Raw genomic sequence first — 53,076 nt, 5'->3', positions numbered from 1 at the left:
GAGACCTCCTTTTGTCTAATTTAACTGGAAATCTCATCTTTGTCATGGCCCGGTTTTCGGGGGAGAGGTCATGACCTACGCACTCGCATTGAATTTATGGAACTTATAAAAAAGTCTATATGAGTTGAAGTTTTAATCTAAATATACCTAGGAAAGGGACAATATCTCTGAATGTCATCAAAAATCATAGCTGTAAAGAAAATCATATTTTTTAATCAACGAATTAATTTTTTCTTTATGCTGGTCAGACCAATCAATTTTAAATCTACTATTAGTTGGTTTATTAATAACCCGCGAAGCGCATGCATTAATATAATCAGCTGAAGCGGAAACCTTTAGAAAGTCGCACAGTTTGGTAATTTGTAGTTTAGGATTTGCAATCAGATCTTCGTTTTTGCAGATAAACACATCACTAGAATCTATCTGCTCAAGGATTTTTTGGTTATTTTCGCATAATTCTGCGATGTCTTTGATAGAAAGATCAATATCTAACAAGTCATTACTGCCACGCCCTTCAAAATCAGCAGCAACGATATCATATAAATCACGAATATTGAAAATAAATTTCAGCGAGATTTTATTATCTTCAAGTTTGCTTCTTAGGTGTTTTAGTAAACTCGTGTTGGCTAGAAAATTCACATCTCTCCCACGATTTTTATTGCCTATTACATGCAATTTTTTGAAACGTCCCTGGTATTGACTAGAAACATTTACATAACGCTTTGCCCTAGTATGACCTCTTCTATTATGCTCCATTTTATCTTCATCAAAAGAAATTTTCCAAGATAGGTACCTAGATCTGTCCATTCGCAAAAAATAATAGATTATTTCATTCGGTCTATTTAGAAGTTCTATATTCTTATCTAGGAGGAGTTTAAGCTTACCTTCGTCGGCCATGACAATATTAGGATGTGCAGTTAAAAGAAAGCCCATGATTGACGAACCCGACCGAGGAAAACCAATGGATAATACCATCGTTCTTAAATCCTTAAAATGGCACGCTTTTGGGTTGTATAAGTGATGGATATAGAAAGTCAATAAGTACCTAGAAAATTTTCTATATTGTTGTCTAAGATAATAATGTCCAAGGTAATGTAACTTCTTAGACACTCGTTTGAGTTTATTTTCCATTTAATAATTGCTATACCTAATTTATAACCCAGCTTTTTCGAACTTGCCTACCATTTTAAATCCTGTCATCTATTTGGTGAAAATTTTATTTTCAGTATCTAATCAAAGTATAGGGTTTGATTAAAACCCTGCCTGCGCCGGAGCGCGAGTCGTAGATATTTTTGCTCTCCGTTTGCATGTAAAAGAACGCATGACGAATCAGGTTGTCGATAGTTTTATGAAATATTTGAATGCTACTGGGATTAGTGTGGTGGTCTAAGTGGTGCATTACTGTATAGCGATGTGTGGTGTGCAAAAAAAACAGCAAGACGATGACTAGTGTGATGCTAGGTTCTTTTAGAGCAGACCTGCGCACTCGCACTGAATTTATGGAACTTATTAAAAAGTCTATATAAGTTGAAGTTTTAATCCAAATATACATAGGGAAGGGACAATATCCCTGAATGTCATCAACAATCATAGCTGTAGAGAAAATCATATTTTTTAATTAACGAATTAATTTTTTGCTTATGCTGGTCAGACCAATCAATTTTAAGTCTACTATTAGTTGGTTTATCAATAACGCGCGAAGCGCATGCATTAATATAATCAACCGAGGCAGGAACATTTAGAAAGTTGCACAGTCTGGTAATTTGTAGTTTAGGATTCGCAATCAGATCTTCGTTTTTGCAGATAAACACATCATTAGAATCTATCTGCTCAAGGATTTTTTGGTTATTTTCGCATACTTTTTCTAAGGCTTTGACAGAAAAATCTTTATTGTCGCTAAACATTTGAGAATAAGTAGCAAAGATATCGTATAAATTACGAATATTGAAGATAAATTTCAGCGAGATTTTATTATCTTCAAGTTTGCTTCTTAAATGTTTTAATAGACTCGTGTTGGCTAGAATGTCCACATTTCCTTGAGCACGTTTATTTCCTATTACTTGCAATTTTTTGAAACGTCCCTGGTATTGACCGGGAACATAGACATAACGCTTTTCTCTAGTGCCACCTTGTAATTTTTTGAAATTGCCCCTGATATTGCTAGGAACATATGCATAACGCTTTTCTGTAAGAGAACCTCTTCTATAATTTTTCATTTTATTTTCATGAGGAGAAATCTTCCAAAAGATATACCTAAATCTATCTATTCGTAGAAGATGATAGAATATTCCATTCCGTCTATTGAGAAGTTCTATATTATTATCTAAGAGGGTTTTTAACTCACCTTCGTCGGCCATGACAATATGAGGATGTGCAGTTAAAAGAAAGCCAATAATTGACGAACCTGCTGCGGGGAACCCAATGGATAGTAACATTGTTCTTAAATCCTGAAAATGGCACACTTTTGGGTTGTATAAGTGATGGATATAACAAACTAGTAAATAACTAGAAAATTTTCTATATTGTTCTCCAAGATAATAATGTCTAAGGTAGTGTAACTTATTAGACACTCGTTTGAGTTTATTTTCCATTTAATAATTGCTATGCCTGATTTATAACCCAGCTTTTTCGAACTTGCTCTCCATTTTAAATCCTGTCATCTATTTAGTGAAATTTTATTTTCAGTATCGAACTGATTTCCCTCTACTGAATCCTTTGCCGTCTGCGTTTGCGCAGGCGTTCTGTCATGCGAAGTTCGACGGCGAGTTCGGTCATGGTTTTGGCGGTTTCTATCAAGCTGACTATATGAAAGGCTTATTCGGGTAGGTTGTCGTATTGACCTTCTATAATATCTTGAAGACAGCGTATCGTCTCTTTTCAAGGCAATATTGACCTATAATTTTGATGCTAACTCCTATTGTATAATAAGGCGATTTTTAATAATAAAAGTAGCTTAAAATTATATACCCCTTATGGATTTATCATCTACCATAGAACCTTATTTTATATCAGCAATAGAATTTATAGGGGATTTAGGGCCTTTTTATCCGTCTATTTTCATTGGAATTGTATTCTTTATATTGCTTGTTTTTATTTGGCACGAGCGAGTTTCCAAGATTGCTCCTGGCATTTTAATCACCTTAGGGATATTTTTTACTTTTATAGGTATAACCATTGCTCTATTTAATTTTGACCCACAAAATATTACTCAAACTATTCCTGAACTATTAGAAGGACTCAAACTGGCTTTTATATCAAGCATTGTCGGTCTATTCCTTTCAATCGTCTACCGAATTATGACTGGTGTTGTCGGTCTACTCCTTTCGATCGTCTATAAACTTATCAGGATGACTGGTATCAGTAAAAAATCAGATGAACCGGATAGATTGACTGAAATAGATTTTTACGAACAGATAAAAAATATAAATAAGTCTATCCAAGAGGGAAATAAGAATATCAAGGAAGCGCTTATTGGTGAAGGTGAAGCAAGTTTACATACACAAATAGGAGGGCTGAGAAATGATTTTAGAGATTTTGCACAACAAGTGGCAAATACCGGAACTGAAGCACTTATCAATGCTCTAGAAGCAGTTATACGAGATTTCAATGAGCAAATCAATGAACAGTTTGGTGATAATTTTAGACAGTTAAACGAAGCGGTAGAAAAATTAGTCGTTTGGCAAGAGCAACACAGAACGCAAGTTGAGCAGTTGACTCAAGCATTTACAGAAGCACAACAAGGTATCCAGCAAGTAAACGAAAGCATAGCAGGAATAAGGGATTCGATACAAAAAATCCCTGAACATACATCACAGATACCAGAACACATGGGAGCCCTACGACAAGCTTTTAATGCAACACAGCAAAGGATGGAAGAATTACATGATGGCCTTGCTTCACTGGTAGCCATGAAACTGAGCGCAGAGAACGCAATTCCAGCCATTAAATCTCATATAGATAGCATAGTTCTTAAATTAAAAGAAGGAGCAGAGAGACAACGCCAATCTATAGAACAAAATCTAGCAGGTGTTGAACAATTACAAGAAAATATAAACCGTCAAATAGAAAATAATTTAACCCAGATTACCATTGCTATTCAAAATCAGCAAAGGCAAGTAAGCGATAACATAACTCAAGCCATTGATAGCACAAATACAGAAATGAACACATGTATGGAGAATATTCAAAACAATATAATTGATATTACCAATGCGATTCAAAATCAACAAACGGAAGTAGGCAATAACATAACTCAAGCCATTAATAACGCAAGTGCAGAAATGCAACAATATGTGCAAAATCTAGGCCATGACACAGAGGAAGCATTGCAAACGATGGGAAATAATTTAGTGCCGATTACTGAAGGATTAGTTGAGGCGTACCGTAGACAGCAAGAAATAATTTTAAGGCGTGTCGAAGAACTAGAGAATCAACAATAAAATTAATACGATGGCTAAACCTATTTTCCAACTAGATACAGAATCGGATGAGCACTGGATTGCAACCTCGGATATGATGGCTGGTCTCATGATGGTTTTTCTTCTTATTGCGGTTATTTATATTCATAGCTTTCAGAAAAAAGCTGAAGCCATTGAAGATGTTAGTAGCAATATCTGTAATGAGATTAAGCGGCAATTTGACAAGGAGAAAGACGAATGGAGTATGTCTATATGCGAAAATGGATTACTTGTTTCTTTTCAGAACGACGCTATTTTTGATAGGGGAAAAGATGAGTTAAAGCCAGAGTTCAAAGTCATACTGGATAACTTTTTTCCTAGATTTATGAAAATTGTATTAAACAACGAAAAGGATATAGACGAACTTAGAATTGAAGGGCATACTTCAAGTGAATTTACAGCTCAAAGTGAAAAAATGTCTTATATTCTTAATACACAACTATCACAAAAGAGATCATACAATGTAATGCGTTATGTATTTGATTTGCCGATTAGGGAAAATAGTATCCAGTGGATGCGCACCAATCTAACCGCGCATGGCATGTCATCATCCAATATAATCAAGACACAAAGCGGACAAGAAGATCCGATAAAATCTCGCAGAGTTGAATTCAGACTACAAACTAATGTCCAAGAAAAATTTATTCAAGAATTTAAGGGGTTACAACCATGAGAATAGACATGATAATAGACGGTAAGAAAATTTTTAAAGAACTAATAAAACTCAGAGAAAGCCTAGGCATAGAGGAGGGTAATTATAATTTTAGACGCGATTCTATTTTGAAAAAGTTGGAAGATGATGGTGTCGAAATAGAAGCTGATGAAATTAAAATTTATTACGACCGACACAACAACCGATTTAAGTATAAGGGTGAAACAGTAATCGTATACATAATAGATCCTCACAGACCTGCGGACTATTTATTAGACCCTAAACTAAGAAGAGGGAAAAAGGATAAATACCCTAAATTTCACTTTAGAATGTGTCAGACTTTGATAGAAATGCTAGAAAAAGGCCGTTATGACGAACGATATATTCTTGCAAGAAGCCGTGACGGTCTCTTTACCGTTCATGCTCGAGAAGAAATAGGCGGTCATTCATATAAGCTAGATGAAAGAGTTAAATTGTATGTTTGTAGATATTGTCTGAGAGAAGAGGATTATAATGGATACTTAGAAAATACAGAGCAAAGAACAAACATAGTGGAAAATTTTAATCTTGGAGAATTCTTATACAACGAGGAAGCAAGACATGCACTTTAAGCCCCAGAGTCAAACTATCATAGTCTACAAACTGACTAAAGGAAATAAACAGCCTAAATTTCATTTTAGAATGTGTGGCACTTTACAATCAATGGTGAAAAACGGCCGTTATGACGGCCGATATGTTCTTGCAACAAGCCGTGACGGTCTCTTTACGGTTCATGCTAGAGAAGAACGGAGCGGTAATTCGTATAAGCTAGATAAAAGAGTCAAATTGTATGTTTGTAGAAATTGTCTATGGCAAGAGGACTATGATGGATACAGAACAGCCAATAAAGAGCAAAGAACGAATATAATGGAAAATTTTAATCTTGGAGAATTCTTAGACAAAGAGGAGGTGCAACATGCGCATTAAACGCAAGCCAAAATACACTGAAGGAAATGCCCCTCTAAATAACTATACATCGGATAACACAGAAATTAGAAAGCGTATTATCAAAAAACGAGGCACTCGTTGTTCTGAGTGCAAAGTTGATATGGCGGGAAAAATGGAGGGATTGCATATGCACCATATAAACAAAGAGAGACCTAATAATCGTGAGGAAAATCTACAACTCTTATGTGCCTTATGCCATAAAAAAATCCATCCAGCCATGCCTGTTGATAAAGATATAGAAGGCTTCATCCACCGTAATAGGCATAGTGGATAACTCATCTTAAAAAATACAAGATTTAGCACCACCAGCAAAGAGGGATTTCTCCCCCCTCTAATAAATACTTTATCGGCCGCGTTTGCGCAGGCGTTCTATCATGCGGAGTTGGGCGGCGATTTCGGCGAGTTCGGTCATGGTTTTGGCGGTTTCTATGTCGGTGAGTTGGGTTTGGAGGAGTTCCTCAGCGCGCTGCTTGGCTTCCAGTGCTCTGGCTTCTTCTAGGTCTTCGCCGCGCATAGCGGTGTCGGTTAAGATAGTGACGATATGAGGCTGGACTTCTATGACGCCACCGGAGACATAGAAGTGGCGGTCGTCTTGTCCGTCTATACGGACGCGGATTTCACCGGGACGAAGGGTGGAGAGGAAGGGGGCATGTTGCGGATAGATGCCGACTTCGCCTAGTTCGGCTTCGGCAAATATGGCATTGACTTCGCCGCTGAAGATTTCCTCTTCGGCACTAACAATATAGGTGCGTATCGTGCTCATTCGTCGGTTCCCTCGCTACAACTCAGTTATAGTGTTTTGGCTTTTTCGGTGGCCTCATCTATCGAGCCGACCATATAGAAGGCTTGTTCGGGTAGATCGTCGTATTGACCTTCCATAATGCCTTGGAAACCGCGTATCGTGTCTTTGAGGGCAACATATTTGCCTGATGCGCCAGTGAATACTTCGGCAACGAAGAACGGCTGCGATAGGAATCGTTGTATCTTACGCGCTCGCGATACGGTTAGTTTGTCGTCTTCCGATAGTTCATCCATACCCAATATGGCAATGATGTCTTTGAGTTCCTTATAGCGTTGCAGCGTGTTTTGCACGGCACGGGCAGTGTCGTAGTGTTCTTGTCCGATGATGAGCGGGTCAAGCTGGCGGCTAGTTGAGTCTAGCGGGTCTACGGCTGGGTAAATACCAAGTTCGGCAACTTGACGAGACAGCACCAGTGTTGCGTCCAAGTGGGCGAAGGTGGTTGCTGGTGATGGGTCGGTGAGGTCGTCGGCAGGCACATAGACCGCTTGGAACGATGTGATGGAACCGGTTTTGGTTGAGGTGATGCGTTCTTGTAGCAAGCCCATCTCGGCTGCCAGTGTCGGTTGGTAGCCGACGGCCGATGGCATGCGTCCGAGCAGTGCCGAGACTTCAGTGCCGGCTAGTGTGTAGCGGTAGATATTGTCTATAAACATCAGCACATCGCGGCCTTCATCGCGGAAGTCTTCGGCAATGGTCAAACCAGTCAGTGCCACCCGCAGGCGGTTACCCGGCGGTTCGTTCATTTGCCCGTAGACTAGTGCGACTTTATCTAGCACATTGGATTCTTTCATTTCGTGGTAGAAGTCGTTGCCTTCTCGGGTGCGCTCGCCAACACCAGCAAACACCGAATAGCCGCTATGTTCTATCGCAATGTTGCGTATCAGCTCCATCAGAGTGACAGTCTTGCCGACACCAGCACCACCAAACAAGCCGATTTTACCGCCTTTGGCGATCGGCATAATCAGATCAATAACTTTGATGCCGGTCTCAAGTATTTCTACGCCGGGCGATTGATCGACATAAGCGGGAGCATCGCGGTGTATCGGCATGCTTTTTTTGGCGTCCACTGGTCCGGCTTCGTCTATCGGCCGACCCAATACATCCATAATGCGACCCAGTGTAGGTTCGCCGACTGGCACCGACACTGGTGCGCCAGTGTTGACGACATCAGAACCTCGTTTGAGTCCTTCCGATGATCCCAGCGCAATGGTGCGCACCACTCCGTCGCCTAGTTGTTGTTGCACTTCTAAGGTGATGTTATTTTCGCCTTCAATATTCAGTGCGTCATAGATTTGCGGAATATGCTCGCGCGGGAACTCCACATCGACTACGGCACCGACGACTTGTACAATTTGCCCAGAACTCATTTTCTCCTCCGATCCTATATCTATAGTTAAATTGCAGCGGCACCCCCGACAATCTCAGAAAGCTCCTGGGTGATTGCCGCTTGGCGCGCTTTGTTGTATGCAAGTTGCAGTTCGTCTATCAGCGAGCCGGCATTCTCGGATGCGCTTTTCATCGCAACCATACGCGCCGCCATCTCGCAGGCAACATTCTCTACTGCCGCTTGATAGACTTGTGATTCAATATAGCGCTTGAGTATAAAATCAAGCACCTTATGTGAATCCGGTTCATAAATATAATCCCAATCGAGTCCTAACTGTTGATCATCTAGCGGTGGCACTGGTAACAGCTGCAACACCTGTGGTGATTGGGTCATTGTATTTACAAAACGGTTCTCGACCAAAAACACTCGGTCTATTTCCTGATCTTGGTAGGCATCAAATATGACCTTCATCGTGCCCAGCAGTTTTGCTAGCTGGGGGGAGTCGCCGAGATGTGAAGTCTTTGAAATAATCTTGGTATATCGTTTGAAAAAGCCCGCACCCTTGCTGCCAATAGTCGTCACCTTGATATCTACATTTTTGCTTTTCCATTCTTTCATAGATGCCAGCGCAGCTTTGAAAAGATTAACATTGAGACCACCACACAGTCCGCGATCAGTAGACACGATGATATAGCCGATGCTCTTTACTTCGTCGCGGGTGACCAGAAAAGGATGCTTGTATTCGGTGCGTGCTTGAGCGATGTGGCCCAGCAACGAACGCATGCGGTCGGCATAGGGGCGACTCGCTGCCATTTTATCTTGGGCGCGGCGCATTTTGCTAGCTGCGACCATTTCCATAGCCTTAGTGATTTTTTGCGTGTTTTTAACGCTGTTAATTTTTGTTCTTATTTCTTTGCCAATTGCCATGTAAGTTCCCTAATTTGCGCTTATATGTTTTACCAAGAGCCGGTTGCTTTGAAGTCTTCAACTGCTTTTTTCAAAGCAGCTTCTATGTCGTCGTTGAAGTCGCCGGCAGCCATTTGGGTCATCAGGTCGGCGTGGTCGGCGCGCATATGCGAGTGGATTGCTGCTTCAAAGGCACGAGTTTTCTTAACTTCGATGTCGTCCAGATAGCCGCGGTCGGCAACGAATAGCGAGACTGCCATCTCGGCGACCGAAAGCGGTGAGTATTGATCTTGCTTCATCAGTTCCATCACCCGTTCGCCGCGCTCTAGTTGTTTTCTGGTTTGTTCGTCCAAGTCTGATGCAAATTGCGAGAACGCTGCGAGCTCTCGGTATTGTGCTAGCGACAAACGAACACCGCCGCCTAGCTTTTTGATAATTTTGGTTTGTGCCGAGCCACCGACTCTAGACACTGACAAACCAGCGTTCATCGCCGGTCTAAAGCCTGAGTTAAATAAATCGGTCTCAAGGAAAATCTGTCCGTCGGTGATTGAAATCACATTAGTCGGCACGAATGCCGATACATCGCCGGCTTGGGTTTCAATAATCGGCAATGCGGTCAGCGAACCGGTCTTGCCGGTCACTGCACCAGCGGTTTTTTGCTTGACATAATCGGGGTTCACCCGTGCGGCACGTTCCAACAAACGCGAGTGCAGATAAAAGACATCACCCGGATAAGCTTCTCGCCCGGGCGGACGACGCAACAGCAAAGATATTTGGCGATAAGCCCAGGCTTGCTTGGTCAAGTCGTCGTAGATAATCAATGCATCTTCGCCGCGGTCGCGATAGTATTCGCCCATCGCACATCCTGAGAACGGTGCTAAAAACTGCATCGCGGCTGGATCCGAAGCACTGGCAGCGACTACTACAGTATGTTCCATTGCGCCGTGTTCCTCCAGCTTGCGCACCACCGCAGCTATTGACGATTGCTTTTGTCCGACGGCAACATAGATACACTTAAGGTCGCCGCCTTTTTGATTGATGATGGTGTCTACCGCCACTGCGGTCTTGCCGACTTGACGGTCGCCGATGATGAGTTCGCGTTGCCCTCGTCCCACTGGCACCATAGAGTCAATAGCTTTCAGTCCAGTTTGCACAGGCTGCGAGACCGATTGTCGGGTAATCACGCCAGGGGCGACTTGTTCTACTGGTGCAGTGTGGTCACTGGCGATGGCACCCTTGCCGTCTATAGGTTGACCGAGTGCGTCAACGACGCGCCCTTCCAGTGCCGGACCTACCGGCACTTCCAAAATACGACCGGTGCAGGCACAAGTTTGCCCTTCGCTAAGGCTTAAATAATCGCCCAGCACGACGGCGCCGACTGAGTCTCGCTCAAGATTCAACGCCATGCCGAATAGCCCACCTTCAAATTGAATCATCTCGCCGTACATAACATCTTGCAGTCCGTGTATACGGACGATACCGTCGGTCACACTAACGACAATACCTTCATTGCGTATTTCCGGCGAAGTATTAAAATCTTCTATCTTTTGTTTGATTAAAGTACTAATCTCTGTTGGGTTTAGCTGCATTTCAAAATCCTCTTATTAAATATCGTCAAATCAATTTCTATATCCCTTGCGCTAGGGTGCAGATACATCGAGCGCAGTGGATAGCTTTTGTAGTTGCGCTTTAAGCGAACCGTCTATGGATAATCTGCCAGCACGGATCACCGCACCGGCCAACAAGCTCTTATCCAAGCTACAGTTCAATACTACTTGCGCATTCAACCGGCGGCTCAGTGCCTCAGTAAGCGATTTTTGCTGTTCGTCACTCAGCGCCATCGCACTGACAACCTGTGCTTCTATGCGCTGCTCACTCTGCGCTCTATATTCCTCAAACAAAGTGGCAATGTGCGGGATTAGCGGCAGGCGATGGTTTTCAGCAAGCAGATGTATAAAGTTTCGCATGCGGTCATCTAAATTTTCTGGCACCGAATGTTCTAGGGCGGCTATTATCAATCCACCAATGCGCTTGGCCGGCAGGAGTGGATGGCTGACCGTATGGCGCATAGTGTCATCGGCGAGCAAGGTCTGCAGCGCTAACAGAGTAGCCGACCACGCGGCAACATTGCTATGTGCAGTCGCAGACTCAAAGGCGGCTTTAGCATAAGGTCGGGCAACAGTGGTGGGTTCGGACATCTCTTTATTCGCTCTGCATTTTGGCGGCAAGCTCTTCGAGAGCTGCGCTGTGTGCTTGGGCATCGACTTCTTTACCAAGCACTTGTGATGCTCCCAGCACTGCGAGTTGAGCGACTTCGTGACGCAGTTGCTCGCGAGCTTCTTGGGTACGTCGGGCAATATCACTCTCAGCTGAGCGGCGTATGTTGTCAGCTTCTTCGCGCGCTTTCAGCTTGGCTTCCTCTTTGATTTCGGTTGCCCGCCTCTCGGCTTGTGCGATAATCTCACCGGCGCGGGTGCGGCTATTGGCAAGCTCAGCATCAACGGTTTGTTTCGCTTGTTCAAGGTCTTGCTTGCCTTGCTCTGCGGCTGCCAAACCCTCAGCTATGCGCTTGCGGCGCGCTTCCAGGGCGTCTATCATTGGTTTCCACAGCAGGCGGCTTATCATCCATATAAAAATTAGGAATGCTAAAACTTGCGCCAGTAGCGTGATGTTAATATTCACTTTAGGATCCTCGCCTCAATATACTTATGCGCTACAGGCATACCATCTAAAGTGCGGCTTGCATTGCCCCGATGAACGGGTTGGCAAACAAGAACCACATTGCAAACGCCAGAATAATAAACGGAAAAGATTCCATCAAGCCTGCGAAAATGAACATATTGGTCATCAGTTGCGGGCGTAATTCCGGCTGTCGGGCAATACCTTCCAGGGTTTTTGCACAAATCAACCCCCAGCCTATCGCCGAGCCTAATCCGGCTGCTGCCAGTATTACGCCGACGCCGACGGCGGTGTATGCATATATCATTGCAATCATATCAGGTGTCATGATTATTTCTCCACTTCTCTTAAGTTAGTCGGGTTTCGTCTTCGCTTGCGGGCGGTGCTTTTGCATAGGCATCAGTCGCCACCCTTAGGTAAAAATCTTTGTATTGCATGCCAGCTTTCTATCTATCTTTAATGTTGCTCCTCTTCTTCGTGCGCCATGCCCAAATAGACGATAGTCAGCACCATAAAGATAAAAGCCTGCAAGGTTACCACCAATAAATGAAAAATCAACCAGCCGAGATCTAAAACTATCTGCAGCGGGAACCAAAATAGTGCTGCCCAACCGACCGCTAGCGTGCCACCGATTAAAGCAATTAATAGAAAAACCAACTCCCCTGCGAACAGGTTGCCAAACAAACGCAACGCTAAACTCAACGGCTTTGCTATTTCTTCTATCAAGGTCATCACGATATTAATCGGCACGGCAAACTTGCCAAACGGATGGAATAAAAATACTTTCAAATAACCTATCAGCCCTTTAACCTTGATATTATAAAAGATAACTAATGCAAAGACACTCAACGATAATGCAAAGGTTGCGTTAAGGTCGGTGGTCGGCACCACTTTCATATACTCGACGCCAACCAGTTTGCCTATCTCAGGTAGTAAGTCTACCGGCACTAAATCCATTGAATTCATTAACAACACCCAAACCAGAATCGTCAATGCCAAGGGGCCTATCAGCGGCACTGGTTTTGAAAACACATCGCTGATCTGCTTGTTAACAAACTCAACCAGTGTTTCAACGGCATTCAAAAAACCGCTTGGTGCCTCAACGCTAACCTTACGGCCCAGACGCCAGGCAAAGAAAATCATAATTGCGCCTAACAACACGCTATAGAATAAAGTATCAACATGCAGTGCAAGAAAACCGGCACTTTTGTGGGTTATCGGGTCGCAATCACCGACACAAAAATTAGTCAGGTGGTGCTGTATATACTCGACCGTACCTAATTCACCCTCTTTTGCCATTATGCGTGCCTCGTTTGTTCTTGCCTAGCAGATTTCCAATCCAGCCAATAAACCGAATACACCAACGCAAAGCATGCAACCATTGGTATCGGCTGTAAATGCAATATGCCTATGCCATATGCGAAAAAAGAGATAACTATTAACATTCTGGGGATGAACAGCAACATCAATATACTCTTATTGACTTTTTTATTATCCCTCAATTGACTATTAAAAACCTCCACCATTATCTTTAGCAGTAGAGATAATACCCCTGCAGTCAAACCACCAAACAGCGCCGCTTGCGCGTGTGCTACTCCGAACCATGCATAGAGTATGGCACCAATGGCAAGTGTCATAATAAACTGCCATATTAATACTTTATTAATACGTCCCACGATATTGCTATAAGAAGGTAGAGATTTAGATTCAGCTGATGTTCAGTTAACCAATAATTTATAGACCCGAATTGTCCCACCGACGAATCCCAGTCCGGCAAATAATAACATAAAAACGGGTTTAGTATCAAGCCAACCATCCACCCAATATCCCAATAAAAAACCTCCGAGCACCATGGAACTCAATATCGTGCCGACACCAATGAGGAACAAGCGAGGGGATTTTGGAGGGCTGTAACTGGGTTTAGTCATAATAGTATTGTACTGCAAAAATACCGCAAGCATTGAACTATCCCTACAGCTGAACAATGTGCAGGTTGGTTATGCAAATAAAGAGAACTGAGTAAGCTAAAGTTTTAGAGGTTGAGTTCTCAGTGAAACAGGTAGCTCTAACCCGACTACCAGTGTTAGTGGTAAACTAACTAGTCTGCAAAATTTTTATTTTAGGCACAACAGTGAGGTCGTGTCTATGGCAATAATTTAGAAACCCAATTGCGGCCAACTTTAATGCATACCAATTTCATCGTGTAGTGCGATTAATTTCAACTGCAGGTTCGCCACTCTAGTTCGGTGGTGGATTTTGGTCAGATCTACGATTTTTTTATGCGATTTTTTATGTATTAAAAATCTTGCTGATTTGTGCTTGCATTTGTGCGGCAGCATCGGGTGGTGATGAGGCTTCGCGTATTGGTCTACCGACAACGATATAATCAGCTCCGTTGTTAAAAGCGCTTTTCAAATCAACTGTACGCTTTTGGTCATCAGTATTCACAATCGGGCGGATGCCGGGAGTGACGATAAGCATTTTAGAACCCATGGTTTGCTTGATTGATGAAGCCTCCAAACCCGATGCAACCACACCATCGCAACCGACAGCAAGGGCACACTGCGCACGAGCAAGCACCAGTTGCTGAACATCGCACTTAAAACCAAGTGTATCGATATCCCTTTGATCCAAGCTGGTCAACGCGGTTACTGCTAGTATTTTCAAATCTCCCTTTTCGTCGTTCGCTGCTTTTAACATAGCATCGTTGCCGTGTATGGTTACAAAACTATCACCGAAGCGATGTAATCCTTTAACAGCTGTAGCAACCGTACGGGGTACATCAAATAGCTTTAGGTCAAGAAAGACTTTTTTGCCTTGCTCTAATAGCTCCTCCGCTAATACGAAATAATCACCCGAGGCGAGTAACTCTAAACCCAGTTTGTAGAAATTAATCGTATCTGCCAGGCTTTTAACCAGTGTTCTCGCCTGATCTGCGGTTGCAGTGTCCAATGCAAAAATTAGACGGTCACCTATCGGAATTTTATTCATTAGGAGTCTGTAATATGTTTGTTAATGGGATGTTTAGCCCTAAAAGATAAGTTGTAATATTTAACATTATTATACGGAATAATAAGCTGTTTGTGACGGTAGCACAAACTGCCCGCTGCCGGCACAAGCAACGCTAGCTTGCACCTAGAGCTTTAGGGAGCAGCTTGCCACTTTGTAGGTGTGTCTTTGAACTAGCTAAAAGGTTGCCCGAAAAAGCCAACAAAAAAGCCCCGCCGGAGCGGGGCTCTTACTTGATAAGCTAGATGAGTTTTTATACTACATCATGCCATCCATACCGCCGCCTCCGGGTGGCATCATAGGTGCCTTTTCCTCTTTGGGCAACTCGGCAATCATCGCATCCGTAGTAATCATCAACGAAGCAACTGAGCAAGCATGCTGCAATGCGGTACGCGTCACTTTAGTAGGGTCTATGATGCCCATTTCCATCATATCTCCAAATTCACTTGTCGCCGCATCATAACCGTATGCTTCCTCCTTGCCTTTCACTTTGCTCAGCACCACAGATGCTTCACCACCGGCATTAGAAACAATCTGGCGAAAAGGATCTTCCATCGCCCTGAGTAACAGAGAAATCCCCATATTTTGATCGGGATTATCAGCTTTCAGTGTTGCGATACCTTCGACAGCTCTGATCAGTGCGGTGCCACCACCCGGCACAACACCTTCTTCAACTGCAGCTCGGGTTGCATGTAATGCATCTTCAACGCGTGCTTTTTTCTCTTTCATTTCTACTTCGCTTCCAGCACCCACTTTTATGACTGCAACACCGCCGGCGAGCTTCGCCATACGCTCTTGCAATTTCTCCTTATCATAATCAGATGTTGATTCTTCTATTTGTGCACGGATTTGTTCAATGCGACCTTGGATCTGCTTTTTGTCACCGGCACCATCAACGATAGTCGTGTTTTCTTTGGAGACGGCAACCCGCTTTGCTTGACCCAGCTCATTCAGCGTGCATTTCTCCAACGACAAGCCGACCTCTTCGGAGATTACCGTGCCGCCGGTCAATACGGCAATATCTTCCAACATCGCCTTGCGACGGTCACCAAAGCCAGGCGCTTTAACCGCAACCACTTTGACAATACCGCGTATCGTGTTGACCACTAAAGTTGCCAAGGCTTCGCCTTCAACATCTTCGGCAATCACTACCAGCGGGCGGCTAGATTTAGCGACGCCTTCCAGCAATGGTAGTAAATCACGGATATTGGATATTTTCTTATCGTGCAACAAGATAAAAGGGTCTTCCAACTCGGAACTCATATTATCTTGGTTGTTAATAAAGTACGGAGACAAATAGCCTCTGTCAAACTGCATACCTTCAACGACTTCCAGTTCGTTTTCAAGCACATTGCCTTCCTCAACCGTAATAACGCCTTCCTTACCAACTTTATCCATCGCATCGGCAATGATCTCTCCTATCGCAGTATCGGAATTAGCCGAGATACTACCCACTTGCGAAATCGCCTTGCGGTCAGCGCACGGCTTAGATAATGTCTTCAGGACTTCCACTGCAGCACTCATCGCCTTTTCTATGCCGCGCTTCAAATCCATAGGATTCATACCAGCGGCAACTGCTTTCATGCCTTCGCGGATAATGCCCTGTGCTAACACCGTAGCGGTCGTCGTGCCATCACCCGCCACATCGGAGGTTTGCGAGGCGACTTCCTTGACCATCTGGGCACCCATATTCTGGAACTTATCTTCTAGTTCTATCTCCTTAGCGACTGAAACACCGTCTTTGGTCACCGTAGGTGCGCCGAAGGACTTCTCTAAAACTACATTCTTGCCTTTCGGTCCCAAGGTTACTTTAACTGCGTCTGCTAGGATATTGACACCTTCCACCATCGCCTGGCGGCATGGGTCTGCGAAACGAATTTCTTTAGCACTCATGTTTTTTTCCTCTCTTTTTAATTTCTAATTTAAGACTCAAGTATAGCCAGCACATCGTCTTCACGCATGACAACTATATCCTCTCCGTCCAGTTTGATTTCGGTACCAGAATATTTACCGAACAAAATCTTATCGCCTTTTTTAACATCCAAAGGACGCAATTTGCCGTCGTCAAGCAATTTACCATTGCCAACCGCCATAACTTCGCCTCTCATTGGTTTTTCGGTAGCACTGTCAGGAATTACAATACCGCCGGGACTCAGCTTTTCTTCCTCCGTGCGCTTAACTACGACACGGTCGTGTAAGGGTCTAATATTCATCTTTAAACTCCTGTTTTTAGTATTTAACTTAATAATTTTAGTAGAAGGTATATCAATTTATACCTGATTGACCATAAATATAGAGACGCTATACGAGATTTCAACAAAAAAAATTAAAAAAAGTTGCTTTGGTATCAACACCAGCAACAACGGTCACTAAATAGTATGCACTATCTCATTACTTCCAATCGTCTTGGTCTTTTCCCATATCAATAATGCGCCCCGAGGTCCTAGTGCTACCACGCGCACGCCGTCGTACATTTAGATAAGGCAATAGATACCTAATAATGAATAAGCGACGAGAGAACGGTAGCAGACATAAAAGTCCGATTGTATCGGTGAAAAAACCAGGAGCTAGCAACAGCACACCAGCCACTAATAACAAAAAGCTTTCTGCCAATGCCAGCTCTAGCGGATCGCCTTGGGCTAGCGTTTTTCTAAATTGCCGCATAATTGTGAATCCGTGATTTTGTAGCACGGCAATGCCTATCAATGCGCTAATGAAGATCAACGCAATTACCGACAATGCACCAATTTCACCGCCGATCACGATAAACAGATAAATCTCAAGTAGCGGCAGGCCGATCAAAATAATTCCAAGTGGTATACGCATAGGATTAGAATATAATAACATGGAGTAATTAGCTAGGAATAAAAATGGATAGAATGATTTCTTTAGTACAAAGTAGTATAGACAAATACGAGCAGGCCGTGCAAATCGCCAACACCCTCGTTGAGGAGAAGCTCTGTGCTTGTCTACATATAATCGGACCACTCACCTCAGTCTACTGGTGGCAAGGACGCATTGTCAACGACAAAGAGTATTTGTTATGTGCCAAAACACCGCGTGGCAAAGTGGCAGCACTCAAGGCGCGGTTGATGCAACTGCACACTTACGAAGTGCCGGAGATCGTTGTGCTACAAATTGATGATGCAAGCGAAGCCTACGCAAATTGGGTATGCGAGCAATGAGTAGCTACATCAAAAGCCTATTCGCACTATGCCTGTTATTGCTGGCCGGCAGTATCGTCGCCCAATCGGCATTAAACAACATCATCGTCCAACAGCAACAAGACGAGTTCTTACCGCCCGACGAGGCATTTGTGCTCAGTGTAGAGCAGATCTCTGCCAACCGTTATGTCGCCCAGTGGCGCATCGCACCAGAATACTATTTATATAAAGACAAGACTCAAATTACTGAACAAGGCAGTGGTCAATCCAGTCAATATCAGATGCCGGATGGTGAAATAATTGAAGATCCCTTTTTCGGCACAACTGAGATCTATCGTAGTGTGTTGTCGGTACCGTTCATGACTGAAAACGGTGCGGTAACCTTGTCATATCAAGGCTGTGCTGAAGCCGGATTATGCTACCCCGTACAAACCAAGCAATTCCAACTCGCCGATGCAACCTTAGTCGGTAGCGCTCCAATGAGCGGTGGCGACCCGCCACAATCTGAGCAACAATCTATCACCAACTATCTACACAGCGCCCAACTGTGGCTAGCAGCAGCGGCTTTCTTCGGCATGGGACTACTACTGGCTTTCACCCCTTGTGTGTTGCCTATGGTGCCAATATTATCTATGGTCATCACGATGGCAAAACAAGGTTCGTCGCCACGCCAAGCATTCACCTTATCATTTGCTTATGTGCTGTCTATGGCTATTACTTTCAGCATTGCCGGCATCTTGGTGGCAATGTACGGTCAAAACATCCAAGCATTATTTCAAAGACCTGCGGTATTGGTGCCGTTTGCAGCGGTTTTCGTGCTGCTTGCACTGGCGATGTTCGGAGCCTACGAACTACGCCTGCCGACATCTCTACAAACGCGATTGAGTCAGGTTGGCAACCAACGAAAAGGTAGCTTGTATGGTGCCGTATCCATGGGGATGTTGTCCTCTTTGATAGTCAGTCCGTGCGTTACTCCACCGCTTATTGGTGCATTATTGTTCGTCGCCCAAAGCGGCGATGTGGCAACTGGCGGCGTTGCCCTACTATTTTTGGGCTTAGGTATGGGGGCACCACTGTTATTAGTCGGCACTTCGCTAGCCAAGTTCATGCCCAAACCCGGGCCGAGTATGGATATATTCAAAAGCATATTCGGCTTCATCATGTTGGGTTTCGCAATATGGATTTTAGATCGTATCGCAACCGGCTATGCGACGATGTTGCTAGCAGGCGTTCTACTAGTGTCTTTTGCAATTTATTTGATGCGCTTGACCGTCAAGACTTCTACCGTGCGCCTCGCTACCATTGCCATCGCCGTCGCTGCGACTCTCTACGGTAGCCTGTGGTCGGTCAACGCAATCGTCGGCAAAAGTAGCCTGTGGCTGACACCTTGGGTGATAGTAGCAGACGCTGGAAAAACGCACGATACAGGACATCTATTTACTCGCTATACCTCGTTGACAGAAATAGACCAAGCGATCAGCCAAGCGGATGCAGCCGACAAACCTGCGGTGTTGATTTTCTATGCCGACTGGTGCGTTAGTTGTAAAGAACTTGAGGCATTTACCTTTGTCGACGCTGAAGTGCAACAGTCAATGAAATATTTTTCAGTTTTTGAAGCCGATGTGACGACACCCGATGCCAATAGCGAAGCATTACTCAAACGATACGGCTTATTCGGGCCGCCAGCTATTTTGTTTTTTAACTCCGAAGGCGAAGAAATACCGCATAAACGGCTGGTCGGATTCATCGGTGCGACAGCCTTTAACGAACATTTAGCCAGAGTGCTTGAATTGGACAATAGCCTTGCACACCAGATGAGTCGTTGAGTATGCGATGAGCATACGCAATCGTTTAATTGTTATCACCGCAGTGCTATCTGCTGCGATAGGTGCTTTTACCGCATTCTATATACAACACGGTCTTTCGTCTAAAAACTCGGCAGCCGAAATTGCTCACCCACTAATAGGAACCCTGCGCCCAGACTTCAGTTTATATGATTTGAACGACAACAGCACATCAATTTCTATCTGGGACGGTCGCATGGTACTAATAAACTTTTGGGCTGCGTGGTGCCCACCGTGTCGCAGAGAAATTCCGGTATTTAACGAAGTGCGAGAATTTTATAGTAGCCACGGCTTTGAAGTCATCGGCATTGCGATAGACGAAAAAGACAAGGTTGTTGATTTTTTAGAGTCTATCCCCGCCGTGCAATACCCCCAGCTAATAGGCTTTGATGACGCATTAAAAGTAGCATCGGCCTTTGGCAACCGCTCCGGCGGCCTGCCGTATAGCGTGCTATTAGACAAACAAGGCATCATCCGCTATGTTAAAGCTGGTGAACTCAGCCAGCAAACACTTATGACCCAAATTGAACTGATGCTGAAATCGGATCCTCAACACATAAACAATACATAAAAGTACTTATCAACCCTATGAGGAAATAGTTATGAGAGTCAAAAATACTGCCAGCGATTATGGTGTAATAGCAAAGTGGTTTCATTGGTTAACAGCGCTGTTATTTCTGGGATCTTATATCAGTGTTTATTATCGGCACTGGTTTACAGAAGAGAAAACCAGTGAAAATTGGATTGCCCTGCAGATGCACTTGTCTATTGGGGTTACCATAGCCGTTATTGTAGTACTGCGGATTATCTGGCGTATTACCAACCGTGCACCGGATTTAGAAAAAGGTACAAAACTGCAACATATGGCGGCACATGCAGGTCATTATAGTTTGTATGCCATAATGATAATCATGCCTGTGACAGGTTATATAGGTACTGGAGTTGATACAGAATTTTTCCTCATGTTTGACATACCAAAATTTGAAAGTACCCAGTTATTTGATTTTCTAGTTATTAACGGTTTGGGAATAACATTCACGGAGTTCGAGGAACCTGTGGACTTTATTCATAAAGAGATACTGGGGAAATGGCTGGTATGGCTTTTAATATTGGGGCACGCTTCAGCTGCCCTGTACCATCATTTCATAAAAAAAGACAGAACGCTGCTGAAAATGACAACTGGCAATTCCAGAGCACAAGCATAAAAAAGCACTAATTTAAGATGTCTATTATCAGAATATTCCCCTGAACGCTATAGTTTTAGAGGTGTTTTCGGTGTTAGTAGCCAGAATTGCATCAATACTGACTATCACATAGGTAGGTAAACAAACGCAAAATCACAGCTAGAAGGCTGCTAGTCTCTATATTTTCTAAGGCTTTCCTGAGCACGCTATAGCCTCTTAGCACGCATAAAATTATTTTGCAATTACATCCACTTTTATCATAAAATAGTATGAAGTAAAAACCAACTAAATACACGAGGAGGACATTATGCCTATATCAGCACCATCCACAACCTCTACAGTAACACAAGCACAACCGTTGCCAACAGAATCGGCCACAGGAAATTTCGGCGCAAGGTTGGTCTCTAATAGTTCATCCCCTGCAGGGAATATTGAGCAACACCAGACTGGAGGGCAGTCTATGTCTCCCCCTAGGGCGATCGCAACGATTCACATAAGACAACCGGGAAGCGCAGAGGTACGACAACATTTCATGACTGATCCCAGACTGGGAACAGATTATAGAGACACTACGCTACACAGCCAGGAAAGTATAGATCAAAAAACGAATGAGCTAGCGCGCTTTTCTACATCTGTAACCCATTTGAAAAATTATATAGACATCAGTTATCAAGAGAATAGAATCTCGGATCAAAGCCACGATACACTCTCAACGCTTGCTAATTATAATCAAGTGTTGGACAAAAATATTAAACGAATGACTGATTTAGCTGATAAAGTAGATAGAAATAAAGCATCATCTCAAGATCTAAACGAACTCAATGGACTATTTAAGTCCCACAAAAATAATTTATCAGTAGTTCAAGCGCATTTATCACATCTGATTGGTAAGGGAGCTTTATCACCGGAAGAGAAAGCACTGACCGGAGCCTTTGCAATGCGTTTTGCCGAACGGCAGATGGATTTAGCCGAACTGACGAGCTTATACTCGGATCTCCTGCCAGAGCAAGAGCCCGTTAGCAGGGGGGAACGCATAGATTACCATTTAATGCAAGCCAGAGGTTGCTTGAGAGCCTTTGAAAAAATGGCTGGGCAAACGAGTATGTCGGCAGCCCGGCACACTCGGATTAAAGAAGCACTTGAGCAACATTGTGCGAAGCTTGAGCAATTTGCAAAATTTAATAAAGGAGAGTACAACCCAGAGGAGGACTCATTGTCGTTGGATCTCTTGACTGAGGATTTCAGTTTAGTTGAAGATGAGAAAAAGCCAAAATACAAAAACAGTGTTTTAGCACCGCTACAAAGACGGTGGGATCAATTCAGCGATTTTTCCGGGCCACAAAACCCAGGACCTATACCGTTGATGCATCCCAAAATCTCTCAAAATAATATGATTCAGTTATTTCTTGCGCATCAGTTCAAAGCTGCCGGTGTTCAAAAAGCAGACATGCCAAAATTGTCATTTTTATGCAAACAAGGAATCATCAGTGAGGTCAATAATAGAGAATGGCCACAGATTAACAAAACACTAACATTTAAGGTTGGTGGGAAAGAACACACTGGGCAAAGCACAATTACACCAGGAGGGCATATTGCAGCCAATCATTTTGATAAAGGTTACTCAGGTAACGGCATTACTAGCATGGATCGCCTGCAGTATAAACATGCACCTAATATGGCCCACTCGCAGATGACCGACGAAAACGGTGAGGTTCTATTTTCGGGTATCCGCCACGGTATCTTAGACCCGTTCAATATCAAAGCGAAAAACCTTAGTCGGTTACCGACTGAGCAAGTTGCGACGATGGTTAAAGATCTGTTAGTGGACACTGGTGCCATTGAGATACCTGAAGGTGAAGACCCTTGGCAGTATTCGCAAACCATTGCACAACAAGCGAAGGCTGGCAAGTCTAAGATTGCCGATTTAGCCGGCAAGCTACGCACCGAAGCAAGCAAAATGATGGCAACTGATTTACTCAAAGCTGCGGTGGCCTCGGATCCCGCTAAACTGCAAGCGGGATTAAGAGGAGAAGAAGTTGCAGTCTCGTTAAACTCAGTTTCCTTAGTGACACCCGACCACCTCACAAGTTTTGTAAACAAAAGAAAGAATGAAAAAGTAATGTTAGCGCACCAGACAGACAGCTTACAAGGCCTAGCAAAAGCCAAACAACCAATAGTGATTAAGCTGAAAGACCAAGATGGTGATGAGCATGAAGTTGTTGTGAGACCTAAAGTGCGCACCTTTAATTTCGGTGTCAACTTAGGTGCGGTTGCAACCAAATGGCATGTATTCGGGCCAAGAACACCGTTTTGGGGTAGATTAATGGGCTGGGAATTGGCGGCGAGCAAGAATAATCCACAGTTAAATGATTTGCTAGGCGACCCCAGAAGTCGAGAGCCTGGTGGTGAGGTTGCGAACAAAATAAATCAGATGGATGCTAGCGATGATCCAGCGGTGCGCCAAAAAGCTAGTTTGCTGCGCCAAGCAGCTACCCAAGCAAAGGCGATATGGAATAGTCAGTCCTTTAGAAGGGGTGGCGTGGAACCTTATAAAATGGTTTCGCGGTTAGCCTTGATTAGTCATCTGATGGGAGAGACCACGCTGTATAATTGCAAAAGTGGAAAGGATCGTACTGGGCAGTTGGATGCCGAGGTAAAATACCTCGCAGCAGTCGGCAACGCAACTGGACAGATTCCTGAACCAGAAACAGAACCCACTGATGAATCCAGAAGTCTGCGCTCTAATTTCGCATTGAACACTGGTAACCATGAGATGCAACAAATGTCGACTGGGCTAAAAGGATATAAATTAAAAGGAGTGCCGGGGCTCGAAAAGATGTTGGGAGCAGACATGATGGACATCTATCGCGGTGGTTCTGGTTTTGTCAAAGCCTAAACGCAAGGTATATAGTCCATAAAGTAGAGAGCATGTGAAGTTGCCTACAATGGATGAATTTTCTAGCATTAGCCATAAAACAGGCAATGTTTTTTTTAACCAGAAGACCAAACTTCTAGATACCCGCGGAGGTAGCTTTTTATCTCGCATCGTAACTTGGGTAAAGTCTAAATACAATCCTAGTAAAGTTAATCAGGAGTATAAGGCTGCGGTCGACTCTTTTACCTCTGAGGTTGTAAGCAAACACAATGAAATTTTTCAAAAAGATGATCCAAACTACAGCATCAATAACGAAAACCTCGGCAGGCTTTATCAGTTAGGCACTCTCGGCAAACCTTTAGCTGCCCGTCAGGTAAAACAGGTTTTAGCACGCCTTGACAGTATTGAGTCAGCGTTAGAAATAGCTAAGAAGTATTCTAGTGTAGAGTATTGTCGGGATGAATTGATGCATGAAATATCTAAACATGCGGAGTATTATGGGGATTATCAGCCGAGTCAGGATGAGCTTGAAAAACTAAGTACCCATATTAAAGATGCGATAGTAAATGAAATTTACCAGCAAGAAGGATTGATTGGCGATGATACTGCAGCATCTATTACGCACAGTCTAACTAAAACTTATGCTCGATCTCGTACCTTAAAGACAGCGATGGTTCAATCTAACTTGGAAGACTGTAAGGTCAGTCTAGAGCAGGAAATATCAAAACACTCTGAACTACATAAAGGTTTTGCGCTACCTGCTGCGGACATAGATAGACTGAGCTTGCGTATTAGGGATGCGATTATCAAAGAAGGCTACTGGCAAGGAGACAACCTAAGCGAAGATCAGGCAGCGTCGATTAGGGACCAGGTAGTCAAAAAAACTGCAGATCAAATCATAGGGAAACTAAACGAACAAAAAGCACTTTATCAAGAAACAGTTAAAGAACAAACTGAGCAAGCTACCCTTCTCAATCGAACCGCCATTCTTGAGCAAGCTGCCCTTCTGAAAAAAATGCAAATAGCCACTGAGCAACTTCGATCGACACCTACCGCCGAGCAACGACGACCGGCGACGACCGACGAACAGCTTCAACCGGCGACGACTGCCTGGAAACAACGACCAGCGGCAACCACCGAGAAACGACGACCAGCGGCGACCTCTGAGAAACGACGACCAGCGGGGAGCGCCGAACGGACTCAACCGGTGAGCAGATCCAACCGAGGAAGACCGTTGCTGGGCGCTGAGCAGCTTCAACCGGCATCTGAGGAAAAGTCTGCGCAACTACAGCCTCAGACCAACGAGCAGCTTCAGCCGGCAACAGAGGAAAAGTCTGCGCAACTACAGCCTCAGACCGCCGAAGAATTGGGAATACCTGACTTACCCAAAATCTTAAAACAACAGCTACATTCGGGCGAGATTGATTCTAAAGAAAAACTGATACAAGCCAGCAACCACTATATAGCCGGGCGAATCACTGGTCACCCTCTACGTAAGTGGTATTTAGACTGCTATAAAAAAAGCATAGGTGAAAAAGCTAAAGAAATACCTAGCGAATTAATAAAACAGGTTAAGGAACACATTCAATCCATGCCGACTCTGATGACCTACCAACAAAGCGAAACTTATATGCGGCAAGCGGTAATAGATTATATAAAAAAACCTGAGTAATTTGAGGGTTTCACATCCCTTCAATTATCTAACTCCGCAAGCTCTCAACACCAAACAATCGAGCAGACAGATAACCGTGATGTTCGGATAACTTTTCGTGGTAAATGTAGATCCGAAGTTGAAAGAATGCTTGCGTACCAGCACCAATGCATTGTTGCGTATCTTATCCTCTTCGTTAGAGAGTTTGCCTCACCGTTTGAAAATGGACCTAAAAAAGGGGGAAGGTCAGTTTGATATTTCCTGTAATGACTTAATAACCGCCTACAATAAAGTACTGCTACTGAGCACATCAGCTTTCCCACATTTACCTGCTTACAAAATCCTATAATTATTTGAAAAAAAGCCCTGAAAGTGTTACATTAAGCAACCTAAATCAAGGATTTTGGATGTAAAGTAATGAAGCGAACATTTCAACCCAGTAATCTCAAACGCAAACGAACACATGGTTTTCGTGCGCGTATGAAAACACACGCTGGGCGTGCAGTGATAAATGCACGGCGGAAACGCGGCCGTGCTGTGCTCTGCCCTTGACATTTGATGCTGATAAGCTCATCTTGGCTGGCAACAACCCGAAGCACAACGGTGAAAATCTAAAGAAGACATTTCGCCTGCGTAAAGCATCAGATTTTGTTAGACTAGCTAAACAGGCAGAAGTATTCAAGGGGCGCGGATTTTTAATACGCTACTTGGATAACTGGCAAGGCCACGCACGTCTAGGAGTTGCCGTTTCTAAAAGAACGGTCAAACATGCCGTGGTGCGCAATCGCATCAAAAGAATTATTCGTGAGACATTTCGCAAACACTGCTTAGCATTACCCAGCAAAGACTATATGATTATATACAAAGGCACACAGAACCTAAACGATGCTTCATTGTTTTGCAGAAGTCTTAATCGTTTTTGGCAACACCAAGCCACTCATCTAGCGGTATATACCTGAATTAAACAGAAATGGAGAATTCGCGCCTGATATTATATTTGTCGCTAGCATTAGTGCTTTTTCTGCTATGGGAAAGGTGGCAGGTTTGGCAATCCGAGAACTATGCCATATCAACACCACCGACCCAGCCATACCAGCAAGCTACCTCTCCTGAGACTGACACCTATACACGCCAAGATGATTTGCCTGAGGCAGTCGCATACGATCCAACTAAGGCGAATACCGTGATACAAAATGCGGAGCAAAATGTATTAAGCCGTCGCGTACAGGTGACCACTGATGTATTGGAGCTTGATATCAGCACGCGCGGCGGTGATATCATCCGAGCCGATTTGTTAAAACAACCACTGAGCATAAATGAACCAAATATTCCTTTTAGATTGTTAAACAACGGTGAAGGGGGTGATTTTTATATCGTACAATCCGGACTGTTGCACGATCAGATCGCCGGTATCAGCAAAGATACCCTAAGAAGCAGAGCACCTTCGCACCATGAGGAATATCAAATAAGACAACCCCAAGCAATGCTCGGCGATAACGATGACACATTGCGAACGGTGTTGTATTGGGATAGTGGTGACGGCATAGAAGTAGACAAAATATATACCTTCAAACGCGCAAGTTATTTGTTGAGCATTGAGCATCTGGTGAGAAATAACAGCGACGATGTGTGGGTCGGTAGACAATATCGTCAATTAAGACGCGGCCATATAGATGAAGACGACTTTCGCCTGTTATATACTTTCACTGGTGCTGCTTATTACAACGATAAATATAATAAATTACCATTTGACGAGATTGCCGAACAACAATTAAACACTCGCATAGTCGGTGGTTGGGTAGCGATGTTGCAACATTATTTTCTATCAGCACTACTGCCAAGTGCCGAACAGAGCAACGATTTTTACACGCGAGTAGCGCAAGGCGGCGTGCGCCCGGAATATATCATAGGCATGCGTTCTGAACCAATAGTCGTCGAACCAAAACAACAGGGGCGGTTTATCACACAGCTGTATGTAGGTCCTAAGCTGCAGAATCAACTCGAGGAAATACAAGAAGGGCTTGAGTTAACAACCGACTATGGCATTTTTTCAATTCTATCCAAGCCTTTATTTTGGCTATTGGATTTAATCCATGACTTGATAGGCAATTGGGGATGGGCGATTGTGTTACTGACTTTATTGATAAAGCTGATTTTCTACAAGTTGTCGGAGATAAGCTATAAATCGATGGCAAGGATGCGAAAATTACAACCCAGTCTCATGGCACTGAGAGAACGATTTATCAACGACAAAGAGCGCATGCAAAAGGAGATGATGGAATTCTATAAGAAAGAAAAAATCAATCCGATGGGTGGCTGCTTGCCAATTTTAGTACAAATACCTGTTTTTATAGCTCTTTATTGGGTATTGTTAGAGAGTGTAGAACTGAGACAAGCACCCTTTATGTTTTGGCTAAACGATCTATCAACACGGGACCCATATTATGTTTTACCACTATTGATGGGCGCAACGATGCTGGTGCAAACCAAGTTGAACCCGACCCCACCTGACCCCATACAAGCCAAAGTGATGATGGTGTTGCCAATTGTATTTACCGTATTTTTTGCTTTTTTCCCGTCGGGTTTGGTGCTGTATTGGTTGGTTAACAATATTTTATCAATAGCCCAGCAATATGTAATCAATAAACGCATAGAACAATCATGAATCTCAAAGACGGCGATACCATCGCCGCGATTGCCAGTGCCACTGGTAAAGCCGGCATCGGCGTTGTTAGAATTAGCGGTGTTGCAGCCTCTGAAATCGCTACAAAAATAACCAAAACGATACTACAAACGCGCACAGCACACTATAGTCGCTTTGTTGATGAGCACAACCAAGTAATAGATGAGGGAATTGCCATTTTATATAAAGCACCGGCCAGTTTTACTGGTGAAGATGTCTTGGAATTACAAGCGCACGGTAGTCCTATCGTATTGGATTTAATACTGGAGCGAGTATTGCAGCTAGGTGCGCGTCTTGCCCAGCCGGGTGAGTTTAGCCAGCGCGCTTTTCTAAACCATAAGTATGATTTGGTGCAATTAGAAGCCATTGCGGATTTAATCAATAGCTCCAGTCGTGAAGCCGCCCGTGGCGCACAGCGTGCCTTGCAAGGAGAAATGTCTCACCTGTTTAGCCAGATAGCGGAGCGTATTAAAACATTTCGTGTACGGATTGAAGCGGAGCTAGACTTCTCTGATGAGGACATAGATATTTTGAGCCTCCCAGAGTTTGAGAAAAATTTAACAGACCTAATCCACGATATTGAACAATTGAAAAAAAAAGCACAACACAGTTTGTATTTATACGAAGGCATAAAAGTTGTGATTGTAGGGCGGGTGAATGTAGGCAAATCGAGCTTATTGAATCGCTTAACAAATCGTGCTGAAGCTATCGTCAACGCACAACCAGGGACGACCAGAGATATTGTCAACAGTAACATAGCGGTGGACGGTATCCCACTAACAATATCAGATACTGCTGGGCTCAGAGAAACCAATGATGTTATAGAGCAAGAAGGTATGCGACGGACTCGAAATGCCGTGCAAGCATCAGACTTGCTGTTATTATTGGTCGACGCACGAGACGGGATATGCGCTACCGCGCGCGCACTGCTGTCTCAATGCAAAGCTAAACCGACACTTATCGTCGCCAACAAGATAGATTTGCTTAAGGCACCTACTGAGAACGCCGCTTTTGATGTACAAATATCCGCGAAAACGGGTGCCGGTATTGATTTACTAAAGCAGCAGATTAAAGCGCGCATAACGCATGGCAACTTTTTAGATTCCGAGCGCAGTGTTGTATTTGCCAATCGCCGTCATATTGAAGCGCTACATACGGTGGCGCAGCTACTGTCGGAAATTACTAAGCACCCTCGATGCCAATCAACGCAACAGCTTGAACTCGTTGCAGAAAATTTTCGCCTCGCACAACAAGCACTGGCAGATATTACTGGCACCTATGGTAATGAAGAATTATTGAGCGATATCTTCTCTCGCTTCTGCATAGGTAAATAAGATCTTGTAGAGTATGCCGCAAGTTAATACACTCAATAACAGTCGAGCGCAATGTATATCGCACTATATAACGAGCCATTAAAAGTTACAATTTTGTTCCAAAACCATGATAGAATGAACCTTTTGATAAATGCTTCTCTATGAGTTGCGGCTTTATCGCTGGATAGAAGCCTACCCGACTCCGTTTCCACCCCCTTAATTATTGAGATAATTCCCAGAAAATAACTGATATGAACCTTACAGAATTAAAAAAAACACCAGTACCTGAATTAGTTGATCTTGCCGAATCCATCGGCATCACAAGCACTAGAAGTTCACGACGCCAAGACATTATTTTTTCTATACTGAAGACCAGATCTAGAAATCGTGAAGATATTACCGGCGAGGGTGTATTGGAGATATTAGAAAATGGGTTTGGTTTTCTACGCTCAGCGGATGAGTCTTATCAGCATGGCCCCGACGATATTTATGTTTCGCCCAATCAGATTAAGCGATTTGATCTACGCACTGGCGATACGATAGCCGGAAAAATTCGCCCACCGAAAGACAACGAGCGTTATTTTGCGTTACTGAAAATCGACACCATCAATTATGCGTCCTTACAACAGGCACGAGATAAAGTTCTATTTGAAAGCCTAACGCCTCTGCACGCCGAACAACGGCTACGCCTTGAGTGTGGCAGCGGTAGTTCCGAGGACATCACCGCCCGTATTATAGATTTAGTCGCCCCGATAGGAAAAGGACAGCGCGGCCTATTAGTTTCTCCGCCCAAAGCCGGGAAAACCATCATGTTGCAAAATATCGCTCAAAGCATTACCGCAAATTGCCCAGAATGTTATTTAATTGTGTTACTAATAGATGAGCGTCCAGAGGAAGTCACTGAGATGCAGCGCATGGTCAGAGGCGAGGTTATCTCCAGTACTTTTGACGAGCCAGCAACACGCCATGTGCAAGTAGCAGACATGGTTATAGAAAAAGCCAAACGGTTGGTTGAACATAAAAAAGACATAGTTATATTACTGGATTCTATTACCCGCTTGGCACGCGCTTACAACACGGTGATGCCGGTCTCAGGTCGAGTGTTAACCGGTGGTGTTGATGCCAACGCACTCACTCGTCCCAAGCGATTTTTCGGTGCAGCCAGAAATACCGAAGAGGGTGGCAGCTTGACGATACTGGCAACCGCACTGATAGATACCGGTTCTAAAATGGACGAGGTTATCTATGAAGAATTCAAAGGCACTGGTAATATGGAAATACATCTGGATCGTCGGATTGCCGAGAAGCGTATATATCCGGCAATCAATGTAAAACGTTCGGGTACCAGGCGAGAAGAGTTATTGACTGAGCCGGACGAACTGAAGAAGATGTGGGTGTTGAGAAAGTTTTTAGACCCTATGGACGATGCGGAAGCGATAGAGTTTATACTTACAAGATTGAAAAACACCAAAGTCAACTCCGAGTTCTTTGAAGCTATGAAAGGCTAATTTTTTTTAGCCTATAACTTTTACTGCTAAGGTTTTTCAACTGGCCAACTGGCCAACCATGAACGGCGTTTTTTTAATTAATGCTTGAAATTGCGTATTCCGGTAAATACCATAGCGACGCCAAGTCGATTAGCAGTAGCGATTACCTCAGCGTCTTTTACAGAGCCGCCGGGCTGTACGATGGCACCTATTCCTAGTTTTGCTGCGTACTCAATACTGTCTGCAAACGGGAAGAAAGCATCTGATGCCAACACTGCGCGATGAAGCGATAGCTTTGCTTGTTGCGCTTTGCTGGTAGCTATTTTCAGTGCATCTATTCTGCTCATCTGCCCACCACCAATACCGACTGTTTGTTGTGCCTTTACACAGACGATGGCATTTGATTTTACTTGCTTTACGATGCGCGCGGCAAAGATCAAATCAGAGATTTGTTTGTCATCGAGTCCCAGCTGTCCAACGACCCGCAAATCCGATGCTGTAATGCAGGAAGAGTCCTTCTGTTGTAGCAACACGCCCCCTTCTATGCTACGCAGACTATAGAGTGATTGGCGCTGTCCAGCAGGCCGGTATATGATTAAGCGCACATTTGGCTTGTCGGATAACGCTTGTCCTGCATCACTGGTGACTGCCGGCGCTACAATCACCTCGACAAATTGTTGTTCAATAATAGCAGTTATTGTTTTCCTATCTATCTCGTGATTAAAAGCGATGATGCCGCCGAAAGCCGACAACGGATCGGCTATATACGCGCGCCGATATGCATCAACTGGGTGTTCACCACAAGCAACACCGCAAGGATTGGTGTGCTTGATAATTGCACACACACATTCGCTAGTAAAATCGGATACTAAGGTAATCGCCGCATCCACATCCAGATAATTATTATAGGATAATGCTTTCCCTTGCAGTTGCTCTAGACAGCTGGCATATTCGTCCATATACAAGGCCGCGGCTTGGTGTGGATTCTCACCGTAGCGTAGGTCAAAACGACAGGTATACCCAGCAACACTGTGGGGAAATTGATTATTCAGTTTAGCTAAGTAAAAACCGATTGCGCTATCGTAAGATGCGGTATAGTCAAACGCCTTAGCTGCCCACAGCAGTCGTTGCTCACTGGGAATGCTAGCACCGTTTTTTTCCAACAAAAACTGTAGTTGCCGATAGTCGTCGGGGTCTACGACGACTGTCACATTGTCATTATTTTTAGCGGCCGAGCGAATCATTGCTGGTCCACCGATATCTATATTTTCAATTGCCTGTGCCTGCGTGCAATCTTTTTTTTGAATGGTGCGAGTAAAAGGATATAGGTTAGCCACCACTAAACCTATCGCGGTGATACGATGTTCTTGCATAACTGCATCGTCCAAGCCGCGCCGTCCGAGCAACGCACCGTGTACTTTGGGATGTAATGTTTTAATGCGCCCATTCATAATCTCAGGGAACCCCGTATAATCGGAAACCTCAGTGATAGCAATACCGGCATCTTGTAGCAACTTGGCAGTGCCTGAAGTGGATAAAATCTCTATATTCAACGATGCCAAGGTGTGGGCAAGTTCAACGATACCGGTTTTATCCGATACACTCAATAAGGCACGTTTGATTACTATCTTCTCAGGGTCGGTAGTGGGCATTATGATTAAATAAAAAGAGCAATTATACCTTAATCTCTAAAGGAGAAGCAAAGACGGCATTAGCAAGAGACTAGAAAGTTTTAGTCAAAAAATTTGAATAGTTAAACTTGAAAGTTAAGCGGTGTGGCTTGTATGATAATATGATATTAGTAATAACTAAAAATTATAATGTCAATTAAATAAGAGATGACCTATCCACCTATCTATATTGTTAACCTAAAACGTACACCAGAAAGAAGGCTTTTCATGCAAAGACAACTTGATGCTTTTAATCTACAGTATCAATTCGTAGATGCAATAGATAAATATGATATGTACTCTCAAACAGACCGTGAGGCAATAGCACAACAGCTAGACATAGATAAACAACAGCTAGATTATTTTTTTAAAAGTCAGAAGCCAGGTATGGTCGCTTGTAGCTTGAGCCACATTAAGATATATAATTTAATGGTGAAAAAAAACATCTCTCAAGCCTGCATATTAGAAGATGATGCCCAGCTACCAACTAATTTCCCGAAAATATTGGCAGAGTCTCAAGTATTTCTGCGCGATATGATAATGTTTAGCCATGAATCAAGAATTGTTTACGATATACTTGCCCCTATTGTTTGGGCTTTTAGAAGCAAAAAATTTAGAATGTATATGTATGTAAGCAATATACTTAAGCTGATAATGTATAAAAAGTATTTCCCGGAGCTACCTTTATATATGGTGTATCGTATATTTTTTACTATGATTGCATATACTTTTTTTCGTTGTTGCAAATTAAAATTAGGACAAAATCTGAGTTATATAGAAGCTCGTAGGCTTAAGATAGGTGGGGTACCGTCTCCAAGTAAAGCTCCTAGGGGATTTATCTCTAACCGTCGCTTGATTGAACCTTTGCCAAACCGTTATAACACATCATCAACCGGGGGTTATATGTTGACGTGTGCGGCAGCGATTAAATGGAAGCATGCCATTATGTATCAGTGTAAATCTTTGGATTACATTCATGGGGAATTATACTGCAGAGGAGATTTAGACCTCCTCCTTGTTAGCCCCCCTTGTGTTATAACGCTTCCCTCCTACAAACTCTATAGCACCAACTTTAAGTAAGGGATGGGAGACTTTCCTCTCAGATATATTGAGTGTAATCTCCAAGTTAACTGCCTACATAGTTTTCTGGAATTATAAAAGCGGGTTGATAAGCCTGAGGGATCTCTGTCGAGATTGCATCCTCCAGCAGGCTGAGTAAAAATTTATAATTTCGGACATTGTTGATATAAGAGACAACATCGTTGCGCGGTTTACCGTGTTTTGCCTTTTGGTACCATTCGGGTTTCTGCAATAATTTCAATGAATGACTGAGTGCTAACCAAGAATTCGTGTTAGCTCCTCTGTTGCGAGTCAATTTGAGAGCGTCTTGAAGGTGACCATACCCCGCTAAATAAGCAGTGAGTGCCATCCACAGACGATCTGGGGCTGGGACTTCAGGAGGTACTCTGCCTAATAGTTCGTTTAAGTATTTGCTTCCTCCCATAATGCTTTGATAAGCATCGAGACGGTCGCTGACTTCGTAATATTGTGCAATTTCTTGGGTCAGCATCATAATGCCTTTTACACCGGTAGGTGATACTGCGCGTGGGTTCCAGTGCGACTCTTGGTATGCGATAGCAGCAATTAGTTTCCAATCAAGCAAGTATTTATCAGACGCTATTTTGAAATATCTTTTATATTTGGAAAGTTTTCTATATGCCGATTCTATAAATGTTAGTTTTTCAGCGTAAGACAGCAATTCTAAATGCTCCGGATGGGATTTTGTGATACGCTCAAGCTCCCCGTTTTTTTGCATGGATGTGAACAGGGCATTGGCAAGATGAACTAGGTGTTTGGAAGTGCCGTCGGTGGTTGCAGAGTTGAATAGCCATGTAATAGGTACTTCTTCGGAAACCGTAAAGGCTATTTTGGCATATGGGTATAAAAAATGCGTTGCCGCAAATTCAAAAGCATCGGCTACGGTATAGCGCACTAAACCCAGATTGATCATTTCTATCAGTTTATACGAGGGTGTATTTGGATGCAGATACCAAGAACTATCTTTTGAATGATCCGATTCGGCATCTACATTCGTCGGGTTGATTGTGTTGCGGTCGTGATACCGAACATTCAATTTTTCTAATAACTCTATGTGTTTGGGGTTGTCACTAATATCTATATCCGACAGCGAGATTTCTTCAAAACTAAGGGGTTTAACATCAGGGTAGCGATAAATCATATATTGTTTGCTTTGATAATAGGGGATGGAGACTTCAAAGTGCCGGGCGTGCAATTGTGTTGCACTTAGAGCACCTGCCGCCATATCCACTGATTGGTCTGATAGTAACGCAATAGCTTCAGCCGCAGTTGCAACTGGTATAACTTCAATTTTGTTATTCGTATAGTCGGCAAAATGTTCTAAAAGATGATAATCAAAGCCCGTTGCCTGCCCATCTTGCCAATAGTAACTTGCCGGGTTCACTCTGAGCGCGACTTTGATAGTATTGAGGTTTTCTATCGAGCTAGGTTGCCAGGGCGGTGGATCAGTTTTTGCGGCATCGTCACAGGCCACTAGCATCAATAGAATAACAATATAAGTTGTAAGTTTTGCTAAAGGCATACTATTTCTGAATTATACATGTTCAGCTATATTATAATGTAGCAACAGCAAAGAGCTTTACCGGCGGGCAAAGGAGCATCAGTAAAAACGGATATATCATGATGGAGATTTTAATTTAGGAATAAAGTAGGAACTGCACAAGAGACAGCAAAGTATGCTGTGGCTAAATTGAATTTTTTATGAAATATTATGTAAATTATTTACATATGAAAATTCCCATGCCAACGGGTTATTCCTCAAGAAATTGAATCCCTCCTATTTAGCTGTTATATTCATCAATGATTTTTAACTCATCAGCAGAAAGAAGGATGATACATGGAAGGACAGACGCTAAAATATCCACAGCTTTCGGCTACTGCCGTAGGATTTTCTAATAGATTAAATCACGGTGATGCAAATAAGTTGGAGTTTACTATTGGCGGGCAAGCGTATGCTTTAAATCCCGTTGCAGACATAAAATCTTGCAGTTTTCCGATTACCGTGCATTGCAGTATCAACGGGAGCAGTATGCGCCTTGGCATTGATGCGAGTTGTTGTAATTTGCTATTATCGGATTGGTTACCGCTCGAGGAACTCGCAGGGCTACCTGATGACTTAAGAAAATCTATCGTCATAGCCGCGTTTAACCCGATTAGCAATTTTTTTACTGAGCATGCAATAGGTAACTTCCATGCTGAAGATATAGAATGTCAGCCTATTCAGTCGTCTGACTCAAGTTTATTTTTCCATTTGTTGTCAGCAAACGGTGCTATCACCGGTCAGGCCTTTGCCGATGCCGATGAACAAACCATCAACACACTACATAAAGTATGGCAAGCGGCAGCCGTACCAGTGTCTGGCATAAACACCGAAGACTTATGCGCTACGGTTGAGGTGATAGCTGCTGAAGTCACATTGAGCATAGAGGAGTTTAGTCAGGTAGAGAAGGGCGACATTATATTGCTTGATAAAGCATTTTCCGACTTAACAAAGGTATATGCTAAAATCAGTGATAGTATAAGCTTTTCATCCGTTATTGACGGGAATAAACTAATTATCCAAAAGCGGAGGGGCGTGATGGCAAGCGATGAACAGCCAACAGAAGATTTAGAAACTAAAAACCCGAAAATCCCAGAGCAGGAAGTTGAGGACCACGATGAATGAGGATTCGCAGGCTGAAGAGCGATTGAACACAGACTTAGAGGTCGGAGATCAAATGAACGAGGATTCACAGGCTGAAGAACTCTTGCGTACAGAACCGGAAGATGAAACCCAAGAGAACGGAGAAACATCGACTGAGAACCCACTGTTTGAGGAGCAAGACGCTACTAGCAAAGATATAGATACCCCGGATAGCGATCAATCGATGCCTGAAAGAGACCCGCTCTCCGATGAGCCTCCTGCCAGTGAACCGCCGCCGACTGCAGCAGCGGAAATAACAGCCGATCATTGGGATAACCTAGACATGCAACAAGACTCTCCCAAGCTCAACGGGTTAGACGAGTTACCTTTAGAACTCCTGTTTGTTGCCGACAAGTTCACTGTCTCCTTAAATGAACTAAAGCAGTTCAAACCAGGCTATGTGCTTGAATTAAACAAGCAAGCAACAGGACAGGTGGATATTCATGCCAACGGTGTGCTAGTTGGTCGCGGCGAATTGGTACAAATTGAAAACCGGGCAGGGGTGCGAATCTTAAATTTATATCATCAGGAGAAGGCCGATGGATGATGGTACCACAGTTCGCAGGCACGCAAATCTTTACAGCACACTGCTTGGTGTTTTTGTTGCCGACAATCAATAACGCACACTAACTGGGCTGGTTTGTTTACAAGCCATAGCGTTGGTAAGTACATAGGAAGAAATATATCTTGTCTAAAAGAGCTACGCAAAATTATAAGAGGAATAACTGATGGATGGTTTCCCCGACCCGACTACCTTAATTTTAGTTCTGGGCGGCTTGGCAATCGTGCCATTTTTAGTCGTAATGGCGACCTCTTTTGCTAAACTAGTCATCGTTTTTTCATTGATAAGAAACGCACTAGGTATCCAGCAAATACCACCGAATATGGCATTGAACGGTTTAGCATTGATACTGACCATTTACATCATGATGCCAGTGCTCACTGCAAGCTACGATATCATTGCTCAGCAAGGAGTGGATCTTGACGACCCGCAAGGAATAATGCAGAGCATTCAAGCTGGTTCACAACCCTATCGAGCATTCCTGTTCAAAAACAGTAGTGATAGAGATAGAGAATTTTTCATGACAGCTGCCTATGACCTATGGGGGGAAGAACACACGAAAAATATGAAAGAGGATGATTTATTGATTCTCTTGCCGGCATTTACAGTTAGCGAACTGACCACCGCTTTTGAAATCGGTTTTTTAATTTATTTACCGTTTATAGTGATAGACTTAATCATCTCCAATATCCTGCTGGCAATGGGTATGATGATGGTTTCGCCAATGACGATATCGTTACCATTCAAATTACTATTGTTCGTTTTCCTCGATGGCTGGACCTATCTCATTCAAGGTTTAGTGCTTTCCTATAAGTAATCATGACGGAAGGAGAGATAGTACAACACGCCAGCAATGCAATGTTGCTCGTGCTGATGTTATCTATGCCACCGATTGTCGTGGCATCTCTAGTCGGCTTACTGATCAGCTTGATCCAAGCGTTGACACAAATACAAGAGCAAACCATCTCTTTTGCGTTCAAGCTCATTGCTATCGTCGCCACGCTGTTTTTAACTATGAGTCAGTTAGGCGAAGAGTTGTTCGCTTATGGGCTTATATCTTTCCAGAAGATTTCCGAGGTTGGCTTCTGATGGAGGTGTTAATTGACTTCTTCAAAGATCATATTATCGTTTATAGCTTAACCCTGCCGAGACTTATCAGCATATTTGCTATGCTTGCATTTTTAAGTGCGCACACCTTAGGCGGTACTTTAACGAGAAACGGCATCTTGCTTAGTCTGGCACTGATACTCTATCCGGTTGTTTATGCCGAAATAGAGGTTATTAATTCCTTATCGCAGAGTATGTTGTTGTTTATTATTATTAAAGAGATTTTCATAGGAGTGACGATGGGTTTTATCGTCGCATTAATGTTTTGGGCTATAGAAGCAGTTGGTTTCTTTATCGACAATCAGCGCGGTGCGACGATGGCAAGTTCTATGGATCCTCTGACCGGAGACCAAGCATCTCCGATGGGTAACTTTCTAATCAATACAATTATTGCAGTATTTTTCGTCACCGGACTATTTTTAATCTTTATCGAAGGTATCTATGAAAGCTATAGAGTATGGCCGGTTTCATCTTTCTTCCCTAACTTGAATGTTGATATCGTATTCTTTATGCTAAAGCAATTCGGACAAATTGTCTTGCTAGCCGTTTTATTAGGTGCGCCAGTAATTATCGCAATGTTTGCAGCTGAATTCGGCTTGATGTTAATCGGCCGTTTTGCCCCGCAGCTCAATATCTTTTTTATGTCTATGTCTATTAAAAGTGCAGTATCCAATTTCATATTAGTTGTATTTTTAGCAACCATCATCGCCTATTTCGGTGATAAACTAGCGACTATTCCTGATATTTACGCGGATTTGAATACCGTATGGAGTAAGCAATGAGCGGTGCCAGTAGTGGTAATAAGACCGAACCCCCTACACAGAAACGGTTACGCGACGCTCGCAAGAAAGGGCAAGTCGCCAAAAGCAAAGAAGTTGTTAGTGCTGCGTCTATTATTTTTCTGCTAGCTTATTTATGGCTGGCAAGCGATTATTATATGGGGGAGTTCCGTGAGTTACTTGCATTGCCAGTGACTACCTACGGCATTGATTTTAAGGCGGCACTGGGTGAGATTCTATTTGAAACTGGTAAACTCGCAATGATCATAACTCTGCCGGTAATCGGCATTGCGCTAATAGTCGGCATTGCGGCTAATTTCTTTCAAACTGGGGGATTATTCGCTCCGCAGGTAATCAAAGAAGGCTATAAAAAGATTAATCCTGCTCAAGCGTTAAAGAATATATTCACTAAAAAAAATCTCGTTGAGTTGATCAAATCAATTCTCAAAATAGTATTTTTAGGCTATTTGATATACCTAGCGTTGCGACACGATCTTCGTGCTTTGCTGTTGATACCAGAATGTGGTTTAGACTGCTTATTACCGATATTTGGTAATCTAATGGGCAAAATTATAACCTATGCAGTTATTGCGTTTATCATTGTTGCAGCTGCCGACTATTTCTTTCAAAAGCACGACTATATTAAGAACCTCAAGATGACCAAAGACGAAGTTAAGCGAGAATTCAAAGAAATGGAAGGCAGTCCAGAAGTGAAAAGCCATCGTCGCCAGTTATTTCAAGAAATCGTTAACAGTCAGGTTGCCAATAATGTCAGTCGCTCAAGCGTCATTATCACCAACCCTACGCGTATGGCTATCGGCATCTATTACGATGACGAAGAGACACCGCTACCTGTAGTTACATTTAAGGAGCAAGGCACGATGGCCAAGCGAGTCATAGAAATTGCCCACGAGCAAGGCATCCCAGTCATGGAAAATGTGCCACTTGCCCACGCGTTGATGGATCAAGCCGACATCAACCAATATATCCCGACTGATTTAATTAAACCAGTCGCCGAAGTATTGCGCGTAATACGAGAACTCTGAAACCAGACCAGCTACATTATCCATACTATTCAGCAGTAGGCTATAAAGAGCCTTACAAACCGATACGGCTCAGCGGCTGTACGGTGATTTCTTGAGTTAACTCTTGATAAGACAACACAGCAAGCTCGTAGAGTTCGACCTCCAGCATCTTGCGTACATAACGACGTATATCCATTGCTGTCACTAGTACTGGTTTATTAGTGCGTCTGGCAATATCAGTACCAACGGTTTGCTTAACTCTCTCAACAAAATTGCGCGTAACCGTAGGATCCAACGCCAAATAGTTGCCTGCCGAGGTCTGTCTAATTCCTTTGCGAATTGTTTCTTCTAAGTCCTGATCAAGCAGGTAGGCGGGCAAAGTGTTCTGCCCACTACTAAACTTATAACTCACATAGCGCTTCAGACTCCCGCGCACATACTCAGTGAGTAAAACTGTGTCTTTCTCTTTTTGTCCCCACTCTACCAAGGCCTCCAATATCAAGCGCATGTTGCGGATAGAAATATCCTCGCTAACTAGACGCTGTAAGACTTCGGCAATCGTATGTATGGGTAAAATCCTTTGCACTTCTTTAGTCAGTTCGGAGAAATTAATCTCCATTTGCTGCAACAGATAACGAGCTTCTTGTATACCTATAAAATCTTCGGAATATCTTTTCAAGACATATGAGAGGTGAAAGGTGAGTATCTTGGGCAATTCCATATAAGAAAGACCTGCCTTATTTAGCTGCTCTTTGTAGTCGTCCGCCACCCAAAGCGCCTCTTGTGCCGGCAGAAAAGGTTGGTCAGTATCAAAGGGAATGTTTAATATCTCCATTTGTTCTTTGTTATCGTTATATAGCACACAGCCATATTTGAGGTTACCGTGAGCTACTGGCACTTCTTGCATCAAGATCGAATAATCTCCGACATTGCTGATATTCGCATTAAAACGTAAGTAGATGCCGGGGAAAGGAACGCCTAGATCTAGATAGAGTGCTCGCCGCACTTTAAATAATTCGTCGTTGAGGGTTTTCGTGTCTAGGTGTTCCTGCACACTGGCTTCTATATCAATTAATAAAGGTACACTCAAAGTAAATTCCTCCTGTTCGGTTAATTTTCCTGAAGTAGGTGCGCTCTCGCCGGGCGACGCGTTGAAGGGAAGAGAAGCTGATAAATTATCTTCGCTTTTCATCGCCTCTTTTTTCTTAGCACTATACAGCAAATATATGCCGCCGCCGCCGGTTACTATAGACAGCAGTACAAAAACTGGTGTAGGGAAACCAGGGATTATACCGAATACCAGCATCAAGCCTGATGCAACTAATAGGGCGCGTGGCTGAGCTCCTATTTGGCCGCTGATGTCGGACGCTAAATCAGCGTTGGCTGAAGGGTCACTGCCACTGTCGGTGGTTACTCGGGTGACGATAATGCCGGCAGTCAGCGCAATTAACAATGCCGGGATCTGGGTAATCAATCCATCCCCTATGGTTAGCGTCGAATACACATGCATCGCCTCTGCTACATCCATATTGCGCTGTACAATACCAATAGTTAAACCACCGATTAAATTAACCACGATGATAATCAGACCGGCAATGGCATCACCCTTGACAAACTTCATTGCACCATCCATAGATCCATATAGCTGGCTTTCCTTCTCAACTAACGAGCGACGATATCTAGCTTGCTCTACATCAATGACCCCAGCACGCATATCGCCGTCTATACTCATTTGTTTGCCGGGCATCGCATCTAAGGAAAATCTAGCACTGACTTCTGCCACCCTTTCTGCGCCCTTAGTGATGACCATAAATTGAACGATAGTAATAATCAAAAAGATTACCATACCAACAACTAAATTGCCGGCGACTACGAAATTACCAAAAGTAAATATAATCTGCCCAGCATCGGCTTGCAGTAGGATTAATCGGGTTGTTGATATAGACAGTGCTAGTCTAAACAAGGTGGTCAGCAATAACACCGAAGGAAATGCTGAAAACTCCAGCGGCGAGGAAATATATATCGCCAGCATCAGCAGGATAACCGACATACTCATGTTGGTGCCTATCAAAATATCTATGAGTGTGGTTGGCAACGGTAGCACCATCATAAAGATAATAAAAACCAGCATCAACGCAAGCAAGACATCGTTGCGCGAAGTAATTTTAATTAATATTCTTTGGATATTGTCTTTATCTATCATTCGGTTGCGTTGAGATAGGTTTAAAGCGCGAAACTGACTCCATATATTTTGCAAACTCGGCTTGAGACTCCTCACCCTTGCCAAGCCCCCATAATGCACGGGTGCGCAATAAAAGCAAGTATGCGACCTGTTCGTCGTCGACTTGAATAAGTCGTTCCAGGTTTGCGGCAGCCTCTATAACCGACTGATAGCGCTCAGCCATAAGATAGGCATAAGCTAACATTCTCAATGCCTGTTGATTATTAGGTTGCAAAGCATTTAGTAATTCCAATATGGTGATTGCCTGAGAGGCCATGTTTTGTGCTAAATAGGAATACGCTGTGCTCAGCAACCAGTTTACATAAGCTTTATCAATCGTGTGCTCTGCCATTAGCCCTGCACAAGCTGGTCTCGCCCCATGCAAAAAGCCTCATAATCGTTGTGCATTTGTTCAAACAGAGTCTGTGCATTTTTTATCTTCTTAGGGTCTATATCGCGCAATTGCTTGTTCTCTTTAGTTATTGTTTTGCGTAGGGTGTCAAGCGCTTCGCTATATGCATTTGGCAACATCACCTCATTTTCTGGGGTTTTAGGGTAGATCATCCTATCTATTAACTGACGGGTATAGCTGGTGTTAAATATTTTCTCTAGGTTAGATGGTTCATGTATACCCAGTGGTCTGGTTGCTTTGCTATCTGGGAAAATTGGTGCCGCGGTACTATCCGGTATACGCGGTTGGTGTAATACCCGTTCTATGCCTGAACCAAGTAAAACCGCCATTTACAGTTCCTTTTTTTGCAGCTGTAGGCGAGCTTGCTGGGAATCAGCGTACAACGGTATAAAATTGGAAAATCCGGTAATATCTAGAACACGCTTTATATTTTCTGCAACTGAGCAGAGCGAGAAATGTCCGTTGCCGCGCTTAGATACTTCCTTAAACGCTTTTAAGAACACATTGAGGCCAGCACTACTAACATAACGCAATGATCCACATGACAAAATAATATTCGCCACACCATCGTTTATCAACGCCTGCAAGGCGACCTGCAAATCAGACGCGTTCGTCGAGTCTAGACGACCTTCCAATTCAACAAGTGCTAAATTATTTTTTTCTTTTACTATGCGTAATTCCAAACCCTGTTCGGTTATAAAAGTCATGCCTCTATTTCCGTATATAATTGAAACATCAAATCGAAAGCTCTGCTTAATGTTTGCGGCGACACTTGTTCCACGCGTACCATCAGTACCAAAGTATCGTCGCCTCGCAAACCGACTTGTACAACCATTGGTAAGAATTTGTTATAGTAGCAAGCCAACAACAGTTGCCTTGCATTGTCGTATAGCTGATGGGTCGGCACTTTGCTAAATAGTGCTAGAACGACGCCGCGTTCGTCGCTTATTTCTTCTACATCTAAAACATAACGACCACCACCAATAATTAGATTGTTTACCCACGGCCGATTGGTGGCACTAATATTAAAACCCCGCAAGCCTAAGTTTTGCATAAAAGTTGTCAGGGCGTCATCCCGCTGTGAAGTCATCTAGACAGCCTACTCTCCGAATTCCTTATCAATAGTCGCGTCTAATGCTTGCTGAATGCTACCTATCAGTTCGGCTCGCTTATTTTCATCTTCAAAGGCTTTGCGAGGGATCAGCCGCACCACATCCTTTAAGCCGTTTAAGAAATATATTCTCGCTTGCACTGGGTTTACATCAAGTTGATCAGCTATGTTTTCGACCGTGCTGTCGCTGTACCACCCCTTTTCTTTCAAAGTCAATATTTCTTTTAGCAACGCTTGCCCGCCGTGCGCTAATGCCGTTTGATAATTGCTATGGACTTTGTCCATTAAACCATCGCACTGATGATACATGCTACCTAATAATTTAAGCTGATAAATATCATCCATAATCGCTTTTAATTGCGTTTTAGGTAACGATCTATTATCCTCTCCAGCCTCCGTAACCAGTCCGCCAAGCACAAAATCAACTGCGTCGGTAAAACTTTCGCCCTTGTAATCTTTGACGACTCGCTCGTATGCTTGCGTGATGCTAGCATAATCAAGCACGACATCTCTATATAAATCTCTAAGTCCTTGAATATCACCGACCCCCTTATGTGCCGTATCATTGGCATTTTTAGAGATATTGATGCCAGCACGAATAGCCGAACCGTGTTGGTCTTTGAGCTGCTCTATTGACTTGTTTAAGTTCTCAATCCTAGTCGAATCCGCACCTTGTGCTTGTAATAGATCACGCGTATAAGACAGTGCGAGAAATTGATGGCTTACATCGTTATAAGATTGTTCGGCGTATTCGCGTAATTTTTCCGGGGCGGTTTGTGCTTCCAGCTGTGCGATTTGCTTTGCAAAAGCAGCAAGTTTTTTATTTTTTTCAAGGTCTGGGACTTGCTTTAAATAACGTTCCGCTTGCTCTTGTGCAAAAGACTTCAACTCTTGTTTTTTGCCGATTTCCCGCTTGGCAAGTTTTTTTTCAACTTTCTCACTGTGCGCAAAAGTTAGTTCTTCAGCTGCATCTTCCAGTAATTCGACTGGGTCTGCTGCTAAACTGATTGTCTGCCCGCGATAACTTCCATCGACCTGGGCTGTACTACCAGAAGATTGACTGAGAGTACCAGACGGCAATGGTGGTGCAACGGCCTTATTATTGATATTAGACATCGCTTAGCTGGACAGGTTATGCGTTAGACCCTAGTGATGGTTTCCATAGTATCATAACGGCTCCGTGATAATTGCTGCATTTGATCGAAGATTTTATCAGCGTCGCTTTGTATGGTTTGGGCGTACGCTTTCTTTTGTTCGGATACGCTACGCGCCTGCGCCGATTGCGCCTCGATCTCTTTGGACTCAGCTTGTTCTTCATCCGAATAGTATTTGAGCACTGTTGAGATAATCTGTCCGGTACCCTGCAGCACTTGAGATACACCTTGAGCAAAAGTTGCTATATTCTGAGCCTTCTGATATGCCATTAGGTTACCGCCGCCCTGATTTTTAGCTTTTTTCTGCTCGGATTTATTCTCTTCTATGCCTTCATCAGTGGTAGCATCGTCGGACACCTGAGTGCTCTCATCACCTGTAATATCCGATCCTGCGGTAGCTTTTTCTATGGTTTCTTGAAGTTTATTCTGTTGCTTTTGTATATCCTCGCTGGCCTCATCGGCATCTTGTTGCTGCCGAGACTCGCTGCCTTCCGTTGGCTCTGTGGCTGACTCCTCTGGGACAGATGATGTACTCTCTTGCTCTTGTGCTTCAGTCGGTTCAGGTGCTTCAGCTGGTCCTTCGGGTGCTTCGCCAGAGGCTGATAATGTGCGGGTACTTTGTATCGCACCGCCTATGGATACCGCCCCGGCGACACATTGCATTGTACCCATAGCAATCCCTGAGGCGAGCGCAAACTTTGCTGCAACACGCATAGCATGCGCTGCAGATTTCAATTTAGCAGCAACCTCCAGGGCAGCTTGGAGCGCATCTTCTTCCGCTACTTTCTGGTTTTCTATCATTGATTTTTCCATCACATCCATGATGGCAAAAACATCAACTTCTACCGAACCAGCCATAGTACCACTCAAACTCAAAGCCGAGGACAAATCTATATTAATACCAGAATTTGGATTGTAGTCCAAAGCAGGTGCGTCGCTTTTGTCAGTTTTGGGAGATGGAACACCATCAGTGTCAGGCTTTAGCGGAACACTCGTTAACACCGTTCCGTCGGCAGGCAACGGTTGATTGGCTTCTGGTGGGGGTGGGGGTGGCTGTGTGCTATCTATTCCTTTCATTGTTGCCTCCTTAAATATTAGTGATTAATCTGTATAAAAAATAAAACTGTTTGTGCTGATTTTAGCATAGTTTTACTAGATATTTTTACTCTGGTTTGACAATATCCTAGGAATTATATGCCTGGGCTTATACACGCTGGCCGAGCACTTGTATTTTGTTGCCATTATTGTTATGCTTTACATCAAATTCTGACAAATCTGTATTGGGGAAAAAATAATGAAATTACTTGCTTATATGTTGCTATCCTTAATTGCAATCGCTTTGTCGGCGTGCGTGAGCGAAGAAGGGGCGCAGAAACACGCCCAGAAAGGAAGCGAGATGACGGCAAAAGCCGGCGTGGTGCCGGGCATGATGTGGGAAGCGGCGGTCCACAAAACTGGTACGGCAAAGAGCATGGAACTAGGGCATTTTGCATCGCGCGAAGAATGCCATGAAGCGATTTCAGTTCATGCGTCCGAGCAAAAGAAAGCCAAAAAAGGATTCTCTGCTTCAACTTGTTCAATAGTAGCATCTGACCGCTGATTGCGGTTTACGCTATAAATATAAGAACCGGAGGCTATTTATGCACGCCTTCGCTTACGATTTTAGCCATCGCTGACGAATCAAGTTCACCGTCGCCGCGTTCTACCAGTCTCTGCAAACAGTCGTATGCATGTTCTAGACCGGCTAAATAAATACCATTATTGCTTGCCGAGCAGCGAGCGATTTTTAAATCTTTGAAATGCAAAGCAGCCTTAAAGCCAGGCTTATAATCGTCGGCTAATATGCGTTGGCCATGGACTTCGAGTATCTTGCTGTTAGCGAAACCACCCAATAGCGCTTCTCGCACTCGTGCCGCATCGACCCCAGAATGCTCGGCAAACTCTATCGCCTCTGCAGTTGCCACAATAGTTTGCGCTACTAATAATTGATTGCACGCTTTGGCGACTTGCCCAGCACCGTGTGCGCCAATGCGCACGATATTGTGTCCCATGATTTGAAATATTGGTAACACGCGGTTATAGATGTTTTCCTTCCCTCCGACCATAATAGATAATCTACCTTCTATAGCTCCCTGCTCACCGCCAGACACCGGCGCATCCAACATATCAATGCCGTCACCCGACAGCTGCTCTGCAATGTCACATGTAGCCTCAGGAGAAATAGTACTCATATCGACTATGACATCACCGCGGCTCGCACCTTCGGCAAAGCCATCGCCCCCCAATATCACTTCTTCAACATCGGAGGTATCTGATACCATGGAAAAACAGAGACTTGCTTTAGACGCAGCACTCGCTGGGGTTTTGCATAAACAAGCGCCTTGCTTTAATAAAGGTTTGGCAACCTCTGGATGTCGTGCGAAAATGAATACCTGATGCCCGGCAACCAATAGCCTTTGGACGATAGGTCTTCCCATGATGCCGATACCGACAAAAGCAATTTTTTCAGTCATTATGTTAAATGCACAGTCTTGAGGATTAAAAATGAAAGTTTATTTTAACCAGTTACGCGGTTTACTGGAAAAAAAATTAGATTTCTTTTATCTAGTTTCCGGTGAAGAACCTCTACAACTGATGGAAGCAGGCGACTTAATCCGCGCGATAGCAAACAAACACGGCTATAATCAACGCCAGATGTACTTCGTAGACAGCGGGTTTGATTGGCACACCGTAGCTCTACAAGCCGATAATCTATCGTTGTTTGCCCAGCGTCTTATCATCGATATACGGTTAACGAACGCCAAGCCTGATACCAAGGCAACCAATTTCCTCAAGCGCGTATTACAAACGCCACCGCCTGATGTGCTATTTATAGTCCAAGCACCAAAGGTAGACGGTCGCTCGGCATTGCTGAAAAAGATAAGCGAAAAAGCAGTGTGGGTGCAAGTTTATTCTAAAAGCCACAGCGAAACTAAAAGCTGGCTACTAGAGAGGATGCTACGTAATAATATAAATGCCGAAGACGGTGTGGTAGACCTCATTGCCGAACGTGCCGAAGGCAATTTGCTAGCGGCAGCACAAGAAATTGAAAAACTCAAACTGAGTTATCAAGATAAAACTATCAGCCTTAAACAAGCCGCACAAATCATCGGCGATAGCGCGCACTACAGTGCTTTTGAATTAGCCGATGCCGCAGTTTGTGGCAATACCACGCGAGCATTGAGAATTCTCAATAGCCTGCGTAGCGAGGCGACAGCTGAGCAATTAATTTTATGGTGTTTAGCAAATAACATACGCACATTGCTCAAAATGGAATATCGGCTTGCGGCAGGTGAATCGTTAGCCGTAGTTATGAATACAGTATGGAAAAATAAACAACCAGTATTTCGCAGAGCATTACAAAGAAAGTTAAAAAGCCGATGGCTGATGATGTTGTATACTTGTTACGAAACTGATCTGGCTATCAAAGGGCAGTCTTTGGAGGAAAGTTGGCAACAGTTACATTGTTTGGTATTGACTATTTGCGCAGTCCCGGTACTCAATGCAAAATTAAAAAGCAATATACTATGACAAGATACTATAGAAACTATGAGTGATTCTATTGCGGAAATAGGCAAACGAGTCAAAGCAAGTGCACCGATAATTGCCAGTGCTGATACTGCTACGAAGAATCGCGCACTTCGCGCAACTGCCGAGATTTTAATCGCAAAACGCAACGCTTTGATTACTGAGAATAATAAGGACTTAGTCGCTGCTAGTGCGCGCAAAATTGGTGCAGCATTGATAGACCGCTTAGAACTCAATGATGATCGCATTAACGCGATGGCTGACGGATTATTACAAATCGCCGAACTGGACGACCCAGTCGGCATGATATCGGATCTATCCACTCGCCCTTCGGGCATCAGAGTCGGGCGCATGCGAGTACCTTTGGGCGTTATCGGAATGATTTATGAGTCGCGGCCAAATGTAACTATCGACGCAGCAGCTCTATGCATCAAAGCTGGCAATGCCGTGTTATTGCGTGGTGGTTCTGAGGCAATCTATTCCAATATCGCCATCGCCAAGTGTTTAACCGAAGGTCTGCAACTAGCTGGACTGCCGGTGAATTGTGTGCAATTAATACAAACACCAGGACGACAAACAGTTGCCGAGATGTTAAAACTAGATGACTGCATAGATGTGATTATCCCGCGCGGCGGCAAACAGCTTGTCAAATACATCAGTCGTGAATCATCTATTCCGGTGATTAAGCACTTAGATGGTGTCTGCCATGTTTATATAGACGATGGTGCCGATTTAGAACAAGCATTGACCATTGCAGTAAATGCCAAAACACAGCGATATGGAGTTTGTAATGCTATGGAAACCTTGCTGGTTGCACAATCAGTAGCGGAGGATTTTTTACCACGCTATGCACATGATATGCAAATCCATCAGGTAGAAATAAGAGGTTGCGAGCAGAGCTGTGCAATAGTGCCTGAAATAAAAGCCGCTTGCGAAACTGATTGGCACGAAGAGTATCTGGCACCGATTATTGCAATTAAAATAGTTGCCGGTATTGACGAAGCAATAGCGCATATAGCGCGGTACGGTTCGCATCACACTGATGCCATTGTTAGCCGAGATTATGCGCGCACTATGCGTTTTATACGCGAGATTGATTCAAGTTCGGTGATGGTCAACGCCTCGACTCGCTTTGCCGACGGCTATGAATACGGATTGGGTGCTGAGATCGGCATTAGCACTGATCGCTTACATGTGCGCGGCCCGGTGGGATTGGAAGGCCTGACTATACAAAAGTATATCGTCTTCGGAGACGGTCATATACGTGAATAATCAAACCGGCATCGTAGCAATATACGGAGGTGCTTTTGACCCTATACATCTGGGACATATTAAAATCGCATTGCAGGTGCTCGCACAACCCGAAATTAGCCAACTGCGTCTACTGCCGTGTTATGCTCATCCGAACAAGAGCGCAATGCATAGTTCAGCTACACATCGCTACAATATGTTGCAGCTTATCGCCGGTGATTCGTTAATCGTCGATCGCTGCGAGCTAGAGCGCGCAGATAATTGTTACACTGCCGATACTGCAACATACCTGCGCAAAGCACTAGGAAACGACTTACCAATTGCAATGCTATTGGGTGCCGACGCATACAACGAGATAAACGACTGGTACAAGGCTACTGAACTACCATCGTTACTACACCTGATAGTTGTCGCCCGGCCTGGAGTAAAATTATACGATAGCAAAAGTGCCTGGCAGCGAGTGCAGACTTTGCAGGAAATGTCACATCGTTCGGCGGGTAACATATTATTTATGTCTGAGCCTTTTATCAATATATCTTCAAGCCAAATCCGTCTGATGATTGCGCAGGGTATACAACCACGATATTTATTGCCCGCCGTCGTTTGGAGCTATATTAAAAAAAACCGGCTCTATCATTATAGAGAAGTATCGTGAAACTGGACGCTCTCAAGACACTTGTGATAGCACAATTGGAGGCACTGAAAGCGCAAGATATTGTCGTATTAGATATCAGCAAGCAAACTACTATTGCCGATTTATTTGTAATTGTCGGTGGCACCTCTAAACGGCATAGACAAGCCATTGCCGATCGAGTGATTGAAGTAAGCAAACTAAATAACATCAAAATATTAGGTTGTGAAGGTTATGATACTGCCGAATGGATTCTAATAGACTTAGGTGATATTGTGCTACATGTGATGCAGCAACAAACCCGCAGCCGTTACGATTTAGAAGGGCTATGGCAAGACACCGAAATCGGCAAGCAAACCACACATGCCGATACATATTAAAATACTCGCAGTCGGGCGACGAATGCCGACTTGGGTCACTGCCGGCATTTCCGATTATAAAAGGCGTATCAATGATATCAACTTAGAGATCATAGAAGTCCCGCAAATTAAGCGTAGTACATCGCAACCTGTGTCTAAAGCAATTGCCCAGGAAGGTGCAAAACTACTCTCGCTAATAGAGAGAGAAGCCTATATCATCGCACTTGACCAAACCGGACAACAAATAAACAGCGAGCAGTTGGCTGATCAACTAAATCAATGTATACAAAATCATCAAACTCTGGCTTTCTTAATCGGCGGCAGCGACGGACTAGACCTTCGTTGTATAGAGCAAAGCCACGCGCGCTGGTCTATATCCTGCATGACACTGCCGCACGCACTCGCTCGCCTGATATTAGTCGAGCAACTATATAGAGCTTGGACTATACTCAACAAACATCCCTATCATCGGTGATGACTAAAATAAAACAATGGCGGATTGTCAGTCAGTACCCAGCGTATCGGATACTGAGCTTGATAGCCCATCAAGCAAAGCCTTATCTCTAACCCGCTGATCGCTTCAAGGCACAAGGGACAACCATGTCCGCCTTGGTTGCAAAACCAGCTTAAGAGTTGCTTGATGCCATTAGCATCATTGCCAAAGCTCTTGCTAGTATAGCTCTCATCGCTAAATAATATCGTATCGCTCTAGCGGTAGGCGATATTGGCGCCAGCACCACCACTCGCTATGGCTGACGAATGCATAAAACATGCAACAAAGGTAGACCACTTAAGAGCAGATCTATTTTGACTAAAACTTCCTAAAACCGTTAATGCAGATTTAGCGTAGTGGTCCTTCTAGGAAGACCTTAACCCGGACACGGATGCCGGCAGTTGAGCGACTCACTGCTATCGTGTAAGTTTCTTTCGTAGTGCCATCTTGGGTGGTCACTACCACCGTAATCGTGGTGACTCCATCTTCGGCTAATTCAATGTCACTACTCGCACTGCCACTCTCTACTGGCACAGTATTTACCGTGATAGTTGCATTGGCATTAGTCGCTGTCGGGGTCACGGTTAGTCTCTCAATATCATTTTCAACCAATACTGTATAGTTCAGTGTCGTGCTACCAAAGGGTTCGCTTAATGTGCCTGCCGATACCGTCAATGCGCTTAAGCTCGCATCTGTACTTGGTGCACGTTTCACTGTCACAATATAGCTATTCGTCGTTGTCTCATTCGGAGCAGTCACGACTATCTCTATGTCCGTATCTATGCCGGTTGCACCTAAATCCACACTAATTGAAGCACTACTCTCTACAGTTTCATTACCTATACTAATCATTGACATCGTGCCTTCGCTCGCTACTGGTGTCACTCGCACCTCAGTCACCGTTTCTGCCACGCTCGCAGTGTATTTAGTCACCGTTGATGCAAAATCAGGTGTCAATGTAATCACATTGTTGTCAGTATCCGTTAGCATTAAAGCACTCAAGCTGGCATCGTTGCTTAATACTCGGTTCACTGTTACCTTATAACTCGCCGTCGTTATACCATCAGCTGCGGTGACTATAACCACTATATCAGTAGATGTACCGGCGTCTCCTAGTGCCACATCTATCGCATCCTTATTCTTGGCCTCAGCACCGTTTATCGTGATACGCTCCACATCATCACTATTCGCAATTGGGGTCACTTCTAAAGTAGCTACTGTATGGTCTACATTCACTGTATATCTAGGCACCTCGCTATCAAAATCTAACTCTATCGTCTCACCATTCGCCATCAGTGCTATATTAAACAGTGTTGCATCATTATCCGTGGGCGTTGCAGCACGATTCACAGTTACCAAGTAGGTCCTCATCGTTGTTCTATTCTGAGCGGTCACGACTATCTCTATCTTCGTAGAACTACCCGCCTCAGGCAATGCTATATCAAGCATTTCGCCACTTTCTATATCAGCCCTGTTCACTGTAATCTCTGCATTCTCGTTATCAGTTGCCAATACCGACACAGTAAGCGTTGACACTGTATGATGCACTTCTGCAGTGTACTCTAATGTGTCCTCATCAAAAGGCTCTACCCTGACCAAATTATCCTCATTAAATCTATCTGTTAGTGTCAAGGCATTCAAAGTCGCATCATCACTCAATGCTCGGCTCACTCTCACCGTGTAGCTACTCGTCGTCATCCCATTCGGAGCAGTCACTACTATCTCTATATTGGTATCTGTGCCGGGTACTCCTAAGCTGATATTAGTTGAGTCACCACTGGGTATAGTTTCATCACCTATCCTAATCGTTGCTGTCATGCCTTCAGCCGCTACCGGTGTCACTCGCACTTCAGCTACCGTATGGGCTACGCTTGCCGCATAGCTGGTCATCGTTGACGCAAAAGCAGGCATCAATGCTATCGTAATGCCGTTA

General features: G+C 43.8%; 58 protein-coding genes. 31 read left to right on the top strand and 27 right to left on the bottom strand.

What is annotated here, in order from left to right; genetic code table 11:
• Positions 1-177 precede the first annotated feature (177 nt).
• Positions 178-1,131 carry a sulfotransferase gene (locus GDA45_05250; protein ID MBC6414271.1) on the bottom strand — a complete coding sequence of 318 codons (954 nt, stop codon included), beginning with the start codon at positions 1,129-1,131 and terminating at the stop codon, positions 178-180.
• Positions 1,132-1,288: 157 nt separating this feature from the next.
• On the opposite strand from GDA45_05250, the gene GDA45_05245 reads away from it, so the two are divergent.
• The gene (locus GDA45_05245) at positions 1,289-1,390 is read left to right on the top strand and encodes a GTP cyclohydrolase I (GenBank protein ID MBC6414270.1); all 102 of its coding nucleotides are present in this window, start codon (positions 1,289-1,291) and stop codon (positions 1,388-1,390) included.
• A 25-nt stretch (positions 1,391-1,415) separates the two neighbouring features.
• Positions 1,416-1,526: a GTP cyclohydrolase I gene (locus tag GDA45_05240; protein MBC6414269.1), complete on the top strand. Its 111-nt coding sequence runs from the start codon at positions 1,416-1,418 to the stop codon at positions 1,524-1,526.
• Positions 1,527-1,580: 54 nt separating this feature from the next.
• Here the strand turns inward: GDA45_05240 and GDA45_05235 are convergent, their stop codons facing one another.
• Entirely contained in the window at positions 1,581-2,435 is an 855-nt protein-coding gene (locus GDA45_05235) for a hypothetical protein (GenBank protein ID MBC6414268.1), read from the bottom strand.
• Positions 2,436-2,667: 232 nt separating this feature from the next.
• On the opposite strand from GDA45_05235, the gene GDA45_05230 reads away from it, so the two are divergent.
• The 5 genes from GDA45_05230 (at position 2,668) to GDA45_05210 (ending at position 6,370) form a co-directional block, all read left to right on the top strand.
• Positions 2,668-2,826, top strand: a complete 159-nt coding sequence (locus GDA45_05230) for a hypothetical protein (protein ID MBC6414267.1) — start codon at positions 2,668-2,670, stop codon at positions 2,824-2,826.
• A gap of 146 nt (positions 2,827-2,972) precedes the next feature.
• Complete coding sequence (locus GDA45_05225) at positions 2,973-4,439, top strand: hypothetical protein (protein MBC6414266.1); 1,467 nt, start codon at positions 2,973-2,975, stop codon at positions 4,437-4,439.
• 10 nt (positions 4,440-4,449) lie between these two features.
• Positions 4,450-5,130 carry an OmpA family protein gene (locus GDA45_05220; protein MBC6414265.1) on the top strand — a complete coding sequence of 227 codons (681 nt, stop codon included), beginning with the start codon at positions 4,450-4,452 and terminating at the stop codon, positions 5,128-5,130.
• The gene (locus tag GDA45_05215) at positions 5,127-5,720 is read left to right on the top strand and encodes a hypothetical protein (protein MBC6414264.1); all 594 of its coding nucleotides are present in this window, start codon (positions 5,127-5,129) and stop codon (positions 5,718-5,720) included. Before GDA45_05220 ends, GDA45_05215 begins: the two co-directional genes overlap by 4 nt.
• 344 nt (positions 5,721-6,064) lie before the next feature.
• Entirely contained in the window at positions 6,065-6,370 is a 306-nt protein-coding gene (locus GDA45_05210; protein MBC6414263.1) for an HNH endonuclease, read from the top strand.
• Positions 6,371-6,439: 69 nt separating this feature from the next.
• Here GDA45_05210 and GDA45_05205 read toward each other — a convergent pair whose 3' ends face one another.
• From GDA45_05205 to GDA45_05140, 14 genes are all read right to left on the bottom strand, one after another.
• Positions 6,440-6,859 carry a F0F1 ATP synthase subunit epsilon gene (locus GDA45_05205; GenBank protein ID MBC6414262.1) on the bottom strand — a complete coding sequence of 140 codons (420 nt, stop codon included), beginning with the start codon at positions 6,857-6,859 and terminating at the stop codon, positions 6,440-6,442.
• Between the two features lie 26 nt (positions 6,860-6,885).
• Positions 6,886-8,265 carry a F0F1 ATP synthase subunit beta gene (gene atpD, locus GDA45_05200; GenBank protein MBC6414261.1) on the bottom strand — a complete coding sequence of 460 codons (1,380 nt, stop codon included), beginning with the start codon at positions 8,263-8,265 and terminating at the stop codon, positions 6,886-6,888.
• Between the two features lie 26 nt (positions 8,266-8,291).
• Positions 8,292-9,152 (bottom strand): F0F1 ATP synthase subunit gamma, encoded by an 861-nt coding sequence (atpG, locus tag GDA45_05195; protein ID MBC6414260.1) that lies wholly within the window; start codon positions 9,150-9,152, stop codon positions 8,292-8,294.
• A gap of 29 nt (positions 9,153-9,181) precedes the next feature.
• Positions 9,182-10,720: a F0F1 ATP synthase subunit alpha gene (locus GDA45_05190; protein MBC6414259.1), complete on the bottom strand. Its 1,539-nt coding sequence runs from the start codon at positions 10,718-10,720 to the stop codon at positions 9,182-9,184.
• Positions 10,721-10,771: 51 nt separating this feature from the next.
• The gene (locus tag GDA45_05185) at positions 10,772-11,329 is read right to left on the bottom strand and encodes a F0F1 ATP synthase subunit delta (GenBank protein MBC6414258.1); all 558 of its coding nucleotides are present in this window, start codon (positions 11,327-11,329) and stop codon (positions 10,772-10,774) included.
• Between the two features lie 4 nt (positions 11,330-11,333).
• On the bottom strand, positions 11,334-11,813 hold the full coding sequence (locus GDA45_05180) for a F0F1 ATP synthase subunit B (GenBank protein MBC6414257.1): 480 nt from the start codon (positions 11,811-11,813) through the stop codon (positions 11,334-11,336).
• A gap of 46 nt (positions 11,814-11,859) precedes the next feature.
• Complete coding sequence (atpE, locus tag GDA45_05175; protein ID MBC6414256.1) at positions 11,860-12,138, bottom strand: F0F1 ATP synthase subunit C; 279 nt, start codon at positions 12,136-12,138, stop codon at positions 11,860-11,862.
• A 128-nt stretch (positions 12,139-12,266) separates the two neighbouring features.
• The gene (gene atpB / locus GDA45_05170) at positions 12,267-13,109 is read right to left on the bottom strand and encodes a F0F1 ATP synthase subunit A (protein MBC6414255.1); all 843 of its coding nucleotides are present in this window, start codon (positions 13,107-13,109) and stop codon (positions 12,267-12,269) included.
• Positions 13,109-13,447, bottom strand: a complete 339-nt coding sequence (locus GDA45_05165; protein ID MBC6414254.1) for a hypothetical protein — start codon at positions 13,445-13,447, stop codon at positions 13,109-13,111. Before GDA45_05165 ends, atpB begins: the two co-directional genes overlap by 1 nt.
• An 81-nt stretch (positions 13,448-13,528) precedes the next feature.
• Entirely contained in the window at positions 13,529-13,738 is a 210-nt protein-coding gene (locus tag GDA45_05160) for an AtpZ/AtpI family protein (GenBank protein ID MBC6414253.1), read from the bottom strand.
• A gap of 361 nt (positions 13,739-14,099) precedes the next feature.
• Entirely contained in the window at positions 14,100-14,801 is a 702-nt protein-coding gene (pyrF, locus tag GDA45_05155) for an orotidine-5'-phosphate decarboxylase (protein MBC6414252.1), read from the bottom strand.
• 276 nt (positions 14,802-15,077) lie between these two features.
• The gene (groL, locus tag GDA45_05150) at positions 15,078-16,712 is read right to left on the bottom strand and encodes a chaperonin GroEL (GenBank protein MBC6414251.1); all 1,635 of its coding nucleotides are present in this window, start codon (positions 16,710-16,712) and stop codon (positions 15,078-15,080) included.
• A 29-nt stretch (positions 16,713-16,741) separates the two neighbouring features.
• The gene (groES, locus tag GDA45_05145) at positions 16,742-17,032 is read right to left on the bottom strand and encodes a co-chaperone GroES (protein ID MBC6414250.1); all 291 of its coding nucleotides are present in this window, start codon (positions 17,030-17,032) and stop codon (positions 16,742-16,744) included.
• A gap of 178 nt (positions 17,033-17,210) precedes the next feature.
• Positions 17,211-17,645 (bottom strand): FxsA family protein, encoded by a 435-nt coding sequence (locus GDA45_05140; protein MBC6414249.1) that lies wholly within the window; start codon positions 17,643-17,645, stop codon positions 17,211-17,213.
• Between the two features lie 44 nt (positions 17,646-17,689).
• On the opposite strand from GDA45_05140, the gene GDA45_05135 reads away from it, so the two are divergent.
• The 11 genes from GDA45_05135 (at position 17,690) to rho (ending at position 31,041) form a co-directional block, all read left to right on the top strand.
• On the top strand, positions 17,690-18,004 hold the full coding sequence (locus GDA45_05135) for a divalent-cation tolerance protein CutA (GenBank protein MBC6414248.1): 315 nt from the start codon (positions 17,690-17,692) through the stop codon (positions 18,002-18,004).
• Positions 18,001-19,809 (top strand): protein-disulfide reductase DsbD, encoded by a 1,809-nt coding sequence (dsbD, locus tag GDA45_05130; GenBank protein MBC6414247.1) that lies wholly within the window; start codon positions 18,001-18,003, stop codon positions 19,807-19,809. The genes GDA45_05135 and dsbD overlap by 4 nt, the downstream gene beginning before the upstream one ends.
• Positions 19,810-19,816: 7 nt before the next feature.
• Entirely contained in the window at positions 19,817-20,398 is a 582-nt protein-coding gene (locus tag GDA45_05125; protein ID MBC6414246.1) for a TlpA family protein disulfide reductase, read from the top strand.
• A 31-nt stretch (positions 20,399-20,429) separates the two neighbouring features.
• On the top strand, positions 20,430-21,032 hold the full coding sequence (locus GDA45_05120; protein ID MBC6414245.1) for a cytochrome b: 603 nt from the start codon (positions 20,430-20,432) through the stop codon (positions 21,030-21,032).
• 286 nt (positions 21,033-21,318) lie between these two features.
• On the top strand, positions 21,319-23,907 hold the full coding sequence (locus GDA45_05115; protein ID MBC6414244.1) for a hypothetical protein: 2,589 nt from the start codon (positions 21,319-21,321) through the stop codon (positions 23,905-23,907).
• A 49-nt stretch (positions 23,908-23,956) separates the two neighbouring features.
• The gene (locus GDA45_05110; protein MBC6414243.1) at positions 23,957-25,558 is read left to right on the top strand and encodes a hypothetical protein; all 1,602 of its coding nucleotides are present in this window, start codon (positions 23,957-23,959) and stop codon (positions 25,556-25,558) included.
• Positions 25,559-25,954: 396 nt separating this feature from the next.
• On the top strand, positions 25,955-26,089 hold the full coding sequence (rpmH, locus tag GDA45_05105) for a 50S ribosomal protein L34 (GenBank protein ID MBC6414242.1): 135 nt from the start codon (positions 25,955-25,957) through the stop codon (positions 26,087-26,089).
• Positions 26,086-26,496 (top strand): ribonuclease P protein component, encoded by a 411-nt coding sequence (gene rnpA, locus GDA45_05100; GenBank protein ID MBC6414241.1) that lies wholly within the window; start codon positions 26,086-26,088, stop codon positions 26,494-26,496. Before rpmH ends, rnpA begins: the two co-directional genes overlap by 4 nt.
• 11 nt (positions 26,497-26,507) lie before the next feature.
• Positions 26,508-28,202, top strand: a complete 1,695-nt coding sequence (gene yidC, locus GDA45_05095) for a membrane protein insertase YidC (protein MBC6414240.1) — start codon at positions 26,508-26,510, stop codon at positions 28,200-28,202.
• A complete protein-coding gene (mnmE, locus tag GDA45_05090) occupies positions 28,199-29,554 on the top strand; it encodes a tRNA uridine-5-carboxymethylaminomethyl(34) synthesis GTPase MnmE (protein MBC6414239.1) in 1,356 nt (451 codons plus the stop codon). The genes yidC and mnmE overlap by 4 nt, the downstream gene beginning before the upstream one ends.
• A gap of 230 nt (positions 29,555-29,784) precedes the next feature.
• Positions 29,785-31,041, top strand: a complete 1,257-nt coding sequence (rho, locus tag GDA45_05085; protein MBC6414238.1) for a transcription termination factor Rho — start codon at positions 29,785-29,787, stop codon at positions 31,039-31,041.
• 77 nt (positions 31,042-31,118) lie between these two features.
• Here rho and purH read toward each other — a convergent pair whose 3' ends face one another.
• Entirely contained in the window at positions 31,119-32,672 is a 1,554-nt protein-coding gene (purH, locus tag GDA45_05080) for a bifunctional phosphoribosylaminoimidazolecarboxamide formyltransferase/IMP cyclohydrolase (protein ID MBC6414237.1), read from the bottom strand.
• A 186-nt stretch (positions 32,673-32,858) separates the two neighbouring features.
• Here purH and GDA45_05075 point away from each other — a divergent pair, with 186 nt between their 5' ends.
• Positions 32,859-33,770 (top strand): glycosyltransferase family 25 protein, encoded by a 912-nt coding sequence (locus GDA45_05075; protein MBC6414236.1) that lies wholly within the window; start codon positions 32,859-32,861, stop codon positions 33,768-33,770.
• Positions 33,771-33,816: 46 nt separating this feature from the next.
• Here GDA45_05075 and mltF read toward each other — a convergent pair whose 3' ends face one another.
• A complete protein-coding gene (gene mltF / locus GDA45_05070; GenBank protein MBC6414235.1) occupies positions 33,817-35,310 on the bottom strand; it encodes a membrane-bound lytic murein transglycosylase MltF in 1,494 nt (497 codons plus the stop codon).
• Between the two features lie 315 nt (positions 35,311-35,625).
• Between mltF and GDA45_05065 the strand changes: the two genes are divergently transcribed.
• The 6 genes from GDA45_05065 to sctU all read left to right on the top strand — a co-directional run bounded on the left by GDA45_05065 (position 35,626) and on the right by sctU (position 39,965).
• Entirely contained in the window at positions 35,626-36,453 is an 828-nt protein-coding gene (locus tag GDA45_05065; GenBank protein ID MBC6414234.1) for a hypothetical protein, read from the top strand.
• Positions 36,446-37,018: a FliM/FliN family flagellar motor switch protein gene (locus GDA45_05060; protein MBC6414233.1), complete on the top strand. Its 573-nt coding sequence runs from the start codon at positions 36,446-36,448 to the stop codon at positions 37,016-37,018. The genes GDA45_05065 and GDA45_05060 overlap by 8 nt, the downstream gene beginning before the upstream one ends.
• Positions 37,019-37,199: 181 nt before the next feature.
• Positions 37,200-37,850, top strand: a complete 651-nt coding sequence (gene sctR, locus GDA45_05055) for a type III secretion system export apparatus subunit SctR (GenBank protein MBC6414232.1) — start codon at positions 37,200-37,202, stop codon at positions 37,848-37,850.
• A 2-nt stretch (positions 37,851-37,852) separates the two neighbouring features.
• A complete protein-coding gene (sctS, locus tag GDA45_05050; GenBank protein ID MBC6414231.1) occupies positions 37,853-38,122 on the top strand; it encodes a type III secretion system export apparatus subunit SctS in 270 nt (89 codons plus the stop codon).
• A complete protein-coding gene (gene sctT, locus GDA45_05045) occupies positions 38,122-38,922 on the top strand; it encodes a type III secretion system export apparatus subunit SctT (protein ID MBC6414230.1) in 801 nt (266 codons plus the stop codon). The genes sctS and sctT overlap by 1 nt, the downstream gene beginning before the upstream one ends.
• The gene (sctU, locus tag GDA45_05040) at positions 38,919-39,965 is read left to right on the top strand and encodes a type III secretion system export apparatus subunit SctU (GenBank protein ID MBC6414229.1); all 1,047 of its coding nucleotides are present in this window, start codon (positions 38,919-38,921) and stop codon (positions 39,963-39,965) included. The genes sctT and sctU overlap by 4 nt, the downstream gene beginning before the upstream one ends.
• A 52-nt stretch (positions 39,966-40,017) precedes the next feature.
• Here sctU and sctV read toward each other — a convergent pair whose 3' ends face one another.
• From sctV to GDA45_05005, 7 genes are read right to left on the bottom strand one after another with little or no spacing between them, the layout of a single operon-like run.
• The gene (sctV, locus tag GDA45_05035; protein ID MBC6414228.1) at positions 40,018-42,147 is read right to left on the bottom strand and encodes a type III secretion system export apparatus subunit SctV; all 2,130 of its coding nucleotides are present in this window, start codon (positions 42,145-42,147) and stop codon (positions 40,018-40,020) included.
• On the bottom strand, positions 42,137-42,517 hold the full coding sequence (locus tag GDA45_05030) for a hypothetical protein (GenBank protein ID MBC6414227.1): 381 nt from the start codon (positions 42,515-42,517) through the stop codon (positions 42,137-42,139). The genes sctV and GDA45_05030 overlap by 11 nt, the downstream gene beginning before the upstream one ends.
• The gene (locus GDA45_05025) at positions 42,517-42,906 is read right to left on the bottom strand and encodes a hypothetical protein (protein MBC6414226.1); all 390 of its coding nucleotides are present in this window, start codon (positions 42,904-42,906) and stop codon (positions 42,517-42,519) included. The genes GDA45_05030 and GDA45_05025 overlap by 1 nt, the downstream gene beginning before the upstream one ends.
• Complete coding sequence (locus GDA45_05020) at positions 42,907-43,284, bottom strand: STAS domain-containing protein (GenBank protein ID MBC6414225.1); 378 nt, start codon at positions 43,282-43,284, stop codon at positions 42,907-42,909. It lies immediately after the preceding gene.
• Entirely contained in the window at positions 43,281-43,667 is a 387-nt protein-coding gene (locus tag GDA45_05015) for a hypothetical protein (protein MBC6414224.1), read from the bottom strand. Before GDA45_05015 ends, GDA45_05020 begins: the two co-directional genes overlap by 4 nt.
• 9 nt (positions 43,668-43,676) lie before the next feature.
• Positions 43,677-44,804 (bottom strand): type III secretion system gatekeeper subunit SctW, encoded by a 1,128-nt coding sequence (gene sctW / locus GDA45_05010; protein ID MBC6414223.1) that lies wholly within the window; start codon positions 44,802-44,804, stop codon positions 43,677-43,679.
• Positions 44,805-44,827: 23 nt separating this feature from the next.
• Positions 44,828-45,919, bottom strand: a complete 1,092-nt coding sequence (locus GDA45_05005; protein ID MBC6414222.1) for a hypothetical protein — start codon at positions 45,917-45,919, stop codon at positions 44,828-44,830.
• A 217-nt stretch (positions 45,920-46,136) separates the two neighbouring features.
• On the opposite strand from GDA45_05005, the gene GDA45_05000 reads away from it, so the two are divergent.
• Positions 46,137-46,442, top strand: coding sequence for a hypothetical protein (locus GDA45_05000; GenBank protein MBC6414221.1), 306 nt, complete (start codon positions 46,137-46,139; stop codon positions 46,440-46,442).
• A gap of 34 nt (positions 46,443-46,476) precedes the next feature.
• On the opposite strand, the gene GDA45_04995 is transcribed toward GDA45_05000, so the two are convergent.
• Positions 46,477-47,355, bottom strand: a complete 879-nt coding sequence (locus tag GDA45_04995; protein MBC6414220.1) for an NAD(P)-dependent oxidoreductase — start codon at positions 47,353-47,355, stop codon at positions 46,477-46,479.
• A gap of 31 nt (positions 47,356-47,386) precedes the next feature.
• Here GDA45_04995 and holA point away from each other — a divergent pair, with 31 nt between their 5' ends.
• Genes holA through rlmH form a run of 5 tightly spaced genes read left to right on the top strand, consistent with a single transcriptional unit; the run spans position 47,387 to position 51,125 of the window.
• On the top strand, positions 47,387-48,412 hold the full coding sequence (holA, locus tag GDA45_04990) for a DNA polymerase III subunit delta (protein ID MBC6414219.1): 1,026 nt from the start codon (positions 47,387-47,389) through the stop codon (positions 48,410-48,412).
• Positions 48,413-48,430: 18 nt separating this feature from the next.
• On the top strand, positions 48,431-49,681 hold the full coding sequence (locus tag GDA45_04985; GenBank protein ID MBC6414218.1) for a glutamate-5-semialdehyde dehydrogenase: 1,251 nt from the start codon (positions 48,431-48,433) through the stop codon (positions 49,679-49,681).
• Positions 49,674-50,315, top strand: coding sequence for a nicotinate (nicotinamide) nucleotide adenylyltransferase (gene nadD, locus GDA45_04980; protein ID MBC6414217.1), 642 nt, complete (start codon positions 49,674-49,676; stop codon positions 50,313-50,315). Before GDA45_04985 ends, nadD begins: the two co-directional genes overlap by 8 nt.
• Positions 50,312-50,671, top strand: coding sequence for a ribosome silencing factor (gene rsfS / locus GDA45_04975; protein ID MBC6414216.1), 360 nt, complete (start codon positions 50,312-50,314; stop codon positions 50,669-50,671). The genes nadD and rsfS overlap by 4 nt, the downstream gene beginning before the upstream one ends.
• On the top strand, positions 50,655-51,125 hold the full coding sequence (gene rlmH / locus GDA45_04970) for a 23S rRNA (pseudouridine(1915)-N(3))-methyltransferase RlmH (protein MBC6414215.1): 471 nt from the start codon (positions 50,655-50,657) through the stop codon (positions 51,123-51,125). The genes rsfS and rlmH overlap by 17 nt, the downstream gene beginning before the upstream one ends.
• Before the next feature lie 366 nt (positions 51,126-51,491).
• On the opposite strand, the gene GDA45_04965 is transcribed toward rlmH, so the two are convergent.
• On the bottom strand, positions 51,492-53,076 hold a 1,585-nt coding region (locus GDA45_04965; GenBank protein MBC6414214.1), incomplete at its 5' end, for a cadherin-like beta sandwich domain-containing protein.

It is taken from the genome of Chromatiales bacterium (assembly GCA_014323925.1).
Lineage (GTDB): Bacteria > Pseudomonadota > Gammaproteobacteria > Poriferisulfidales > Oxydemutatoraceae > SP5GCR1.
The sequence above is the reverse complement of the archived record's forward strand: the minus strand, read 5'-3'. Positions and strand labels throughout refer to the sequence as shown.

Excerpts from the sequence above, each read along its gene's own strand:
- GDA45_05250 (MBC6414271.1), bottom strand. The coding sequence starts at position 1,131 with ATGGAAAATAAACTCAAACGAGTGTCTAAGAAGTTACATTACCTTGGA.
- GDA45_05235 (MBC6414268.1), bottom strand. The coding sequence starts at position 2,435 with ATGTTACTATCCATTGGGTTCCCCGCAGCAGGTTCGTCAATTATTGGC.
- GDA45_05225 (MBC6414266.1), top strand. The coding sequence starts at position 2,973 with ATGGATTTATCATCTACCATAGAACCTTATTTTATATCAGCAATAGAA.
- GDA45_05220 (MBC6414265.1), top strand. The coding sequence starts at position 4,450 with ATGGCTAAACCTATTTTCCAACTAGATACAGAATCGGATGAGCACTGG.
- GDA45_05215 (MBC6414264.1), top strand. The coding sequence starts at position 5,127 with ATGAGAATAGACATGATAATAGACGGTAAGAAAATTTTTAAAGAACTA.
- GDA45_05210 (MBC6414263.1), top strand. The coding sequence starts at position 6,065 with ATGCGCATTAAACGCAAGCCAAAATACACTGAAGGAAATGCCCCTCTA.
- GDA45_05205 (MBC6414262.1), bottom strand. The coding sequence starts at position 6,859 with ATGAGCACGATACGCACCTATATTGTTAGTGCCGAAGAGGAAATCTTC.
- atpD (MBC6414261.1), bottom strand. The coding sequence starts at position 8,265 with ATGAGTTCTGGGCAAATTGTACAAGTCGTCGGTGCCGTAGTCGATGTG.
- atpG (MBC6414260.1), bottom strand. The coding sequence starts at position 9,152 with ATGGCAATTGGCAAAGAAATAAGAACAAAAATTAACAGCGTTAAAAAC.
- GDA45_05190 (MBC6414259.1), bottom strand. The coding sequence starts at position 10,720 with ATGCAGCTAAACCCAACAGAGATTAGTACTTTAATCAAACAAAAGATA.
- GDA45_05185 (MBC6414258.1), bottom strand. The coding sequence starts at position 11,329 with ATGTCCGAACCCACCACTGTTGCCCGACCTTATGCTAAAGCCGCCTTT.
- atpE (MBC6414256.1), bottom strand. The coding sequence starts at position 12,138 with ATGACACCTGATATGATTGCAATGATATATGCATACACCGCCGTCGGC.
- atpB (MBC6414255.1), bottom strand. The coding sequence starts at position 13,109 with ATGGCAAAAGAGGGTGAATTAGGTACGGTCGAGTATATACAGCACCAC.
- GDA45_05165 (MBC6414254.1), bottom strand. The coding sequence starts at position 13,447 with ATGACACTTGCCATTGGTGCCATACTCTATGCATGGTTCGGAGTAGCA.
- GDA45_05160 (MBC6414253.1), bottom strand. The coding sequence starts at position 13,738 with ATGACTAAACCCAGTTACAGCCCTCCAAAATCCCCTCGCTTGTTCCTC.
- pyrF (MBC6414252.1), bottom strand. The coding sequence starts at position 14,801 with ATGAATAAAATTCCGATAGGTGACCGTCTAATTTTTGCATTGGACACT.
- groL (MBC6414251.1), bottom strand. The coding sequence starts at position 16,712 with ATGAGTGCTAAAGAAATTCGTTTCGCAGACCCATGCCGCCAGGCGATG.
- groES (MBC6414250.1), bottom strand. The coding sequence starts at position 17,032 with ATGAATATTAGACCCTTACACGACCGTGTCGTAGTTAAGCGCACGGAG.
- GDA45_05140 (MBC6414249.1), bottom strand. The coding sequence starts at position 17,645 with ATGCGTATACCACTTGGAATTATTTTGATCGGCCTGCCGCTACTTGAG.
- GDA45_05135 (MBC6414248.1), top strand. The coding sequence starts at position 17,690 with ATGGATAGAATGATTTCTTTAGTACAAAGTAGTATAGACAAATACGAG.
- dsbD (MBC6414247.1), top strand. The coding sequence starts at position 18,001 with ATGAGTAGCTACATCAAAAGCCTATTCGCACTATGCCTGTTATTGCTG.
- GDA45_05125 (MBC6414246.1), top strand. The coding sequence starts at position 19,817 with ATGAGCATACGCAATCGTTTAATTGTTATCACCGCAGTGCTATCTGCT.
- GDA45_05120 (MBC6414245.1), top strand. The coding sequence starts at position 20,430 with ATGAGAGTCAAAAATACTGCCAGCGATTATGGTGTAATAGCAAAGTGG.
- GDA45_05115 (MBC6414244.1), top strand. The coding sequence starts at position 21,319 with ATGCCTATATCAGCACCATCCACAACCTCTACAGTAACACAAGCACAA.
- GDA45_05110 (MBC6414243.1), top strand. The coding sequence starts at position 23,957 with ATGGATGAATTTTCTAGCATTAGCCATAAAACAGGCAATGTTTTTTTT.
- rpmH (MBC6414242.1), top strand. The coding sequence starts at position 25,955 with ATGAAGCGAACATTTCAACCCAGTAATCTCAAACGCAAACGAACACAT.
- yidC (MBC6414240.1), top strand. The coding sequence starts at position 26,508 with ATGGAGAATTCGCGCCTGATATTATATTTGTCGCTAGCATTAGTGCTT.
- mnmE (MBC6414239.1), top strand. The coding sequence starts at position 28,199 with ATGAATCTCAAAGACGGCGATACCATCGCCGCGATTGCCAGTGCCACT.
- rho (MBC6414238.1), top strand. The coding sequence starts at position 29,785 with ATGAACCTTACAGAATTAAAAAAAACACCAGTACCTGAATTAGTTGAT.
- purH (MBC6414237.1), bottom strand. The coding sequence starts at position 32,672 with ATGCCCACTACCGACCCTGAGAAGATAGTAATCAAACGTGCCTTATTG.
- GDA45_05075 (MBC6414236.1), top strand. The coding sequence starts at position 32,859 with ATGACCTATCCACCTATCTATATTGTTAACCTAAAACGTACACCAGAA.
- mltF (MBC6414235.1), bottom strand. The coding sequence starts at position 35,310 with ATGCCTTTAGCAAAACTTACAACTTATATTGTTATTCTATTGATGCTA.
- GDA45_05065 (MBC6414234.1), top strand. The coding sequence starts at position 35,626 with ATGGAAGGACAGACGCTAAAATATCCACAGCTTTCGGCTACTGCCGTA.
- GDA45_05060 (MBC6414233.1), top strand. The coding sequence starts at position 36,446 with ATGAATGAGGATTCGCAGGCTGAAGAGCGATTGAACACAGACTTAGAG.
- sctR (MBC6414232.1), top strand. The coding sequence starts at position 37,200 with ATGGATGGTTTCCCCGACCCGACTACCTTAATTTTAGTTCTGGGCGGC.
- sctS (MBC6414231.1), top strand. The coding sequence starts at position 37,853 with ATGACGGAAGGAGAGATAGTACAACACGCCAGCAATGCAATGTTGCTC.
- sctT (MBC6414230.1), top strand. The coding sequence starts at position 38,122 with ATGGAGGTGTTAATTGACTTCTTCAAAGATCATATTATCGTTTATAGC.
- sctU (MBC6414229.1), top strand. The coding sequence starts at position 38,919 with ATGAGCGGTGCCAGTAGTGGTAATAAGACCGAACCCCCTACACAGAAA.
- sctV (MBC6414228.1), bottom strand. The coding sequence starts at position 42,147 with ATGATAGATAAAGACAATATCCAAAGAATATTAATTAAAATTACTTCG.
- GDA45_05030 (MBC6414227.1), bottom strand. The coding sequence starts at position 42,517 with ATGGCAGAGCACACGATTGATAAAGCTTATGTAAACTGGTTGCTGAGC.
- GDA45_05025 (MBC6414226.1), bottom strand. The coding sequence starts at position 42,906 with ATGGCGGTTTTACTTGGTTCAGGCATAGAACGGGTATTACACCAACCG.
- GDA45_05020 (MBC6414225.1), bottom strand. The coding sequence starts at position 43,284 with ATGACTTTTATAACCGAACAGGGTTTGGAATTACGCATAGTAAAAGAA.
- GDA45_05015 (MBC6414224.1), bottom strand. The coding sequence starts at position 43,667 with ATGACTTCACAGCGGGATGACGCCCTGACAACTTTTATGCAAAACTTA.
- sctW (MBC6414223.1), bottom strand. The coding sequence starts at position 44,804 with ATGTCTAATATCAATAATAAGGCCGTTGCACCACCATTGCCGTCTGGT.
- GDA45_05005 (MBC6414222.1), bottom strand. The coding sequence starts at position 45,919 with ATGAAAGGAATAGATAGCACACAGCCACCCCCACCCCCACCAGAAGCC.
- GDA45_05000 (MBC6414221.1), top strand. The coding sequence starts at position 46,137 with ATGAAATTACTTGCTTATATGTTGCTATCCTTAATTGCAATCGCTTTG.
- GDA45_04995 (MBC6414220.1), bottom strand. The coding sequence starts at position 47,355 with ATGACTGAAAAAATTGCTTTTGTCGGTATCGGCATCATGGGAAGACCT.
- holA (MBC6414219.1), top strand. The coding sequence starts at position 47,387 with ATGAAAGTTTATTTTAACCAGTTACGCGGTTTACTGGAAAAAAAATTA.
- GDA45_04985 (MBC6414218.1), top strand. The coding sequence starts at position 48,431 with ATGAGTGATTCTATTGCGGAAATAGGCAAACGAGTCAAAGCAAGTGCA.
- rlmH (MBC6414215.1), top strand. The coding sequence starts at position 50,655 with ATGCCGATACATATTAAAATACTCGCAGTCGGGCGACGAATGCCGACT.